The sequence below is a fragment of the Streptomyces sp. NPDC038707 genome (genome assembly GCF_040636485.1).
Classification (GTDB): Bacteria; Actinomycetota; Actinomycetes; order Streptomycetales; family Streptomycetaceae; genus Streptomyces.
Genome location: NZ_JBEZUP010000043.1, coordinates 1 through 55,700 on the forward strand (window position 1 = coordinate 1; position 55,700 = coordinate 55,700).

Sequence of the window (55,700 nt, forward strand, 5' to 3'; positions counted from 1 at the left end):
CTGCTGACCATGCTGCGTCGGGATGGAGCAGATGTGGTCCACCGAGGCCGGCCGTGGAGTCTGCCGCTGGAGGACAGGGTTCTGCTGGTCACGGCCACGCTGGACGAGCTGATCCGCGTCGCGGGCAGCAGGTGGGCCATCGAGGAGTGCTTCCAGAGTGCGAAGCAGGAATGCGGTCTGGATGATTACCAGGTTCGCCGTTACCCCGGCTGGCACCGCCACATGACCCTCGCGATGGCCGCTCACGCCTGCCTGACCGTCCTGCGGCCCCGCGAACTGGATGCGGGGAAAGCAGAAACGGATCCTCCGAGCTCATCCACCTCAGCCTCGCCGAGATACGACGGCTGATCACTCGCCTCACCGACCGCCGACCCACCCCCGTCGAGCACATCCTGCACTGGTCGACCTGGCGCCGACGACGACAACACCAGGCGCGCACCAGCCACTACAAACGACGCGGACACAGCCCCTGACCTGGCCACCAGTCACGACAAACACCGTTGCAGTACTAGTGCCGGATGGAGCCTCAACGCCAGGCATGGCGGATCTTCAATCGTCCGAAGCCCATGGTCCCAGAGAGTCGGATCGTCGGCCCACCGGGGCGGGAGCGCCGCGGTGCCTTGTAACGCAGGTCCTTCCACCCAGTGCGCAAACCCTCGACGTCAACGACCGCGTCGCGAGGCACCGTGATTCTGGCCCCGCCGGTTCCGAGTTGCAGCTCGATATCGACGACCGGATGCTCCATGACCGCCCGGGACAGATCCAGGCGCACCCTTCCGTATGCGGACTCGACCTTAAGGATCCGAGGTACCCGCCATGCGCCTCGCCGCTGGATCCGCCCGTTGGCGGCAGCGATCGTTGACGTGGTGCCCGGGTGCTCCGCCGGGAGTGAGCCCAGAGCGGACGCGAGTTCGCTGTGCGCCTTGGCGGTGAGCACCTGGTGGAGGCGTTCATCTAACTCTTCGTGCTGGATGAGCCCTTCGGCGTACGCCTCCTGCAGGCGCTGCACGGCCGCGTCGCGGTCGTCTTCGCTGACCGGCAGCGGCGAGTCTTCCAGTTTGGAGGTCACCGTTTCACCCTACTGCCGTGTCGGCGACGCGAACGCGTCAAGGTCCATAGCGGGCAAGGCATCCGATGGGGAGGCCAACCGCTCGTCAGCTTGATCGTCCAACCCGGCGAACCTATGCGGTCACAGCACTAGCTGCTCCGTCGTGTGGAATCACCTTGTACTGGTCAGGTGGCCATGGACCTGTTCCCTCAGGTTTCGCCCGAGCGGCGTCCCGGCGAACGGCTCCGCTTCCTCGCACAGTTCCGGGTGATCCGGGAGAGCGCGGTGAGAGCGGCAGCGCGCGTCCAGGGGCCCGTCAGGGCCTGGGCAGAGGCAGACCGGGCAGGTGCAGGTGCCGCAGGTGCTGCCCGCCGTCGTAAACGTGCAGGGTGAACGTCTCCGGTCCCGGCCGGCCCGCCTCGTCGTAGGCCGACAGCACCCGCTCGATCCGCTCCCACAGCTTGACCGGGCCGCCTTCGCGCACCTCCCACCGGTCCTCGCCGGGGGTGAGGCTAGCGGCGGATCCAGTTACGACGTCGACCAGGTGCACGACATCGCCGACGGTCGTCATCTGCGCGTCCGGGACGGCGCACTGGGCGAGGAACCGCAGGTGGAACGCTTCATCGGTCGCGGCCGTGATCCGCTCCGGGGAGTGCCGGGCCGCCCGGCTCGTCTCCGGGACCCCTGCCCAGTGGGCGGGGTTGCCGAACGCCGGCGCCGCGTGGGTGCGGGCGGACATGAAGGACACGGTGCCGCCCAGCAACTGGCCCTCGGCGGTGCCGTCCTTGGCCACGGTGAGCAGGACACGGGCGTAGCCGTAGAGCCAGCCGGACAGGGTGAGCAGGATTTTCCCGCCCGGACGGGCCTGCGCCAGCAACGCCGGGGGGACGGCGCGGAAGGAGCAGGCGGCCACGATCCGGTCGAACGACGCCTCCGGCCAGTACCCGTACAGCCCGTCCGCCACTGCCAGGGTGGGCGTGTACCCCAGGGAGTACAGCGCGCTGGCCGCCCGGTCGAGCCGGTGCGGGTCCACCTCGATCGACGTCACCTCGCCTGATCCGAGCCGTTCGCAGGCCAGCGCGGTGGAGTAGCCGGTGCCGGTGCCGATCTCCAGTACCGTGTGCCCTTCCTGCACGTCCGCGTCCTGCCACATCCGCACCACCAACGACGGCAGCGTGGACGAGGAGGTCGGCGCCCCGCCGTGGCGCACCGTGGGGGAGCTCCAGTCCGGTTCGTCGCCGTCGAACTGCGTGATCAGAGTTGCGTCGGAGTACGCGGCGGCCAGCCACCGGCCATAGTCGAGTTCGGCGGTGACCGGCTCCCACACCGTGAGCCCCTGGCCGTCGCGCTCGTCGGCGGGCAGGTAGAAGCCCGGCACGAAGGCGTGCCTGGGCACCTTCTCGACCGCCGCCCGCCAGCCGGGATCGGCAAGGACGCCGCCGGCGGCGAGGGCGTTGGCCATCGCCTCGCGCAGCCGGGCGGCGTCGGTCTCCAGGTCGGCGGGCATCATCGCGCTCCGCCTCCTTCCGTGCTTGTGCTCAGGATGTCGGCGAACGCCGCGGTGATGTCGCCAGCGTCGGGCAGCCAGCCCCACTGGCCGTTCGGGTTGCACTCGATGAACACCCAGTCCTCCGCTTGGTCGCCGTCGCCGATCAGGGCGAAGTCGAAGCAGCCGAAGACCAGGGAGAACGCTGCCAGATAGCTGTGCAGCGCCGCCTCCACTTCGGGCGGCACCGCGATGGGAGCGTGCAGCAGCTGGTCCCAGTCTCCGCGGCGCCAGTCGAGCGCGCCGTCCGGGGCGGCAATCTGCTGGGCGAACACGCGGCGGCCGACCACGGTGACGCGCACGTCGCCGGTCTTGGGGATCTCCGCCTGGAACAGGTGGGCAGTCACCGCGAGGGCGTCGTCGAAGGACTCGGGGTCCACGCGCTGGGCCCAGATCGCGCCGGTGTGCCCGTTCTCACCGCGCGGCAGACCGCGGAACGTCTTGTAGATCACGGGACCGTGGTCGGCGGCGAACTTCCGCGCGGCCTCGACGTCGTTGGTGACCAGCGTCGGCGGAATCGCCAGGCCGAGCCGGGCCGCGGTCTGAAGCTGGGCGGGCTTGAAGTCCGCGGCTGTCACCGCGCCGGGGTGGTTGACGTACGTCGCACCGTGCAGGTGGTTCAGGATGCCGCCGAGCCCGTGGCGGGCTTCAGCGGCGGCGAAGTCCCGCTGTTGGGCGGGGAGGTGGCCGTACCGGGCGGAGTACGGGGTGGGGCGGCGGTAGTACACCGCCGCCACCTCCCCCAGCTCCACCTCGCGGCTGGCCGTGGCCAGCCGCCCGCCCCAGGTCGGCGCCCCGGGCCCGATGCGGGCGCCGAAGGTTAGGGCCGGCCTGATGTCGGCCGGGTCGACGCGGGCGACGGGCACCTCACGCTCGTTCAGCGCGGCGATGACCAAGTCCGCAGTGACGTCCTCCAGGGACGTGATGACCAGGACAAGGGGAGCCATCGCGGATCAGTCCGACTCGTAGTCGGTGGTGTTGTCGTCCTGCGTCTGCGGCTGCGGGTTCTGCCCGTCGCCGCCGCCGGACACCGACGCGGTCCCCTTCGTCTTGCTGGTGCCGTGCTTGCCCATTTCCACGACCTGGCCGACGGCGTCGGTGTAGCGGGCGGTCTGCGTCGTCGGGTCGAGCGTCACCGCGGCGTACGACGGCGGGCCGACCGGGAGCCGGTCGGTGACCAGCCGCATCGCCCACGGAGCCTGAGCTGGGGGTACAAGCGTCGCCATGCGTTCGTCCTTCCCTTTGCCTCATGCGGATAGCCGGGGCGGCTACCGCCTCTGCAGAATCCGCCCTTGACCAGGGCCCTGACCAGTACCGTAGGTGCCGCGAACCGTGGCGAATCCGCCACGCTCCGTAACGTAGGAGTCGGGAGGGTGACGCACCGGTGCCGAGCAGATCGAGCAATCCGCACCTCACGCTATGGATCGCGGCCACCGGCCTGTCCCACGGCGAGATCGCCCGCCGCATCGCCGCAGAAGCGAAAGGCCAAGGGCACCGGCAGATCGCACCCGACGCGACCCGGGTAAGGCGGTGGATCGACGGCGAACGCCCCCGCCCACCGGTCCCGGCCCTGCTGGCGGCCGTCATCTCGGACGCGGTCGGCCAGCCGCTCACGCCGGGTGATTTAGGCCTGGCGGCCGCCGGGCCCACCCTGGATAGCATCCAGCTCCCGCTGCTGACCGAGGCAGCCGCCCAAACCCTGGCCGGATGGACGCAGATGGACCTCTTCCTCGACCGCCGCGACACACTTAAGCTCGCTCTCGGCGCCCCGCTGATCCTGGCCGCCGAGCGGATGCTGGACGGCACCGCCCGCCGGCTGGGTCGCGCCACTAAGGGTTTCGACGCGGACACTACGGCTGCCCTGGAGGAGGTCACCGAGTTCTTCACGACGTCCGACGCCTCCAAGGGTGGAGGGCTGTACCGCAAGGCGATCGTCGCCCAACTCGCCGAAGTCGCGAGCCGCATCGAGGACGGCGTCCCGCCCCCGCTCAAGCCCCGGGTGTTCGCGGCGACCGCCGACCTCGCCGCTTTGGCCGGGTGGGTCAGCCACGACTGCGGCCGGTATGCCACCGCCCAGCGATACTGGTCGTACGGCATCTACGCGGCCTCCGAGGCCGGGCAGCCGGACCGCGGGGTAGAGATCGTCACCCGCATGTCCCACCAGATGATCTACCTCGGCCACCCCGGCGATGCCCTCGGTCTCCTCGGCGTCGCCGCGAAGAAGGCCAAGCTGCCCGCGGTCAAGGCGCTGGTCGCCTCCCAGACCGGGCGGGTCCACGCCGCCCTCGGCGACGAGCGAAGTGCCGAGCGGCACCTTGGTGCCGCGGACGAGCTGGTCGCCGACGGTTTGGGCGACGTCCCGGACTGGGTAGCGTACTTCGACGCCGCCGAACACGCCGGCGCCCGCGCCGTATCCGCCCGCGACCTCACCGGCAACGGCCGGAACCGTCGCGCCAGTGATCACTTCACCGATGCACTCGCCCTGCGCAGGCCCGGCTTCGACCGGGTCAAGGTCATGGACCGCATCGGCCTGGCCGCCGCGTTGTTCACCGAGGGCGAGCCGGAGCAGGCCGCCGCCGCGGCCCACCAGGCGCTCGATGAGGCCACCCGGGTCGACTCCACCCTGGTCGCCTCCCGGCTGAACACGCTGCTGGACGCCGCCCGCCCGTACCGGACCACCGCAGTGGACGAGATCCGCACCCGCGCGGCCGATCTCGCCGCGGCCCGGCCGACCGCCGTCGCAGCCTGAGACCATAGGACCATGGGCAAGCACCGACGACCCGGTCCGCCGAACCAGCCGTCCCGCGTGGTGCCGCGCGGCGACGCCAGTGATCCGCTGGCTGCGTACGAGAAGCGGCGCAAGGCGCCGATGGAGGTCTGGCGCCGGCACCGGCCGCTGCACGGCGGCGCGAGCCACCTTCGCCCCGACGAGCCGCGAGCCCTGGAGGAATGGAACGGCTTCGCCTACGTCCCTGCCGGGACCGCCGACGATCTCGCCGCCGCCCGCGCGTGGGTCAACCAGGCCGCGGGTTCCGAGGCCGCGACCGAGTAGATCATCCACCCCTTTCCCTGCGTTGCACACCGGCCTCGGTCTGGGCCGTGCGCGCCCATGGTTGCCAGCGGACGCCTTGTCCCACCACCGTGGTGTCCAGACCCGTGACCGCCCGGTGTCGCAGACCCTGTGGGGAGCGCGAATCCCACGCCATCGAAGCCCGGTCGTTCACTCCAGTGCCGACGATCCCGCGCGTCGGGCGAGCAGTGTGCGGGCGTCCAGAGCCGCGTGCAGGTTGCGCGCTGATCCGGTGGTAGTGGCGATGGCGATGGCCTTGTCGACCAGGCGGCCGGCTTCACCGAGTTCACCGTGCGCGATGTGCATCCTGGCGCTGGCCGTCAGCACTTCTGCCGAACCGCGGACCAGGTGGGACGGCCAGCTGGTCCGTGCGGCGTCCAGGGCACGAAGCCCGGTACGGACCGACGCCGGGCGGGAGCCGGCGAGTCGGATGGCGGTGTGGCCCGTCCATTTGTTCAGTTCGGCTTCGCTAAGGTAGCCGATGTAGGGCGGCTTCTCACCGTCTTCGGTGTGGCCGAGGAGGTTCCAGGCGGCGTCGAGGTCGCTGTGGGCTGATGTGCTGTCGGTGAGGCAGGCGTGGTGGTGTGCCCTGACGGCGTGGAGCCAGCAGCGGACGGCTGGGTGTGCCTGGGTGCCGGCGAGGTGGAGGGCGCGGTCGGCGAGTGCCAGTGCTTTGTCGTGGTGGCCGAGGTCGGCCAGGACGCGGCTGGTCTGTCCGAGCAGGTTGCAGCAGGAGGAGATGTCCCCGGCTCGCTGTGCGTGGGCGGCGGCATCCCGGTAATGGGTGATGGCGAGTTCGGCCTGGCCAAGGTCGTAGGTCAGGAAGCCGACGAATCCTCCGGTGTCGGCGGCCAGGGCGTTAAGGCGGTGGCGTTCGGTTTCCCTGCTGGTGCGGGCGAGCCATCCGCGGATCTGGTCGTGGTGGTCGCGGGCGGCGCTGTAGACGGCCTGTGCCCCTTGCAGGTTGTCGATCCGGCCGTGGACGGCGCGTAAGTCCTGGTGGGCCACGAGAAGGTCGTGGCTGGTGCCGTCCAGGGGGTTCTCATCGGGTGTCAGGCCGGCCAGAGCGGCGGTCGCCGCGCCGACCGCGCTCAGTTTGAGGAGATTTCTGCGCAGCACGTCGTCGTCATCCCATCCCGGCGGGAAGACCTCCACGGCGTCCTGGGCCGGCGTCGCTGGTGTTTTCCCGCGCGCGTTCTTCTGCTCAAGGTCGGCTTCGGCTAGCTCCACCAGTGTGCCGTCACCGCCAAGTGCGGTGTCCAGGGCCTGTGCCAAGCGGACGGTGGGTGAGCGGCGACCGGATTCGAGGTCGCCGACAGTGCTTTTGCCGCAGTGGGCCATCCTCGCGACGTCGCGCAGGGACCGCTCGCCGCGCAGGCTGGAGCAGGGCACGCACCCCGTCGAGATCCTCGGCCGTCGGCCGCGAACTCAGTTCGGTCTGCTCGGTGGTGAGGACGGGCATGGCGAGGAGGGTGAGGGTGTGCTGGACGCGGCTGGTGAAGTCGCAGACCGGTGCCGGGAGGTGGTGGCGGCGAGCGACGCGGGCCAGCGCGTCGTAGACGTCGGCCAGGCCCGAGCCGGACGGGGTCAGGCTCAGGCCCACACCAGGCTGGTGGCGGACCAGTTCCAGAGCGCAAGCCTGTCGGACGGTGTGGTGCAGATGGTGGTCGGGCAGGTCGGGCAGGGTGCGGGTCAGGCTGCGCGGGGGGATGGGGCCGTTGTCGTCGATCTCGGTGACCAGGCGGATCAGGCCGGGCCTGGACAGCACCGTGCAGGCGTGGCGGAGGCCGGTGGCGTGGGAGAGGGTGGTCATCGGCGCGGGCCTCCGGTGGGCAGGGCCGCCAGCGGGCGGGACGGGGTGGCGTGGGAGAAGAGAGCGGTGCGCTGCCAGACCGGCGTCTGATCGGTCCTGGCCGGTGCGGGCGTGGTCGTCGGCGCCTGTGGTCCCGGCTGGCCGCTGAGCCACATCCGCTGTCCCGGCGCGGCCTGGGCGTTCCCCCAGACCGGGTGCTGGCCGGCCTGGGCCAGCGGCTGGCCGGCGGACCATGCCGACAAAGCGCTCAGCACCGGAGCGAGACCTTCCCCGGCGGCAGACAGGCGGTAGGGCTGACCGTTGCCGTCGGTGGCGACGAGACCGTCCTCCACCAGCTGCCCCAGCGGCGCGTAGACGTTGGTCCAGTAGCTGCCGGGAATGACCTCCTTGGCCAGAGCCGGACCGCTGACCTCGCCCCGGATCTTGAGCACCCACAAGATCGCGGCGGCGTGCCGCCGGGTCAGCAGCGTGAGGCTGTCCTCGACCTGCTCGATCGCGGGCAGCGGCTGCTCGGGCTTTTCCAGGTGCTGCTCGGCCCAGGTGACGATCAGCGGCAGGACCGGCAGCAGCGTGGTGGCCCGGTCGGTCGCGCTGTAGGTGACGTGCCGCAGGCTGTGTTCGGTGCGCTCCACGAGACCCGCATCGCACACCTGCTTGAGCTTGGGGGCCAGCTGGCCGTCGCGGAGCCACGGCACCTTCGAGGCGAGTTCGCTGTAGCGCAGCGGCTGCCCGTTCAGGGCGAGCAGGATCCGCACGTTCCAGCGCGGCGTGATCATGGCTAGGGCCTCGGTGACCCGGGCGACGTCGGCGTCGGTGTCGGGAGGCAGACCGGTGAGGGCCAAAGAAGGAACTCCTGTGATCGTGACGGATACGCGTGCAGGTCAGCGGCTCGGTGCGCTGGCCGTGGACGCGGCGGGCGGGGCCGGGGGCACCGTGGTGGTGGGCGGAGCCGCGAGCGGCTCGGGCGGTTCCGCCTGCGCGGCCGGCTCGGGGGGCTCGATGCGGACCAGGCTCTGCAGCACTGCCGACGCCGTGACCGCCTGGGTGTCGCGGACAGCGACCGCTTCGGCGAGCCGGCGGGCGCAGTCGAGCACGTGCACCACCTCGTGGGCGCCGATGTCCCGTTCGGGGCGGATGAGTTGGGTGAGGCGTTCGCGGTGGACGGTGATGCTGTGCTCGGCGAGAGCGAGCGTGGAGTGCAAGCCGAGGAGGGCAGTGAGCATGCCGGGCGGCTGGTCCTGCGCCTGTGCTTCGAGGGCGGCGAGCGGGGCGCCGTAGAGGTCCTCGATCCGTCCGGCTATCTCGGTGGACGTCGGGTGGGTCAAGCCGGGGCTTTCACGGTCAGCGGGCCCGCGCCGCCCCGGCACTCATGGGTGCCGGGGCGACCGCGGTCGTGGACGGGGAGAGGGAAAGGGCCGGTTGCGCGGTGCGCGCGCCCCGCGAGCGCTGCTTGGGGGCGGGCATGGCATGCAGGAGCTGATCGAGTGCGGTGCGGTAGCCGTCGCGGGCTTCGAGTGCCGCCTGCAGCCATTGCTGGTCCCAGCGCAGTGCCTCGGCGGACAACTCGTTCATGTCCCGGTCGGGGGCCATCGCGGCGTGGACGCGGTCGCGGACTCGGGCGACCTGCTCCTCGGCCACGGCCAGGAAGGAGCGCAGCTCCAACGCCCGCGCCAGCGCCGGGGAGGCGTCCGGGAGTACCGCGGCTGTGTACAGGTCGCCGACCGGGGCGCCGAACACCTGGTGCAGGCGGTCGTCCGCGGAGCTGGGCTTGTGCCGGGCGCTCACCGCGCAAGGCTCTTTCCCGGCTGTGGCGCGGTCGCCGGCCGCGGCGCAGGGCTGGTCGGTACGGCCGGGCCCTGGCGCTGGCCGAAGCGGGCCAGCAGCCGGGCGGCCTGGTCGTGCTTGCCCACGGCGGTCGGGTCGAGCAGCCACCGCACGACCATGGCCCGCCCGTCGCGGACGGTGACGGCCTTATCGACGCGATGGGACAGCTCCATCGTCGGGTCGTCCACCTCGCTGGGCTGGCTCTCCAGCACGGCCACGAGAGCGTCCTCCGCACGGTCGAGTGCCGCCTGCGACTCCAGAAGCATGCCGTGCCACTTGACGATGTCCGTGGCGTCGGAATTCGCGGCCGGCGCAGCGGTGGCGGCGGCCTTCAAGTGGTCGATGCTCATTCCGAAGCGGGCTTCGATCTGTGCGGTGAGCACGCCCACGACGTCGTCCATCGGATCGGGTGGAGCGGCGGACAAGAAAGACTCCTCTTCCAAAGACACGGTGGTCCCGAACGGCCGGGGCGGCGAGGCGGCAGACCAAGCGGCAAAGGCGCTGGAATCCCGCCACCGTTACTGGGGGGTATTAGTCGAGGCACATCGGAGTGTCGCGGTAGACGTAGGCGGCGGACACCCAGCCCTTCACACCCGTCGTGCGGTCCGTGATGTACCGCCAGGCCCCGATCGTCTTGTGGACGGTGAACTTGTGCCCGCGGTAGAGGATGCCGACGGCGGTGGACTTGACCGACGCCTTGGAGCGGATGGTCACGGCCTTCGTGCCGATGATCCACGGGCCCGGGTCGTTGCAGGACTGGGTCAGGGCGTTGCCCGGAGCGGCCGTGGCGGTCGTGGCCGACGCGATCGGCAGGGCGAGGGCGCCCAGGAGTGCGGCGGATACGGCAATTCTGGTTGCGCGCATGCGGAAGTAGCCTCCATGCAGGGGAGAAGAAAGAAAGGGAGTGCCGGACCGGTGTTGTCCCGGCGGCCGTATAAGAGTCCGGAGAATCACCGGTTTGGCCAACCGGCGATCATCGGGTATGTTGCACCGCGCCAAACGCAGCCGCGGCTTTGAGTGAACGCACCGTTAGCCGGTGAGCCTTTGATTCGGCTGCGGAAACCGGGCCAGAAGAAGCTGGCTTCCGTCCGGTGCGGCGGGCACCCACGGCGGACCCGCCCGGACAGCACCACGAATTCGTGGCGCGGGCAGCCGGCTAGCGAGTCAGCGCCGTTGTGCGGGCGCGGACGGCCACGCCCCCGGTCGCGGCGCCGACGGCGACGCCTGGGCCAGCTGGGGACGGCGGCTGGCGGCCAGCGCGGCGCGGCCGGTGTCGGTCAGGCTGACCGGCTGGCCGGCGTGGACGGGATGGGTGGTGTCGATGTCCACGAGACCGGCGGAGTGCAGCCGCTGCAGGTGGGCGTAGGGGATGCGGGTGCCGGAGGCGCAGGTCACCGACAGGCGGCTGGTCAGGAGGTGCTCGTGGAGCTTGGCCCCGCCGGCGATGGCCAGCAGTGCCGCCTGATCGGCGGCGGTGATCTGCTGTTCGCCGGACCGGGGGGCGGATCGGGCGGCGGCTTCGATCGGCGCCAGCGCGGCGAGGACACGCTGTGCGGCATCGTCGCGGGCGTCAGCGGCTTCCTCCATCTGGTTCACGGTGCGGTCGATCCGCTCGAACCAGGCGGCATCAATGGGGTATTCGCCCGAGGACAGCCGGTTCAGGAGGGTGCGGTAGAACGTGACGCTGGTCTCGGCCACTGCTAGTTCGCGGTGCCGGTCGACCAGCTCGGTGTGGGTCTCGTCCAGAAAGCCGCGGTCACGGTGGCCCCACAGGGTGTCGACGTCATGGCCGGTGGCGGCCTCGATACGGGGGTCTAGCTGGGACACGGCGCGCCGGGTCGTGGGCGCCGGATCGGGAGGCAATAGCGGCTCCTTGTGGTCAGCGGGTGTGAAGCGCGGAGGCGCTCTGTGCCGGGCGGGGCAGGCCCGGCATGGCGGACGGCAGCGGGACCCTGCGGGTGGCGGGGCGGCGGGTGGCCAGTTGCGGGGAGCGGGAGCGTGCCGCGTGGGTGCGGGCGCTCAGCGGCCGGCGGCGCATGCCGAGCCGGCGGCCGGCCTCGTCATAGACGTCGTTGCCCGCCCGGGGCCGGACGGCGACCACGTAGATCTCCCGGGCGTGCGCGGACGTCCGGGGTGCCGGGCGGACGCCGTAGACGACGCGCCAGTCCCGGCGGGCGTCCACGAACAGCTTCCGGTAGCCCTCCAGATCGCCGGTCAGGCGGATCCCGAAACGTTCGGCGTTCACCACTTCCTGCAGGTAAGCGAGGGTGAGGTCGCGGATGTCGGAGGGCGCCTGGAGGAGGTCGGTCAGCGCGCGGGGGTCGAAGCTCAGCCCGAAGGCCGGCCGCTGGCCCTGGTTCATGACGCCAGCCCGTACTCACCGGGCCCAGGCGCCTGCGCCTCGGACTCCTTCTCCGTGCGGACCGAAGGGGGCGGTCCGGGAAGGAGGCGGTGGGCAGGGCGCTCGGGGGAGGTCATGCAGGCGGACAGCGGGCCGCCGGGCGCGCGGATCGCCGCCATGGCGTGGGTGAGGAAGTCGCGGTGCCACACGAACATGCCGGCCAGGCCCGCCTCGGGGTCCTTGTGCTGCTGGTAGGCCAGCCACAGGGCGTGCAGCCAGGCGACGACGTCGTTGTGTTCCTGCCATTGCAGGCACCAGGGCGACGCGGTGGTGACCTCCGCTCCGTAGACGGGGAGGAGGAAGTCGTCGACCCAGTCCGACAGCGCGTCGAGTTCGTCCTCGTACGCTTCGCCTTCCAGCTCCAGGATGGGCCGCAGTTCCGGCATGGCCGGTGCCGGCGGTCCGCCGAAGCCGGGCATGCCGAACGCCGCCAACGGCGACGGCGAGGGAACAGGGGGCGGGGTGGTGGCGAGGTGGTCCAGTTGCCGGGCCTGCTCCGCGGTCTGCTCCATCAGCCGGCGCACGCTGGCTTCGATCCCCTCCAGTTGGGTGTCCGGGAGACGCACCGGGTCCGGTCCCCCGTCGGCCGGGGGCTCAATCGATTCGGGCATGAAGGAAAAACCTCCTGAGTGCCAGGGCAATAGGGACAGGCGGAACCCGGTGACGCTCCGGCTGAATGCCGCGGGCGTCACCCGTGGGTGTGGCGAGGGGCTGTGGCGTCAGGCGGTGAGGACCATGTCGTCCTGGCCGAGACTGTGGCGGATGGTTTCCGTGAGCCGGTCAGCGGCGATGGACGCGTAATGCTTGGTTTTCTCCACGCCGATGAAGTCCCGGCCTTCGAGGAGGGCGGCCACGCCGGTGGAGCCGGAGCCGGCGCAGAAATCGAGGACCGTGCCGCCCGGAGGGCTGATCTTGACCAGCTCGCGCATCACCTCGACCGGCTTTTGCGTGATGTGCTGGCGCTTGGATCCCGACGGCTGGGAGGCGGAGTACATGCCCGGCAGATAGACGGGATTACGGGAGCCGTCGATCGCTCCCTTGGACGCCCACACGACGAACTCGCAGTTCTGGGTGAAGCGTCCCTTCTGCGGCCGGGCCTGGGGCTTGTGCCAGGCCACGACACCGCGCCACAGCCAGCCGGCCGCCTGGATCGCGTCCGTGGTGATGGGCAGCTGGCGCCAGTCCGTGAACAGCAGCGCCGTGCCGCCGGACTTGGTGAGGCGGTGGGCCTCGGTCATGATCTGCGTCAACCAGAAGCCATAACTCCTCTGGTCCATGTTCTCGCCGGTGAAATCCGGCAGCGTGTGCTTGGCGTCTGCGGAGGTGTACTTGTGCTTCGCGGAGCGGCTGGTGCGCTCCTTCGCCGTGCGCCCGCCGGAGTTGTACGGCGGGTCGGTGATGACCGCATCGACGCAGTCGTCCGGGAGCTTGACCAGAACGCTCAGAGCATCGCCTTGATGCAGGGAAAAAGGCAAAGAGAACCCCGATTCGGGTGAGAGCGGGTGGAGGCCCCCCATCGCATGCAAACCCGGCAGGCCGGATTCCGGGCATGAAGAGACCCGTGACCGACCGGCAGGAGAGAGCGAGGGGGAGTCAAAAAACTGTAGACCCGGATCGGCCGACGACCAAGAAGTGTCCTGTGAGGGGCCGGATTCCGGCACCTCACCTCCGGCTTTTTGGTCAACGGCCGTTTCGCGTCTACTGTTTTTGAACCCGGCCGGCGCACACCGCCGTTGCTCCGCTTTCCCCTGTGCCTCGTGGAGGTTCCCCGTGCCCGCGCACACCTAGACCACTGCCCGGCAGCGCAGGCGAGCGGCTACTCGCCCGCGCCAGCCCGTTCCCTCACGCCCGCCCCGGCCGCCGCGGTCCCTTCCCACCACGCCCCGCGCCCGCGCGACCGGACACTGCACCCGGAGGATGCATGACCTCTCGTTACCCGCCCCAGCCCGAAACCGGTGACCGGACCGTGAGCGCTTCGGGTTGAAGGCGCTCGCCGCCGGCATCGGCGTCGTCTTCCTCTCCCCGCTCCTCCTGGGCACAGGCGCCATGATGATGGCCACCTCCAGCGAAGCCGCCCAGAACGCCGCCTCACCGCTGGACTGCCTGACCGACGTGGACACGGGCAAGATCGCTGACCAGGTCACCGAAATCCTCGACGGCGCGGACACCTCCAAGGTCCACATCAAGGGCCTGGACCTGCCCGCCGAGCAGATCCCGAACGCGCAGACCATCGTCGCCACCGGCATCAGCCTCAACGTGCCCGAGCGCGGGCAGATCGTGGCGCTGGCCACCGCGATGCAGGAGTCCCGACTGCGCAACCTGTCCGGCGGTGACCGGGATTCCCTCGGCCTGTTCCAGCAGCGGCCCAGCCAGGGCTGGGGCACCGCCGAGCAGATCCACGACCCCGTCTACGCCAGCGAGCAGTTCTACAAGGCGCTGCTGAAGGTGCACGGCTGGCAGCAGACGACCGTCACCCAGGCCGCCCAGGCGGTGCAGCGCTCCGCCTACCCGGACGCCTACGCGCAGTGGGAGCCCCTGGCGACCGCGCTGCAGAAGGCCATCTCCGCCACCTTCCCCGGCTCCGGCAAGAAGGACAGCATCAAGGACGGCGCGACGCCGGCCGCACCGAGCGGCTGCGACGGCGCCGACGGTACGTCCTTCGGGCCGATCCCCGAGGGCGCCGTCCCGAAGGGTTACACGATCCCGAAGGACGCCGATCCGCGGGCCCGTAAGGCGATCGTCTGGGCGATGCACCAGCTCGGCACGATGTACCAGTGGGGCGGCTCCTGCACCAACCCGCACGGCCCCGACGCCATGGCCCGCTGCGACTGCAGCTCGCTGATGCAGCAGGCGTACCGCCACGCCGGTATCACCCTCACCCGCACCACCTACACGCAGGTGGGCGAGGGCAAGGCCGTCTCACCGAAGGCCCTCAAGCCCGGTGATCTGCTCTTCAGCCGCGGCACGGCCGCCCGGCCCGAGCACGTCGGCATGTACATCGGCGAGGGCCTGGTCATCGAGGCCCCCCGTACCGGAAAGCCGGTACGGATCACGCCGCTCAAGGACTGGACCGTCCTCGCCGCCCGCCGCGTCCTATGACACCGCCCCCTCTCACGCCGCCCGGCGCACCCTCCCCGTCTTCCTGAACTTCCCGACCGCCCGTGCCTTCTGGCCCGCACACGCAAGGAGCCCTTCATCCCCGTGTCCCTGCTCGCCGACCATGTCGTCCAGCTCGCCTACGATCCGGGCATCTCCCCCAAGGGCGGCGGCCTTCCGGGCCTGTCCGTCCTGAAGAACGTCGTCAACAGCATCAACCTGTTCGGCATCATCGCGGTCGTCGGTGCTCTCGCCGTCAGCCTCGCGGTCTGGGCATGGGGCCACCACACCGGTGGCCACCAGGCCGAGGCCACCGGCAAGAAGGGCGCCACGGTCGCCGCCGGCGCCGCCCTCGGCCTCGGCGCCGCCAACGGCATCGTGGCCTTCTTCTCCAACCTGGGGTCGCAGGTCCACTGATGCTCAAACGCCTTACCGACCACAGCCTCCGTTGGTCGCCCAACCGTCGCCTCACCGTGATCGGGATCGGCCTGGCCTGCCTGCTGGCCCTGGCCGCCGCCACCGCCTTCTTCACCGGCCGCGACGACCACCCCGACACCGCCGCCCCGGCCCCCTCATCCGCGCACAGCACTGCCGCCCCGACCGGTCAGCCCTCCTCCTGGAGCGGCCCGGTGGCCGGGCCGCCGCGGATCTCCGATCCGGTGGAGTTCGCCAAGGCCGCCGCGAAGATGCTCTGGTCCTACGACACCCGCACCACCAGCCAGGCCCAGCATCTGACCGGCATGCGGGCGTGGATGACGCACGAGGGCGAGTACGGCGACTGGGCCTCGGTGGCGGCGCAGATTCCGGATCCGGTGCTGTGGTCGCGGATGGCGGACCAGGAGCAGCACGCCACCGCCACGACCGCCGAGGGCCACTACCCGTCCGCGTTCAAGCAGGCGCTCGCCGAGGACCCGGCCGCGATCACCAAGGCGTACATCTACGCGGTGACCGTCACCGGCAAGCAGACGATCACCTGGGCCAAGGGCGGCACGGGAGCGGAGGACCGCTCGGTCACCCTCGCCGTCCAGTGCCGCCCCTCCACCGACTGCTCGCTCGTCGCCATCGCCCCGCGCGTCGCGCCCTGAACCGAGAGGAGCACCCGTGGAGTTCTGCAACTTGCCGCTCGCGGACAAGGTCTGCTCGGTCGGCGAGGCCATCGACTTTGCCTCCGACCCGGGCAAGTACATCGGCAACTGGATGGCGAAAAGCGCCGGCGACCTCGCCGCGTCCGCAGCCGACCTGGCGTCAAGGGCCGTCGATGCCACCACCCGCGTCGACCTGAACGCAGACTGGTTCCGCGGCAACTATGAGACGATCCTGCCCATCGGCCTGGTCGTCCTCGTGGCCACCTTCTGCGCGCAGCTGGTGCGTGCCGCGATCCGCCGCGACGGCCAGGCCCTCACCCAGGCGTTCACCGGCACCGCGTCCGGTGTCGTCTTCGCCTTCGCGGCCATCGCCCTGACCACCGTCGCGATCGAAGTGACCGACGCCCTCTCGGCGGGCCTGTTCGAGGCCGCGAACACCGATCTGGCCTCCGCGGTGCGCCGCATCGTCAAGGTCAGCGCGCTGGCACAAGTGACCGGGCTGGGCTGGCTCGTCGCCGTGTTCGCCGGGTTGGCCACCGCCATCGGCGCGTTCCTGTACTGGTGCGTGATGATGGTGCGCAAGGTCGGCATCCTGGTCATGGTCACCCTCGCCCCCTTCGCCGGTGCCGGCGGCGGCTGGGAGACCGCGCGCCGCTGGCGCAAGGGCTGGATCGAGGCCACTGCCACCCTGGTGGTCTCCAAGCTGCTGATGACGATCATCTTTGTCCTCGGTATCGCCGCGATGGGCAACTCCGACACCAAGGACGGCCTGGCGGCCCTGGCCGATGTCCTCGCCGGCATCGTGATCATGGTTCTGGTGCTGCTGTGCCCCTACGCCGTGTTCAAGTTCGTGCACTGGGCAGCCGAGGGCTCCGACGGGGAAACCCTGCACCGTGCCGGCGGAGCCGGTGCGCAGATGGCCCGACAGCACGCCGAACGCGCTGGAAGGAAGGCCGTCTCCATGGCGGCCACCGCCGGAGCCGGCGGTGCCTCCGCTGCCGCTCCGCAGGGCCCGGACAACGTTCCCGGACAGCACGGATTCCCCGGCGACATCGCCGCCGGCCCGTCCAGCAGCACACAGGACTCCTCACCTGACACGGGCCCGGGTGGCGCGGCCGGCGGCACTTCCGTCAAGACCGGTGTGGAACAAGCCGTTCAGCCACCGCCGGCCCATGTCGCCGAGGGCACCAGCGGACACACAGCAACCGGCCCCAGCACGACCGGCAGCACCGGTGCCGGCTTCGGCTCGGGCTCCGCAGCCGCCGACGGGACGCAAACCCGGTGGCGGTCGACCCCGCCGACGACGACTCCGCCGCCGCAGGGTGCCGCACCCTCCCCGGGCACGCAGAATGCCGGAACGGGCGGTCCGGTCTCACCTCCGCCGCCGCCCGCGGCCGGTCTGTGACCTCCTGCCCGATGCCCGATCCCCGGGGGCGGGACTCCCGCCCCCGGGCCTTCGCTCCAGGACCAGCCCTTGTCCGACGTCACCGCCACCCCGACCGTCAGATTCCCCCACCGCAGCCGCCGCGGCATCCTGCTCGGCCTCACCCTTCACCAGCTCGTCCTCGTCGCCACCGCGCTGGCCCTGCTCCTGATCACAGTTCTTTCAACCGGGCTGCTCGGCGTCATCGCCCTTGCCCCACTGTGGGCAGCGGTCGCCGCCTTGGTCGCCGTCCGCAGGCAGGGCCGCTCCCTGGTCGACTGGGCCCCCGTCGTCGCCCGCTACGCCTGGCGCCGCCACACCGGCCAGACCCTGTGGCTCGCGCGGCCCGTCACCCGCCCCCGGCAGGACGGCCTCCTGCATCTGCCGGGCAGCGCCGCCTCGCTGAAGGTCGTCACCCCCGGCGACTCCGCCAACGGCGCCGCCGCCGTCCACGACCCGCACCAGCAGACCCTCACCGCCGTCGCCCGCGTCTCCTCCCGTGCGTTCGCCCTGCTCGACCCGTCCACGCAGAACCACAACGTCAGCGGCTGGGGCCGTGCGCTGGCGGGCACCGCCCGCACCGGGCACGTCGCCACCGTGCAGGTCCTGGAACGCACTGTCCCCGACTCCGGAGACACCCTGGCCCGGCACTGGGCCCAGCACGGCAGGCCCGAAGCACCGGTCGCCGGACAGGTGTATGCCGACCTGGTCGCCTCCGCCGGACCGGCCGCCGCCCCGCACGAGACCTACCTGGCCATCTCCCTCGACCTCAAGGCCGCCAAGCGCCTGATCTCCCAGGCCGGCGGCGGCATCCCGGGCGCGTTCACCGTCCTGCAGCAGACCACCGCCTCGATCGCCCAGGCCGCACGCAACGCCGGACTGATGATCACCGGGTGGCTGACCGCCCGGGAGATCGCCGCCGTCATCCGCACCGCCTACGACCCGAACGCGCTCGCCGCGCTCCAGCAGTGGTCCCCCACCGGGCACGCGGAAGCCGACCCGGCCGCCGCCGGACCCGTCGTCCAGGTCGAGGAGTATGACCGCATCGCCACCGACTCCGCCCGGCACGCCACCTACTGGGTGGAGAACTGGCCCCGCACCGAAAGCGGCGCAGGCTTCCTGCACGGGCTGATGTTCACCGCCGGCGTGCGCCGCACCCTGTCCCTGACCTACGTCCCCCAGCAGCTCGAATCCGCGTTGCGCGACGTCCAGCGGAAGAAGGCCGCGATCATCGCCGACGCCTCCGAACGCGCCCGCCGGGGACAGGTCGACAGCGAGGAGGACTCCATCGAGTACGCCGACGTCAAAGACCGTGAGCGGCAGCTGATCGCCGGGCACGCCGACGTCGCCCTGACCGGCCTGGTCACCGTCAGCGCCGACACCGACGCGGCCCTGGACGCCGCGTGCGCGCAGATCGAGACCGCCGCCGTCACCGCCGGCGTCGACCTCCGACGGCTCTGGTACCAGCAGCCGGACGCCTTCTCCGTCGCCGCACTCCCCCTCGCCCGCACCACCCTCTAACCCTCCGATCCCCTGGGATCTGCACTGACACCGAATACCGACAACGACCGGCTCCTGCAGGAGCTGCGGGCTCTGCTGGCCTCCTGTGAGGAACTGGCCGCCCGTCACCGCGCCGACCTCGGCCAGTACCTCGACGCCGAGGGCGACGTGGTCGAGGACAAGCTGCACGAATACAACGACGTCCGTATCACCACCGCCATCGAGGCCAGCGACCACCTCGATGCCGTGCGAGCCCGCCTGGCCGCCCTCCTCGGCCCGCCGGCGCCCAGCCCGTTCACCCTCACCTTCGCCGGCCTGGAACGCCACATGGGCGAAGCCCCCACCAGCTTCGTCGTCAACGCCATGGACCTCGGTGACGCCCTCCGCAACCTGGCCCGCCTCCCCAGCTGGCGCGAGTGGTACCTGGCCCACGGCGGGACCCCGGACGGCCAGGACGCGGACGTCGTCTACCTGCCGCAGCAAAGCCACCCCGGCCTTCCCACGCTCGGCGCGTACAACGACATGCGCGGCGAGCAAGAATCCACCGAGACCGGCAGCACGCTCGTCCGCCGCGCCCATCCCCCCGCAGTGACCGCACCGGCTCCGGCCCCCGCTCCCGCCTCCCCGGCGGCAAGGACCGTCCTTTGACCCAGCCCCGCACCAGCGTGCCCGACTCGCACCCCTATCTGCGGGCCGCGACCGCAGGCGTCCGCCACCACGCACGCGCTCTGACCCGCCCCGGGCCTGCCGGCCCGCCGGACCGCGCCCAGCTCGACGCCCTCCACGCCCACCTCACCGAACTGCACCGGCTGATCGACCAGCTGGCCGAGGCGGCACGTCCCCCGCACCCCGCAGCAGGCCGGCACCTCGCTGCCGCGCACACCCGGCTGTGGCAGGCCGCCACCGACGTCCACGCGGCCTTCCACCTCCTGCCCACCGCACAGAAGGATTCGGTGGCGTGCCGTCCCGAGCAGCTTCCCGACGGGCCACCGTTCCTCACCATCTGCCAGCGCCACCTCGCGGCCGGACACATCGTCCGCCGCAAGACCACCCCCACCGACCTGCGCACGCCGCGCACCACCTCGTGCGTGCGGTGAGCCCCACCCGAGAAGACGAGGCGCCCTTATGAACCACCGGCCCGCCCGCCGCGCCCGCCGGGCCTCCGCCTCTCCTTTGTTCATCCCGCACGGCACCGACCGCGCCGCCCGGCGTGCCGCCCGCCGCCGGCTCGCCGAAGCCGCCGCGAAAGCCCGCACCGAAACCACCGACCGGACCTCCGCCGGTCCGGCCGAGCGCGACGCACCGCCGCCGGTCTATCCGGTGGGCGGACGCCCCGGCCGGGCCTCGGCGCGCGGAAACCGGCTGAGGCTGCCCGCCCACCGCATGACCACCGCCATCGCGGCCGGCGCCTACCCCTTCCTTGCCGAAGGCGGTCTGGGCGCCGAAGGCATCTACATCGGACGCGACGTCCACGCCGAAGCGAGCTTCGTGTTCGACCCGTTCGCGCTGTACGGCAAGGTCGAGGGCTTCACCAACCCCAACGTGCTGCTGGCCGGAGTGATCGGCCAGGGCAAGTCCGCGCTCGCCAAGAGCTTCGCTCTGCGCTCGATCGCGTTCGGCTACCGCGTCTACGTCCCCTGCGACCCCAAGGGTGAGTGGACCCCGGTCGCCCAGGCGCTGGGCGGCACCTGCGTCGCCCTGGGCCCCGGGCTGCCCGGCCGCCTCAATCCCCTGGACGCCGCCCCGCGCCCGGACAGCATCGCCGAGGCCGACTGGGAGGGCGAGATCCGCAAACGGCGCCTTCTCCTGCTCGGCTCGCTGGCCCGCACCGTGCTGGGCCGGGACCTGATGCCGATGGAGCACACCGCGCTCGACGTCGCCCTCGACGTCGCGGTTACCCACGCCGCCGGCACCGGCCGCACACCGCTGCTCGGTGATGTCGCCGCCGCTCTCAACCAGCCCGCCCAGTTGGACGAGGCAGCCGGGACGATGGCCGGTCACCTCGGCGACGCCGCCCGTGACCTCGCCCATGCCGTGCGCCGCCTCGTGCACGGCGACCTGGCCGGCATGTTCGACGCGCCCTCCACCATCCGCTTCGATCCGCGGGCGCCGATACTCACCATCGACCTCTCCCGGCTCGGCGGATCCGGTGACGACACCGCCCTGGTACTCGCCATGACCTGCGCTTCGGCCTGGATGGAGTCCGCCCTCACCGACCCGCACGGCGGCCGGCGCTGGATCGTCTACGACGAGGCATGGCGGCTGATGCGCCACGTCGGCCTGCTCCAGCGCATGCAGGCCCAGTGGAAACTCTCTCGCGGCCTCGGCATCGCCAACCTCATGGTCATCCACCGGCTGTCCGACCTGCTCACCGCAGGCGACGCCGGATCACAAGGCCGGGCCCTCGCCGAGGGCCTCCTGGCCGACTGCTCCACCCGAATCATCTACCGGCAGGAGACCGACCAGCTCCACGCCGCCGCCTCCCTCCTCGGCCTGACCTCCGTCGAAGTCGACGCCATCGCCCACCTCAACCGCGGACGCGGCCTGTGGAAGGTCGCCGGCAGGTCCTTCATCGTGCAACATCTGCTCCACGCCCATGAGCTGGCGCTCTTCGACACCGACGCCCGCATGCACTGAAAACCAAGAGGCCCGTGAAGCCCGACTTCCCACGCGACTTGTTACCGAGCGACGAGGTGCTCCAGCTCACTGCCGACTTCGCCCGAAGCCCACACCACACCACCCGCGCCGGCAGCACCATTCTCAGGCATCTCGGCACGGCGGCGACCTTGTCGAGCCACGCGGCCACGCACTTCACCGAGACTGCGGAGTGTGCCCTGGCAATGACCCGGTCTGCCAACCCGGCCGACCGACACTACCTCGCGGATCGCATGGTCATCGACCACTCCTCAGCCCGCGCCTTCCTGCGGCACACGGCGGAATCCCTTCGTGACGCGGCCAAGGAACTTGACGACCACCTCGGCTTCCAACGCTTTCCCGCAACACTCACCCGTCAGGAAGGCCCGCCGGCGCCTCCGCCACCCAGGCCGGGCGGTCGCCTCCCCTGACCGCGCCTGCCCCGAAGCCCGGTCTACCCAACGGAAGCCTCCTTGCCGCACCAACCACCCCCGCGGTCGCCCGACCACCCCGAGCCCGGAGACCTCTACCGCAGGGCCCGCCGTGACGCCGAACCGTTTCTGGCCGGCCACCCGCTCCCCGGCCAGCCGGTTGCGCTGCCGGATCTGACGCCTTACCTTCAGGCGCTCCCCGACGCCCGGACGCCCGCCGAGGTCAGCGTCCTCACCCACCAGCTGGTCGCCGCCACCGCACCCGTCCTCGATCACATCGCCGGCCACTTCGTCACCCTCGCTCTCTGGGCCGGCACCGAGCACCGGCACACCCCCCAGTCGGTGCGCCTGCTGCGTCAAGCCGCCCAGACCATCCGCACCGCGCTGGTCAAGGTGGCCCAGGCCGACCTGGAAAATCTCCGCGCCCACTACACGCCTCCCGCGGCAGGCACGGAGCACCCGGGCGCGCCCTCCGCCACGGCCACCGCAGCACGAGCCCCCTCGGCCGGACCGCGCCGCTGAACCGCCCCTGGCCGCCCGCCCTCACCACCAGGAGAAATCCACCTGCCTCCGCACGCCTCCAGCTTCACCACCGGCCTCGCCGCGCACCTGCCCGGCCAATGGACCCGCCGGGACACCGAGGTCCTGCCGTTCAAAGAACAGTGCCGCCTCGCAGACCGGGTCTGGGACTGCGGCGACGCGCACTCCGCCCTGCTCGACTGGCCCGACACCCCCATCACCGTCCTCGACGGGCCCGCCGGCGAGCAGCTCATCGTGATACCGCGCCCCCGCTCGTCGGGCCAGTACCTGGTCGCGCCCCTGAAGCCCGACGGTGTGCGACCGCGCCACTTCAGCGGGATCGACGGGCCGAACGGCATCTCCGTACCCGACGATCCCGTCCGTGCCGCTGCCCAGGTCACCCGCCGCGTCCTGCCCCACTACACCGACGTGCTCGCCGCCGTCCGCGACAAGGTGCGCCTCCAGCCGGACCCACCGCACCGGCCCACCGCACCCGAGGTCACCGAGTCGCTCACTCTGATCTGGTACCCCGACGGCGTGGTCGGCGCCCCGTATGACAGCGTGCCCGCTACGGCCCGCCCCGTGCTCTACCAGTGCTGCTTCCAGTACAGCCCCGACGAGGCGGCGTTCGTGCTGCCCGCCTCGTACAACGCCGAGACACGCGCCCTCCTGCTCCACAGCGTGCTCCTGAAGCTGACCGCCCAAGGCATGGGCGTCAACTTCCGTCACGCCGCCCCCACTCTCCCTGCCCCCTCCCGCACAACGGCACCGGCACTCGGCGCGCCCCCTGCCCCGAAGCAGCCGCCGGCCGCGCGGCGATAGCGGTCCCGGGCCCTTCACGTGCCAACCTCCGGACTGTCCGACAGCGACCAGCGGATGCTGCTGCACGGCATCGCCGACCAGCTGAACACCATCGCCGACCAGTTCCCGCTGCCCGACCAGGTCCGTGCCGACCCAGCGATCGGCGAGATCCTGGACGACGAAATACGCAACCTGGCACGGCTGCTGGGCTACCTGGCCGGCGAGAGCGCCTTCCGCCAACGGGCCTCGGCCCGTTATCCGGACCAGGTCACGCCCTCCCAGCGCCGCACCACGCTCGTCCTCGCCCGTGCCGCCGAACCCACCAGCGGCGCGCTCGCCGCCCTCGGCCGTGCCGTCCACGACCTCGGCGTCCTGTTCGACCTCACCCACCAGGCCCCCGGACGCGACCGCAACCAGGCCGCGGCAACCGCACACCAGCGCCTCACCGAACACTTCACCGAGGCCCGCACCAAGCTGGTGCGCGCGGCCCAGCAGTTGCGTCGCGCCGCAGACACCCGCACGCCGCAATCCGCTGCGGCCCCGCCTTCCCCGCAGGCGACCCCGGCCCGCGCCCGCTGACCGGCCACGGCCCCGTGCGCGCCCTTTCCCACTCTTGCTGTGCGGCGGCTGCCGCACGACCGGCCGACCCCGACCATCCCCGACTTCTTCTTCCAGGAGCCGATTCTGCGAGATCCCGACTTCGAGCTGTACGACAACGTCGGCCGCGACGCCGACCAGATCACCGCCGCCCGCTACGGCATCGCCACCGACAACGACCTGCTGCGCTGGGCCAAGCGCGATGCCGAAGACTTCCTGGCCCGGCACCCGCTGCCCGAGCAGGACCTGCCCACCCCCGACCTGACCCCGTATCTCGACGCCCTCGCCGCCGCCGAGACCCCCGCCCAGGCCAGCGCGGTTACCCAGCATCTGCTGGACGCCGCCCACCCCCTGCTACACGCAATCAGCGACTACCTCGTGGCCGCCGCCCGATGGCGGGGCCAGAACCGCACGGCGGAGCCGGGGTCACCGCCGAAGATGCTGATGGCCGCGGCCAGCCACAGCCTGTCCGTACTGGCCCTCGCCTACCAAGGAGACCTGGCGATCCTGCGGGCCGAATACGACCCGGCACCAGCCCCGCCCAGCCCACAGCAGGGCCCGAAGGCGCCCGGCCTTCCCCCGTCGCCGCCCAGCACCCCGCCCGCCGGCCCCGCCCCGACCCGCTGACCCCACCTCCCTTTGGAGTTCTTCTGTCGACTCGTTCCTTCATCGCCCGTCCCACCGCGAACGGCTACGACGGCATCTACGTGCATCTGGACGGCTACCCGACCTCGACCCTGCCCCTGCTCCTGGCCTCCTTCCAGTACCGGTTCGCACGCGACCTCGATGCCATGACCCGGCATCTCGTGGACGACGTGGCCATCGGCTGGCAGGAGCTGGGCACCGATCTCCTCGACGGCGCGCCGCCGTACATCGTCGAATACCTGGCCGGTGACGAGCGGTGGCCCAGCAGCACCATGGACCACCTGATCACCCCGGACGGCTCGCCGCCGGTCCGTATGGCGGTCACCGAGAAGGACGCGGCTGACCAGGACCTGGAGTGGGGCTACGTCCTGCGCCCGGAGGGCATCGAGGTGATCAGCGTGCCGTACGCCGATGCCGGCCCGGTCGTCGGCTGGGACACCTACCTCCTCACCGGCTTCAGCGACAACCCCGAGTACTGGCTCGTCCCCGCCCAGTCGCCGCTCGCCACGCCTGCCCGCACAGCCGGGCCGGCGCCGGCCGCTCCCGCGACCGCGCCGGTGCCGTCCCATCCGGCAGCGCGCCACTGAACCACCCCGTACCGCACTCTGGAGAGCTTGCCCTGCCCACGCAGCCTGTGATCACGGTCGTCGTCGCCACCCGCCTGCGCGAGGACCGCCTCGGCTTCCTGACCGCCCTGCACACCAGCCTCACCCGGCAGAGGGTTCCGTGGGAGGCCGTCATCGCCCTCGACGGCGCCGACCCCGAGCGCCTTCCGGCCCCGCTGGCCGCTGATCCGCAGGTGCGTACGCTGGCGTTGCCGCGGCCCGTCGGCGCGGCCTGCGCCCGCAACCTTGCGCTCAACCTCGTCCGCACCCCGTATGTGAACTGGGCGGACGACGACGACTTGTTTCCCGACGGCGCGCTGGCGGCCCGGCTCGGCACCCTGGAGCAGGCGGCGGTGGGCTGGTGCGCCGGGTGGAGCGAGGACCTCCACCCCGACGGCACCACCACGCTGTGGCGGTGTCCGACACCGCCCGGGCGGCACGAGGCGGGGGATACCACCAGCGCGCCTGGCCGGTGATCGCGACCTGGCTCACCCACAGCGACAGCTTCCTGCGCCAGGCCCGCGCCGCGGCGCCCAGCCCACCTCCCACACCCGCGCTCCCCGCACCACCGCCCCGCGCCCTGCCTGCGGGCGCCCCCCCACCGCCGTTGACCGTTAGGAAGGCCCCCCTTCTTGGACCCTGGCACGCACTTCGCCTTCGGCACCCACCCAGAACATGGCTTCGTCGCCGCGTTCACCGCGGCCATGCCCGCCCACCTGGGCCACTGGTTCCTCACCCGCGAGCAGTTCGAGCCCGTCCCCGGCCATCCCTCACTGTTCCGGCTCACCGAGCCCGACCGCGACGGTGCACGCCGCGCCCGGCACGCCGTCAACGACCTACGCGCCCTGGGCTACACGGTGGACGCCGACCTCCGTCTCGACCCCGGCCCACCGTCGCGGTCAGCGCGCCCGGCCCGGCCCCACGCTCTGCCCGAGCGGCGCGCCCGGTTCGCCCGGGCGGCAGCCATGCGCTCGCCGCAACACCGTGCCACGCCGCCCACCACCACACCCGCCCCACGGTCGATTCCGCCGAAGCCCGCCTACGCCCCGACCGTCCACCTGCACACGGGACGGCCGCGATGACACCCGACGACGAGACGATCCGCATCACCCGCGGGCAGGGCGGCGAGGTCGAAGTCAGCGGACGGATCGACGCGGTGGCCAAGGAGGTCCTGCTCCGGGCGGGTTTCCTCTTCCTGCCGGCGCTGCGCGGCCGGGTCTGGGTCCGGCTGCCGTTCGACCTCGGCCGCGACTGGGAGAACAGGCACGCGACCTGGGCGGCGGGCATGCTCTCCACCGCCCGCTACCGCGTGCACCTCGACCCTGCCCTGCGCTACAGCCCGCCCGACGAACCGGCCGCGCCCGCACGAGCGCCGGCCATGACCACCCAAGCACCGCCCAGCAGGCCCCAGCGCCGCTGAATCCTTCCGCCGGGAGAACCTGATCCCTGACACCACCCCGCCCAGCGCGGCACAGCTCGCCAACCGGGCGCGCGGATTCCGGCTGCGGATGGCAGTCATCGACCGTGAGACCGACACCGCGCTCGATGCCACCCGGGACCGCTACGGCCGCACCGTCCACCACGACGCCGCCACCGCCGCACGGGCCCGCCGCACCCAGGCCGCCCTCGCCACCTACGCCATTCATCTCGCCGAGCACGGCCAGCCGTTGCTCACCGCCGCCCGCAGCGGCCTCAATCACCTGCCACAGGCCCCGCACACCGAAGCCTGGCGTGACCTACTGGACGCCCTCGCCGTCTCCCACGCCGAGATCACCCGCGCCCTGACCCACCCAGCCGAAGCGGGGTCAGCCGAGCAACGTAAGCGACACACTGCGGTATGGCCGCACCTGGTCTTCTGGGCCGATTACAGCTCCGTCGCGGCCGACCTCGCCGACCAGCACCATCGCCCCGGCCCCGAACTGTCCGCCGAGGACAGGCGCCTGTGGACCGACCAGGCCCATGCCGCACGGCGGCGGGGCGGACTGGAGCCGATCGAGTCCTGGTACGCGGCCGACGGCCGCCTCATCACCCTCGCCTACCTGGTCCAGGACGACACCTCCACCGTCATCGCCCTGGCCGGCGACCTGGATGCCGTATCAGGCTGGGAGGTCATCGGGCACTACGACGACGAACTGGCAGCCGGCCGGGCCCTGCCCCGCGCGGTCCCGTCCGGAGTCTTGCGCCCGGACGCCGCCTCCCGCTTCAACCGGCCCGAGCCCACGCCCGAGCGCCCCGTACAGGAGCTGCTCCAGGAGGTGGTCGAGGCCCGCACCGCCGGCGAGGTCTCCGAGGCCCTGCTCGCCGCCGCGCAGCCCGGCTACGAAGCCGGCCCCCCCTGGTCCGGCTGGAACGCCTCCTCGGCACCGCGGCCCGCTTCTCCTACGCCCTGGACACCGTCCGCGGCCAGCAGGTCGGCGCCCGGCTCGCCGCTCTCGGTCGACAACTGACCTTCCTCACCAAGGAAGTTCACGACGCGGCCGAGGACCTCGGCGCGACCGTCGGCATCCTGCCCCACACCGCACCCCGGCGCCGCCCCGGACACGACCCCGCCCCGCGGTGAGCACCACGCCTGCCACGCCACCGGCCCGCAGCACGGCCACCACCCGCCGGGCGTAGGCCCGACTGCGCTGCGGCGGACTCTCCCTCCCTCTCCACCCCTGCGACCTGTCCCAAGGAGAATGATCTATGGCTGTCCGCACGAAGTGGACCATCGAACACGCCTGCGGCCACGAAGTCGTCCACGACCTGTCCGACCGCGCCGCCGACCGGCGGGCCGGGTTCGCCCGGTGGCTCGCCGCACGGGACTGCACGGACTGCTGGAAGGCAGCCCGCAGCAACGACACCGCCTCCAAGAAGGAGTGGCTCGCCGCCAAGCGCGCCGAGGAACAGCGGGCCGCCGCCGAGTGGGCCGCCCAGTTCGACATGCCCCCGCTGGAAGGCCCCAACCGTGCCCTGGCCTGGGGCGAAAGCTCCCGCCACCAGCTCATGACCACGGCTCACACCGCCCTCGTCATCGAAGGCACCTGGGACGACGCCGACTGGGCCGAGCTGGAAGAGAAGGCCCGCACCATCACCCGGGCCGGATGGTGGATCGACCAGCGTGACACCGACGGCACCGACCTGCCCGAACTCCTCGACGCCGCCACCGATAAGGACCGCGGTACGGAGAACCCCTTCCACTAAGACATCGTCTCATTTGGTGAGTCTGCGGTAACAGATGAGGGTGCAGGCGATGGCGGTGAAGGCGAGGATGTGTTCGGCCTTGCGTTCGTAGCGGCGGTGCAGGCGTCGGCAGCCGGCCAGCCAGGACATCGTCCGTTCGATGGTCCAGCGGTGCCGGCCCAGCCGGGTGGATGATTCGATGCCCTTGCGGGCGATGCGGTGCCGGATGCGGCGCTCGCGCAGCCATCGGCGCAGGTCGTCGTAGTCGTAGCCCTTGTCGCCGCGGAGTTTGGCGGGACGGCGCCTGCGCGGGCCGCGCCGGGAGCGGATCGGAGGGATGCCACGGACGAGGGGCTGGAGCGCCTGGCTGTCGTGGAGGTTCGCTCCGGAGATGCCGATGGACAGGGGCAGACCGGTCCGCTCGGTGATCAAGTGGATCTTCGAGCCTTTCCTGCCCCGGTCGACAGGATTCGGACCTGTCAGCTCCCCCCTTTCAGAGCCCGCATGTTCACCGAGTCGATGGCGCACCGCGACCAGTCCAGCTCCCCGCGCGAGCCCAGTTCGTCCAGGACCAGGCGGTGCAGCTTCGTCCAGACCCGGGCGGCACTCCACTCGGTGAAGCGCCGGTGCGCGGTAGGCCCCGACGGCCCGAAGACCGGCGGCAGCTGCCGCCAGGTGCCGCCCGTGGTGGCCACGAAGATGATCGCCGCCAGCACCTCACGGTCGCCGTACCGGCGCCGCCCACCACCTTGCGGACGCGTCGGCGCGGGCGGCACCACCCGCTGGAACAACTCCCACAACCCCTCCGGGACCAGCCGCTCCACGATCGTCATGCCTCAAGGTTACAAACCCAAATGAGACATCGTCTAGAAAGCACCGGTTGCCTTGCCTGCGAGGTAGGGCATCGGTGTATCGCGCAGCGGCCACTCGGTCTCGTCGACGACAGCGGCAAGCGGATGCACGCCTACGCCGGAGCACGGTCCGACGGGCACGCCCCGCGGGAGGCGCCACCGCTGAGACCGTGCCCCGGCCGTACCGCTACGCGGGTGCGTACGTTGACCCGGCGGCCCTGTACAAGATGGGAGCCCCCTACTACGACTCCGCCCTCGGCCGCTACGCCCAGTCCCACCCGTCCGGCCAGGACCGCCGCTGCGGCGGCCATGATGGTGCCCGCCTCCCGTACGCGTGCTGATCCCTTTTCCGGGGCGCATCCCCCGTGAGAGCTACAGCAGTTGTCCATCTGCGGGCGATTCGCTGACGGGGCCGGGTTTCTAGCGTGGTTGTCAGGTCGCAACCTGTGCGACCGCTGACAGGGGAGGCCACATGAGTACGTCCACCGCACGGCACGCCGACGGCCCCGGCCCGGACACGGTTTTCGACGCCCCCGACGCCCCCGACGCCCGCGGCGGCCGTCTCGGCCGCATCGTCCGCTCTCAGCTCGGTTGGATGCTGACGGGCCTGGTCGGCGTCGGCCTGGTCTCGACCCTGACCGCCACGGGTCCTGGTCCGGTTCCGGTGCTGGGCGCGGTGGCCGCGGTGGCCGTGTACTGGTTGGTCATGCGCCGTGTCGCGCGACGCTCGACGCCGGAGATCGCCCGGCGGGGAGCCGGCCGGGAGGCGCTGTACGGCGGCGCGATCGGTCTGGGTTTCGTCGTGGTGTCCGCCGTGCTGATCACGGTGTTGGGGGGCTACTCGTTCTCCTGGGCTGGCCATGGCGTCATGGCGGTCCTCTGGTCTGCGGTCATGGTGCAGATCGCCGCCGCGGTCACCGAGGAGTTGCTGTTCCGCGGTCTCGCGCTGCAGGCGCTGGAGCGGCTGTGGGGCAGCCGGGCGGCCATCGTGATCACCGGGCTGTTCTTCGGCATCGCCCATCTGGGCGCTCCGGGCGCCAGCGCGTGGAGCGCGTTGGCAATCGCTTCCGAGGCGGGCGTGATGCTCGGCGCGGCGTTCCTGTGGCGGCGTAACATCTGGTTCGTCGCGGGGCTGCACTTCGCCTGGAACACCACCGAGCAGCTGCTCGGCATCCCGGTCTCCGGGCACGCCTCCAAGGGCCTGTTCACCGTCGACGTGCACGGTTCCGCCGTGTTGACCGGCGGTGGCTTCGGCCTCGAGGCGGCGCTGGTGCCCGTCGTCATCGGTGTGCTGCTCGCCGTCCGCATGTTCGTCCTCGCCCGCCGCGGCGGCAGGTTGCTGCCCCGCCGATCCGCACGACGCATCCAGGCCGGCTGACCGGAGGAGACGGTAGTGATATCCCGCCAGGCGCCCTTCAGCAGCCGTGCGCTGCTGGGGGCGGTGTTCGAGCGGTGGCAGGAGCGGGACGGCTTCCTCAAGGACGGCGTCCTCGCCCTGGTGCTGCCCCTGTTGGCGTTCGTGCCGACCCTGTCCACCATCGGAGGGCAGATCGGGGATCTGCCCGAGCGGCCGACGAATGCGCTGAGTATCGCGCTGATCCTGGCCCAGACCCTGCCGCTGGCGGCCCGCCGGCGATGGCCCGCGCTCTGTCTAGCTGTCGTCGCGGCCGCGTTCGCCGTATATCAGGCGCTGGGCTTCGCGACGACGTTGGCGAGTTGGGGGCTGTATCTGGCCCTGTACTCGGCCGGAGCTCACCAGGTTCGCTTCCGCCGGCATCTGGCGGGCGTGGTGAGCGCGGGCTACGGGGTACTGGCCCTCGTCCTGGACCACCTCGGCTCACCGCAGACCATCGGTGACTATCTCGCCTTCTATCTCACGGTGGCCGCGTTCTGGCTGGTGGGCAGCACCGTGCGCGCACGGCGGGCGGGGGAGGAGCAGCGGCGGCGGCTGGCCGCCGAAGTGGCCGCGGCCGCAGAGCGGGCACGCATCGCCGGCGAGCTGCACGACGTGGTCACCCATCATGTGACGGCCATGGTGGTCCAGGCGGACGCGGCACAGTTCCTGCTCACCACCGCACCGGACAAAGCCGGCGAAGGACTTGCGGCCGTCAGCGACACCGGCCGCCGGGCGCTGACAGAGCTGCGCTACCTGCTCGGCGTGCTGGAAGCGACCAGCCAGTCAGCGTCCGCCGACCCGGCGCGCGCGGACCGGGCACCCACCCTGGGCCGGCTCGCAGACCTGGTCGAACAGGCCCGCAGGTCGGGCCTGCCGGTCGAGTTCGATGAGCAGGGCGAGCGGCGGGCGCAGCGCCTGGACGTGGAGCTGGCCGCCTACCGGGTGGTGCAGGAGGCGCTCACCAACGCGATGAAACACGCCGCCGGGCAGCCGACACAGGTCCTCGTCCGGTACGGCGAGGAACGCATCGACATCAAGGTGACCACCGACGGGCCCACCGCCCTGCCGCCGGCCGCAGCCGCCGCGCACGAACCGGACTCGGTCGGCGGGCGTGGACTTGCGGGCCTGCGTGCACGGGCGCGGACGGTCGATGGTGAACTGGAGGCCGGACCCCGGCCCGAAGGCGGGTTCGAGGTCCACGCCACCATTCCCTCCAAGCCCGCATCGGAGTGACCCCGTGAGCGATGCGCCGCCACCGATCCGTGTGCTCGTCTGCGACGACCAGGCACTGGTGCGCACCGGCTACGTCACCATCTTCTCCGCCCAGCCCGACATGGAGGTCGTCGCAGAGGCCGAGAACGGGCACGAGGCGGTCCAGGCCGCCAGGCGCCTGCGTCCCGATGTGGTGGTGATGGACATCCGGATGCCCCTGCTCGACGGCATCCAGGCGACCCGGCAACTGGCCGGCCCCGACGCCGAGGCACCGCCGAAGGTGCTGGTCGTCACCACCTTCAACGTCGACGCCTACGTCTACGACGCACTGCGTGCCGGGGCCAGCGGCTTCCTCCTCAAGGACGCGCCCCCGGCGGAGCTGGTGAACGGTATCCGGACGGTCGCCCGGGGCGAGTCCCTGCTGGCCCCCGCCGTCACCCGCCAGCTCATCGGCCACTTCGCCGAACACCTGCACCCGGCCGATACATCCCGGCCGGCCAGACAGGACGTGGTACGGGCCCTGACCCCACGCGAGCTGGAAGTGCTCCGGCAGATCGCCGAGGGGCTGTCGAACGCGGAGATCGCCGCACAGCTCTTCATCACCCCCGAGACGGTCAAGACCTACGTGTCGAGGATCCTGGCCAAACTCGGCCTGCGCGACCGGGTCCAGGCCGTCGTCCTCGCCTACCGGATCGGCCTGGTGTCCGCCACAGGTTGACCCCACACGCTCGTCCAACTGGACCCCGAGGGGGTACGACGCACACCGACCGCTGGGCTTGTGCGACCGGCCTGCACGGCCGAGCCACCAAAGCCGCAGTCGGCGTGCTCATCGGGCACGGCGGTGAGGTAGCCGGCCGCAGCAGCGCACCGTACTCACCGATCAGCCGCGCCAGCTCGGGGCCGTCGGCGTGGAACTCCTCCAGCGCGGCCTTCTCCTCCTCGCTGCCCTGCTCCTGCCAGACCAGCTCCACGTAGTCGGCGGCCCGCAGGATCCGCTCCGGGGCGAGCTGGGGCACCTTCGGCGACGTCATTTCCATAACGGCTCCTTGCTGTTCGCTGGCCGGATGCCTGCTGCGCCCGGCCGGTTGCCCTGCGGTGCGCGTCCGGCCCTGTGGACAGAGGCCGGTGCGCCGTGAAGCGCACGTTGTTCGAGTGGAGGTGAAAGACCACCACCATCACCCTGTCGCAGCAGGGTGATTGAAGCTGGGGGCAGTCCTTTCCGGGAGATGCCGGAAAGGATGACAAGCGGCCCTGACAAAGCCGGGACGTATCAGCACTGCCAGATGGTGCGGGCCCGGCAAGCAAGACGGAAAGGAGTACGCGAGGAACCGGTGGTGACACTCCCTGAATCCACACCAGCTCGAACCTGGCGGATCTGGGCTGGATGCGGTGCGTCTTCGCCTTGTGAAGGGGGCGGGGAACTTCCCGAGAGTCCGCGGTCTGGCGCTCGGGGAGGCCACGGTGAAGTGCTGCGGGGTAGCCGTGGCGATGCCGCGGGGGTATAGCCGGGCTCCTACTGAGGTTGAACTCGTGATGTCGTGGGGTTGCTCAGGCGGGTCTGATGGTCAGGCCGGTCTCGGCGAGGCAGCCGTCTATGAGGTCGCTGCGGTACTGGATGTGCCGTAGGCCGCGTCGGATGCGCTGGACGAGGTGTTCGGGGGTGGAGAAGGCGCCGTTGGAGAGCCAGCCGCGTCGCAGAAGGGACCAGATCCCTTCGACCGGGTTGAGGTCGGGTGCGTAGGACGGCAAGTAGTAGATGGTCGGCCAGTCCCGGGTTGCCGCCCACGCGCGCAGGTCGGCGGCCTTGTGCACGTTGAGGTTGTCCCAGACGAGCACGATCGGGCCGCCGAGCTGCAGGTGGGCGGCGGTCAGCAGGTCCCGGTAGTCGCGCCAGGAGAAGCTCTTGCGCCCGTCGCGTCGGCCGTCGTCCCGGCGCGGCCGGTAGATCAGCCGAGACCGGTGGCCGGGTTTGTAGCAGGTCAGCGCCGCGATGGATATCCGTCTGCGGGACCGGCCGCGGACCCTCACCACCGGGGTCCGCCCGCGCTGCGACCAGGTCTTCGCCTGCGGCGGCGTCATGGAGAATCCGGCTTCGTCCTCGAAGACGAGCCAGGCTCCACTCACCGCCGCGAGTCTTCCGCGCAGGGCCACACCTCCTTGACCCACCCGGCAACCACTTCGTCGTCCCGCTCCACCGCCCGCCGGGCCGGCACCTGGCACGACCAGCCATTACGCACCAGGAGCTTGCGCACACCCTGGATCGTGTAGGTCAGATGGAAGCGCCGGCCGATCACCGTCTTGACCCGCGCCAGCGTCCACCGCTGGTCCTCCCAGCCGTGCGCGGCCGGCCCCTTCGCCAGCTCCGCCTCCAACTGAGCGAACTGCTTCTCGCTCAGCCTCGGAAGCGACGCAGGTCCCTGCGACCGCAGGGCACGCGGACCGCCCTCGTCCCACGCCTGCCGCCACCTCTGCACCGAGCGGACACTGACCCGCAGGTCCTTGGCGATCAGCGAGCTCGCCTCGCCCTGGGCGAACCTCTCGGCAGCCTTCAGCCGTAACTCCTCGCGGAACTGCTGCCGTTCGACGGTCAGCCCGCCCCCTTGTGGATACCGCATGCCCCGGTGATACCGCAGCAGACGGCCAGCCGTCAGCCCCTACGACACCACGAGTTCAACCTCAGTAAGACGTCGTCTCATTTGGGGTGCTGGGTAGTGTGCACCGTGTGGTGATGGTCGAGCGCATAGTGCCGGACGAGTTGTGGGAACTGTTCCAGCGGGTGGCCCCACCTGCCCCGACGCGGCCGCAGGGCGGCGGTCGGCGCCGGTACGGTGACCGCGAAGTGCTGGCCGCGATCATCTTCGTGGCCACGACGGGCTGCACCTGGCGGCAGTTGCCGCCGGTCTTCGGCCCGTCGGGACCGACCGCACACCGGCGCTTCACCGAGTGGACCGCCGCCCGGGTCTGGGCGAAGCTGCACCGCCTCATCCTCGACGAACTGGGCTCGCGCGGGGAGCTGGACTGGTCGCGGTGCGCCATCGACTCGGTGAACATGCGGGCCCTGAAAGGGGGGACCTGACAGGTCCGAACCCTGTCGACCGGGGCAAGAAGGGCTCGAAAATCCATTTGATCACCGAGCGGACCGGTTTACCCCTCTCGGTCGGGATCTCCGGCGCGAACCTGCACGACAGTCAGGCACTCGAGCCGCTCGTGCGCGGCAACCCGCCGATCCGCTCCCGCCGCGGTCCGCGCAGACGACGGCACGCCAAGCTGCACGCGGACAAGGGCTACGACTACGACCACCTGCGCCGATGGCTGCGCAAGCGAGGCATCCGGCACCGCCTCGCCCGCAAGGGCATCGAATCCTCCACCCGGCTGGGCCGGCATCGCTGGACTATCGAGCGCACGATGTCCTGGCTGGGCGGCTGCCGCCGTCTGCACCGCCGCTACGAACGCAAGGCCGAACACTTCCTGGCCTTCACCGCCATCGCCTGCAGCCTCATCTGCTACCGCCGACTCACCAAATGAGACTACGTCTAAAGGTCACCTCGGCAGAACCACCGGAACGGTAGACATCGGCACTTCAGGTCGTGGCACCTGCCTCACCGGGATCGCCCAAAACCTCCAGGAGGGGAACTCCCCACGTAGCCCACCGCTCCAGCTGATCGCCACACATCAGGTAGATACCTTGCTCAGCTGCTAGGGAGCTCGCGGGCTTGGAGAACGAACCATTGGTGACGGCAACCACGATATCCGCCTTGTGGACAGGACGGGCTGTCCCGTTGAGTGTTTGGATCACCCGGGATCCGACCGCCCTAGATCCTGGCTGGCGGTGCTTGCACTGGAAAACGATCTTCCGAGCGTCCGGGGTCAGTGCGATCACGTCGGCTCCCAGGTCGCGGGATCCTCCCTTGCCGCGGACGACTTTGTACCCATCCCGGCGCGCAAGGACTGCCGTAGCATGCTCGAACTCGTACGGTGTCATCGCATGCAGCTGGGCGATAGTGATGCTCCCCGCGCTGGCACGGAAGATCCGAAACTCCTCCTCCCGCAGGGCCAGTCCGTGCACCTGTCGGGCATGTTCCTGCATCGCGGCGGCAAACCGAAGTCTGGCTTCTTCAAGCTCGCGCTCCAGCCCGATAGCCCTTTCTATCCCGGAGTCGAGGTCCGGGGTCCGACGGAAGCGGCCTGCCGCGATTGCGCCAGCCTCTTCTCTGAGCCCATCCAATATCTTCTCTACCGCCGTCATTGCCTCCTTAGCCCAGGAACACTCCACGTACAGGCCCTCAGCCAGCGCTCTGCCTACATGGCGGAATTGAGCCCACACCGGAGAATCCGGCCGGCGCGGCCCGAGCTTTGTGGCGCGCTTGTGCTCCTCTTCCGTCAGCCGGTGAAATTCCTGCAGCTTTCCGAGGATTAGCCTAACTAGGGCACCTTCGTAGAAATGCAGAAACGCCGCCAAGGCGTCGTCATCCGTGGCCTCCCGAACGGTGGCACTAACTGCTTGTGTGAGCCAGGGCTCTTCGTAGACGGGCAGGGATACCCGGCTATTCCAGTTGATGTGCATCAGCCCACCTCACGCTTTGGCAACTGCGCGTCCAAGTCAGGCGTTACTCCCCACTCGATCCACCTGCGTACGTCTGTGCGGTCCAGCAAGATGACGCCATGCGCCTTCGCGAAGCGACGGGCCATATGGTTGTAGTCAATGTTGGTTATCAAGACCACCGCATCAGCGGCGGCGGCAATCCTGTCGCGCTCCGCCTGTTGCGGGACGCTGGAGAACCAAACCCATCCCCGCGACGCATCGCCGCGCTCAAACCGGTGATGCATTACCCTTACCCCCACCATGCGACCTGAAGGCGCGCGAAAGAGGTCCATTCGGGGCGAGCGGGCATCAGGTGACAATAGGGAATTCCCTTCCGCCTCCAGCAAATCTCGAACCATTTGAACGAAAGCCTCCCGTTCACCTTCGTCCAAGGCGTCGAGGGCAGCCACATCCTGAGATCCTTCAGCCGTACAGGACCGCTCCCGCAGCGCCAGTGTGTGAAGACGCTGACGGTCTTGGTCAAGCAGGGCAGCCAGTCGCTCCTCCGCCTGTTGGAGAAACTGCCACAAGGGTCCGCAGTTTTCGGTCTCCCTGCGGCTGGCCTTGCCGAGCGTTTTGCCTTTTCCGATCCTGCCACTAATGGCCTCATACAGCGCGACACATTCCGAGGAAGCCGCATGGGCCTCCTTCAGTTCGGGCTCCAAAGATTCTTTGAGCGCTGAAGCTGCGGCTGCGGCCGACCGCCGCACGGCACTGCCTGGACCCGTGCTCCACCTTCCGCGCGTTGCCCTCGTCTCCGCCTCGTCCATCTCACGTTTGATTCTCTCGGCGTGAGCCTTCCAGCCGTCGCGTATGTCTCTGACCGCACGACACTCGGCGTTCCACACCAAGATCGCCAACATGTCGTCGCGGTCGGCTTGGCCTATCGCCCAGCCCATCAGCGCACATTGCTCCTTCCCGGTATATCGCGGGGGGACTACGCGCGCGTCTCTGTCAATGATCACCGCGGGAGGTTACACAGTGGCACCGACAACCATGCGCGGCCAGAAGGAGGAAGACAGCAGGCTAGAGCCGCCAGGAAGGCACGGATCCCATCGGGCCACTCATCGCCGCGACGTGTCGCAAGGTGCCTATTCCACATCAAGTACGGTTACGTGAGCAGTACTTCGGGCATCTTGCAGGCTGCCCTCTGATCGGCAACTGCAGCGACTAATGGATCCACAACGGACGCTCTCGTGCGACCCAGATCACATAATCGTCAGGTGCCACCCTGGGCCGGTCCTGGTAAGACTTCGTTTCTGATGGCGGCCTCATTCGTTGAGCCGTGCATGACGGACCTGGTCGAGCGGTTGGTGCCGGACGAGTTGTGAACGCTGTTTCGGCGGGTGGTCCCGCCGACGGAGGTCATACACCCGCAGGGCGGCGGGCCGGGGACCGTGAATGCCTGGCGGAGATCATCTTCCTGGCCACCTCGGGCTGCACCCGGCGGCAGCTGCCACCGGTGTTGGGTTCAGCCCACGCAGGGCGTCCAGGATCTCCTTGACGCCTTCGTGACTCTCCTCGATCCGTCGGCCCACTGGGCCGACGGGCGTCGCCAATCGGCTTGGACGCGCGGTGTCACGGGGCTGGTCCGCGGAAGTGCTGCTGTCGAAAGCGGACGGAACATAGCCGCAGATCGCCGGTTAGCCAAACCGGCGATCCTGCGGACCATTGATCCTCCCGCCGCTACACGCACCGTGTGGAAGGATCCGCCTTGCTCCCACCGCCCTGGACCCCGCCGTCCACTCCCGCCTTCGCGCCGACCCCCGATCCGCTCACGCCCGCCCGGGACATCACCCACGAGCACTTCGGGGCCGGTGACCAGATCATGGTCATCAAGGGCGTCGCCGACGGTCGGCTGTGCGGGGACGCGATGCGGGTTGTCGCCCCGTCCTGGCACACCCCGACCGACGAGGACGGATGGCGGCTGCGCGATCCCAACGGTGGCGCCCAGACGTTCATCACCGCCCACCCCCGCTACCTGGTGCACCTCTCGCGGCGCTGCCCGGACTGCCTGATCTTCCAGCGCGCCATGGAGGACCACCTGCTGCCGAGGTACGCCGGCCATGCCGACGCCATCATCGACTGCGGCTGGTACACCACGACGGCCCTGGGTCAGCTCGTCCACGTCGCCGACGCCCGCAGCGGCCGGTGACCCTGGCCGCCCGCCGTCCCGGCCACGCCCTCACCGTGGCGGACGTGCGGCCCCTGGCCGTCACCGAGCAGTACCCCGTACCTTCACCGGAGCCGTACCAGCATGATTCCCCGTCTCAACGAACCCTCCGTCACCCCGCACGGTCCGCTCGACGAAGCCCTGGGGCGCGTGGTGAGCGCGGAGGAGGTGCTGTCGAAGGATACGGTGGTCGCCTACTGGCCGGCCCTGGACGCCTACCTCCTGGACGGCGAAACCTCGGCGTGGACGGCCGCCCAGTGGGCCGAGCACCTCGAAGACCCGCTGCTGGAGCACCCGTTTGCCGCCGGCCCCGCCGGTGACCGGATGGCCGTCGTCCACCTCGATGTCCGGCTCCATCCCGATGACCGCCGCCTGAACGGTGCGGAGTGGTCCGAGATCGCCCACCGTTTCGCTCGCGCGGCAGGTTTCGAGAACCCCGGTGACACGGCCGGTTGCCGCTGGATCGCTGTCCAGGCGCGGCCCGGGCGCCTGGATGTGATCGCCAACCTCATCCGGCTGGACGGCGTCTGGCAGGATCTGCCCACCAATCTGCCGGAACGGCTGGCGGCGGAAGCCCGGCGCATCGAGCAGGACCTGCGCCTGATCGCTCCCGCCCCCGCACTCGGCCGTCGGCGCCTGGCCGGGGTCGTCCCGGATGCATCCACGCAACTGGCCGGCGTTCTCGCTCAGCTCGCCGACGAGCGGTCCGGTCCGCTGGCCGCCGTGCGCGCCCTGGTCGAGCACACCGCACACCGGGCAGCGCTCCAGCCCGGCACCGGCCCCGACATCGGGCACCGCCTGGAGCTGATCGCCCACCGCCTGCACGCCATCCAGCAGGACCTCGACGCCACCGCGACCCATCTGACCACCCGCCCCGGCCAGGCCCCGGCAGTCCCCGTCGTGCCCGCTGCCCGGGCCGCGGACGAACGCTCACCGTAGGAGAAACACTCCCCCTTGCCTCTGTCCGACCGCCACCTGACCATCCGCCGCGACCCGGACTCCGAAGAGGTCCTCGCCCGCGACGGTGACCTTGAAGCCCACAGCATCCTGCAGCGCGCGGGCTTCGTGCCTGTCCACCGCCTGCACGAGACCTACCACCGGGCCCCCGCCGGCCTTCCCCGGGACGGAGAGACAGATCTCGCCACCGAGGCGGTGGCCCGGCTGCGCGCGGCCGGATACCACGTCGACTGCGATGCGGACTTCGACACCGACCACCGCCCCCTGCGGTACCAGACGCTGGGGGAATCGGTCGCCCACCTCTCCGAGCGCCTCCGGCAGGCCACCACCACCGACGAGGCCGCCGAGATCCTGACGGAGCTGACCGCCCCCTGCGACGGCATCCTCACCGCCGTCAGTCACATCCTCATCGCCGCGGCCGAGTTCCACGACGGTCTGGGCACCTCAGTGGACCCGTACACCGCACGGCGGCTGCGCCACCTGGCCGAGGAAACCCTGCGTGTGATCCACACCGACCTCCTCCACACCCGCAACAACCTCGCCGACCGGCACGCCCCGCACCCCGGCCGCACCCAGTGCACCCGAGAGGTCCCCGCCGGGGAGCGCGAACGGTCCGCCGTGTGTGCCTGCCCGCCCCCGCCGCGCGCCCTCCCCGTCCCTCCACCGCCCATGGCCGCCGGACCGCGCCGCTGAACATCCCGCCCCCCTCCCCCGACCTTCTCGCTCAAGGACCTTATGCACGACCACGAAGACTCCGAACGTCTCGCCTCCTTCGCCGACGTCCTGGCCGGCGAACTGCCCGGCCCCTGGAGCAGCACCCACCACCCCGCCGGGCACTCCGAGGCCCTCGCCGCCCTGGACGAGCGGATCTGGGACCTGGACCTCGTCGCCGATTCCCTCGCCGAGCACCCGCTGCGGCAGGCGGCCGTCCTGTCCCGGCCGGACGGCGCCCAGCTCGTCGTCATCGACCGGTACGACGAACTCGGCGGCTTCCTCATCGCCGCTATCGCCCCGCGTGACCTGCCCGACGAGGCGTACCGCGGTGTGGCCGAGCCGAACGGGATCGCGGTGGCCGACGATCCCTTCCTCGGTGCCGAGCAGGCCGCCGGTGACCTGCTCCCCCGCTACGAGGCCGCCCTCGCCCAGGTCCGCCACAACGCCCTCGACGCCATCGTGCCCTCGCAGCCGGACCGTCTCGTGCTGACCTGGCAGCCGGACGGCAGCCTCGCCGCCGCCCCCGCCGGGGACACGGCGGCGAGCGTGCTGGTGGCCAACGGCTTCGTCCAGCAGGAGCAGACCGGCGTCTACCGACTGTCCGGCGACGACACCGTCGAGCAGGCCCGTGCCGTCCGCGAAGCCGGCCGGCAGCTGCGCGCCCACGGCATCGCCACCGCGCTCCAGCACCCCTCGGGCCGGATCACCCCGACCGCCACCGCGCCGTCCGCCCCGCCGGCCCCGGCCCGAACATCGGCGGCCCGATCGCGGTGAAGCACGCCTAACCGGACTTCTACGTCCTGGACTACGTCACCATCACCAAGGACACACGGACCGGGCTGGTCCTCGCCCTGGGCGGCGCCGTCCAGGCGGCCGGGATTCTTCAGCGAGCGGGCTTCCTCGATGCCCTCGGCCCCCGCGGCACCTACCACCGCCTTCCCCACCACCTGCCCGTTCAGGAGCAACGCCGCAGGGCCACGGCCGCCTCGCATGTCCTGCTCGCCGCTGGTTACAGCGTTCACCTCGATCCGTTCCTGAACGACCTGGCCGTACCGGACAGTGACCGGGAAGCCGCGCTACGGTACCTCGTACAGCTGCCGCAACGGGCCGGTGACGCCTCAGACGCGCGGGAGCGGGCGGTATTGCTGACCGAGATCGCCGGTCCCGGTGAGGGACTGCTGCCACTCATCCGGCAGGCCGTCGCAGTCATCTGCGCCGAATCCCTCTCCGGCGGCGCGGACCCGCAACAGGTCAGACAGTTCATGAACACGGCCGTTGCGCTCTCGCGGGCCGCCGACCAGATCCTTCACCTCCGTAACGGCATCGTCCACGCCCACCGCCCAGCTCAAAGCGCAGGGCCCGGCGCAGCCAAATCCGATAGCCACTATCGAGGAGCTACATTGGGCAACCTTGCCGACGAGTACGGCACGGACGTCGAGATCTACCGCAAGGCCCTGAGCCCCACGATCTACGCCGTTACCCGGAAGGCCGCGCCCGAGACGTTGCTCGACCTGCTTGACCGGCTCGGGTTGGAGAGGCACGAGATCCGCACCGCCGGTCCCGTCTACACCTGGCACGAGGTGCCTGAAAACCTCGACAGCGCCGGGCAGCAGCGTCTGGCGAGCCGCGCGATCCCCGCCCTTCTGCTGGCCGGGTACACGGTCAACTGCACGCCCGAGGTGTTCGACGAGGCCGCCTACCAGCAGGCCGTGCGGGATCTCTCCTCCAGCGTGTCCCGGCAGACCACACATGCGCCGAAGCCTGCCGCTCCCGCCCGCACCCGTACATCCCCCCGGCGCGCTCCATGAGACCTGAAGGCTCCCGGCCAGGCCAGAGCCGTCACCCACCGCGTCCTGCCCCACTGGAGTACCCCCGTAACGCCCCCGACGATGAGCCAGCACCTCACACCACGCCTGGCGACCGCCCTGTTCCGCCGCTACCTGCGCGCCTGCATCCCCATCGGCCTCCATCGGCTGGCCGGTGCCGGTGCGCGCGCCGAGGCCCCGCCCGGTGATACCCGCCCGGCCGGCGCTGATCTTCGAACTCGCTCTTGGAGGAGCATGCCCTACCCGAACCCGCGCATCGTCGTGCTGGCCGACCAGATCGCCCTGTGGATGCGGCAGATGTCCCGCCTCCTCGACCAGCTGCCCGCCGACCAGGCTCTGAACGCCGTCTCGCGCGTCCTACACCCGGACGACAGCCTCCTGGACAGCTTCACCTCTCTGATGGAGACCGGGGCCCGTATCGCCAGGGACCAGGCCGAGCGCGGCGTGCTACCGCCGGAGGTGTGTCTGGCCCTGGGCCGGGCCGTGAACGAGCTGCACAGCATCGGCGTCGACCTCGATGAGCACAAGGACACGCTCGCCCTGGCAGGCGCACCGGGCGGTAGCGCGGAGGCCCGGCCCGCATCGCCCGCGCCGTTGGTCGCGAGGCGGCACCGGTGAGGAAGAGTCGTTGGCCGGGCTGGGGGCCGGGCGAGCAGGCCGAGCAGCACTACCTCATCCAGCCGCGGGCGCTGGCCGGCGGCGGGGACATCCGGCATGTCTCCGAGTTCCTGCGCGCTTCGGGCTGGCGGGACAAGTCCAAGACCGGCGGGCCGTTGGTCATGGAAAGCACCGACCGCGCGATCCGCCTGACCTACGACCCCTACGTCCAGCCGGGCGGCTGGCTGATCCAGGCCACGGCGCGCGGGGACCAGGCCGAGTGGTGGGTGATGTTCGGCCGGCAGACGCCGGTGGAGATCATCGCCGGGCTGACCGACGCACTGACCCAGCCCCGCTCCGCGCACGCCCCCAACGTCTGGGCGCCCCTGGCCCAGCAGGACTGGGTGGCGCGGGCCGAGGGCCGGCACTACACCGCCACCAGTCCCGACGAGGTGGCGTGGCTCCACTTCCGGCAGGACGGTGACGGAAACGCGGTGTGGTGGTCGGGCGCGCGGGACGAGCAGGGCAACGGCTGGACCGCGCAGTTTTCCGCGAGCACCCCCCTGCACCTCTTGCAGGCGTTCTCCACGGCGCTGGCCTCGCCGGAGCCCGTGATGCGCCCACGCGGACGCGTCCCGCACAGCAGCACGATCCACACCACCTCCGTGTCCGTGTTGCCCTCCCAGCTCGGCGCCTGGCAGCAGGCCCGGATCACCGCCGCCCGCGCCGCCGCCTGGGCCCGCAACTCCGCGCGCGGCACCCGCCCCACCACCACACCGCGGAAAACCGGCGCCTTCCGCGCACGCCACTGACCAACCCTCCCAGGAGTTTCGTGCCCGACCTCACCCCGGATGACATACACGCCGTCACCGAGACCCTGTCCCGTCTCACCGAGTACCTGCGCCAGGCCCCGGACCCCACCGAGGCCCTCGCCCTGGTCGAGCCGCTGCTGGACGAGTCCACCGGTCTTCCCGTCCAGTTCGCCGGCACCCTGCGCGCCCTCGCCCGCACCGTGCACACCCACCGCCCGGACACCTCACACCGCCTGGCCGTCGACCTCCTCATCAAGGAGCTGCGCAGCGCCGCGTGGGAGCAGAGCGACCAGCACACCCTGCACTACGTCCTGGACGGCCTGCGCTCCCTGTACGCGTCCACGCCGCCGAGTGAGCCAGGGTGCGGCGCGTGCCGGTGAGCGACCAGCAGCTCGCGCAGTTCGCCAGGACGCACGAGTGGCGCATCCCCTTCGACACCAGCCCGCGGCACCTCGCCGGCCCCGGTGACGCCCGCCACGTCACCCACGGCCTGGCCGCCGCCCGGTGGAAACGCACCTCCGACCCGCTCAGCCCCCAGCTTGTCCTCACCAGCCCCGACCACCGCTACCGCCTCGACTTCACCCCGGGGAACGGGATGCTCGCCTGGTGGCAGCTGTGGGCCGAGCCCACCGACACCGAACGGAGCTGGGCCGCCGGGTTCGGCGAACTCGTGCCCGCCGAGATCCTCGGCGCCTTCACCGACGCCCTCATCGCCCCTCCACCACAGCGGCACAGCACACCCCTTGACGTACTGGACGCCGCCGGATGGCTGATCGATGCCCGTGAAGCGGCCAGCTCACCGGATGCGACCTGCCGCGTCCAACGGCACGCCGACCGGCCTGACGGCCCCCGGGCAGCCTGGCACGTAGAGGTCTGCGACCCCGACCGGCCTCGCTCCCGACTGTGGCACGCCCACTTCGATGCCGGCACCCCCGTCCACCTGGTCACGGCGTTCGTCACCGCGCTCGCCGACACCGCCCCGCTCCAGCGCGGCATGTACGACCGCCCCGCCCACCACAGCGTCACCCAGCAGCGCAGCACGGTCACGCCGGAGCAGATCATCGAGGCCCACAAGGCGCGTCTCAGCTCTCTGCGCGCCCAGGCCCGCGCAGCCCGGCGGCACAGCACCACAACCGCGGCCGTCCCTGCGCCATCGGTCACCGCGCGTCCGGCTGCCCGCCGCTGACCTCTTGAACGGGCACCTGCACCCAGCCCGGACCGGACCGGCCGGCTCGAGCCAGGTCTTCTTCGCCCGGTCGATACCACACGGCGAACCACCGCTTCCCCCTTTGGAAGGAGGGCAGCCTTGCCCGCTTTCTCCACTCCCGACCTCAGCCAGATCGCACAGGCGACCAGCACCCTCGCCGACGTCAAGGACTACCTGCGCGGCGATCCGCCGGTCGCCGACACCCTGCCGCTGCTCGGTCCGCTCCTCAACGAGCACACCGGTGTTCCGGTCCTGCTCGGTGACATCCTGCGCGACGCCGCCCGCCTGGCGTCCGACCAGACCGGCCACCCGACAACCGACGAGATACGCCTGATCATCGACGGCCTGCGGGAAGCCGCCCAGGAGGCCACCGACTGGCACATCCTGCACTGGGACCTCCCCCGCCTGCACCAGCACTTCACCCGTAACGCCACGTCGCAGGTCGAGCGATGAGACCGGCACACCCGACACCCGGCGACGACACCGATGCCGCGCTGGACGAACGCGCCGTCCGGGGAGCGCGTCGGTGACGCGGCCGTACATCCCCAGCCGCGCCAACGACCCGCACGGCCTGATCTGGTTCGAGACCCGCCCCCGGTACCTGGCCGGCGGCGGTGATCCCCGGCGGATCACCCAGACACTGCGGGCCGCGGGATGGCACAACCTGTCCGACCCGGACTTCCCGCACGTCGTCCTGGCCAGCCCCGACCGGAGCCACAGCCTGGTGCTGGAGCCCCAGCCGGGACCGTACGGCGCATGGTGGAGCATCTCCGGGCAGCACGAACAGGGCGGCTGGCACAGCGAGTTCGGAGCGCACACGCCTGTGGAGATTCTCGCCGAACTCACCGACGCCCTGCTCGGACCCGTACCCGAGCACACCGAGGACATCTGGCCCCTGCTCACCGCGGCGGGCTGGCGCTACCAGCGCGACGCACACGGCAACGAAAACGCCTCCCACCCCGACGGACGCCTGCACCTGCGCCGCTTGAACGACAAATCCCTGGGCTTCCACTGGCTGGCCGAAGCGACCTTCGGTGAGCGGCACGAACGGGTATGGCGGGCGTGGCTCGATGACCACATGCCCCAGCACCTGCTCGCCGCCTTCACCACGGCCCTGGCCAGCGACGAACCCGTCCAGCGCAGCCGTGGAGATGTCCCGTACTTCCACCTGGTCACCCAGCAGGAACGCGGTCCGCAGGCCGAGCAGATAGCCGCCGAACACGAAGCGCGATTGAAGGCCGTGCGCGCCGTCGCCCGCAAGGCCCGCCGCGCTGCCGCACAGAGTGGCACGCCGACCGCCACCACTCCCACTCCACGCCCGGCCGTACGCCGCTGAACCCGAAAGGCCCCTCGCTCATTTCCCCCGATCCCCACGCCCAGCACGAGTTCCTGCGCCGTCTCGACCGGTACATCGGCGAGGCCAAGAGGATTCTCGACGCCTGGAACTCCTACTCCGACCTGCACACCGACCTCGACGGCTGGCCCTATGACGACCACGCGTACGGCCTGCGCCAGAGCCGGCGCGACGCCGAGACCGCCCACGCGTTCGAGGAGGTGCGTGACGGCGCCCGGTTCCTGCTGGAGAGCGCCGAGAACCAGTTGCCCCTCGTGCCCGCCGACCGCGCGCAGACCCGCTGGATCCACCAGCTCGGCACCCTGCGAAACGCCCTGGACCGCCTCGACGCACTGGAAGAGGAGTGGCACGCCACCCAGGACGGCCTCCCGCGCGGCACCGAAGCCTTCGAGACCGCGCTCGCCGAGCACCACGCCGAGTGCTGGAGCTACCTGGACGACTGGGCCACCCACGGCCACGCCATCGGCGAGATCAACACCGCCGTGAAGCGCGCCCCGTCCTCCCGGTCCCGACCGCCGGCCGCACGGCCGGCCCCGGCCACCACGGGCCGCTCCACGATGGCGCGGAGGTGAGCGTGCACGAGTCCTCCCAGACGGTCGACGTCGACTTCGTCACGCCGCGGTATCTGGCCGGCGGCGGTGACCCCGCCTGGATCACCGTCCCCCTGCACCGCGCCTGCGGCTGGAGCCACGGCCACGACCCCCTGATGCCACGCGTCATCCTCTCCAGCCCCGACCAGAAGACGCTGCTGCGGCTGGAGCCCGACCCGGACGGCTCCTGGTGGACCATCCAGCACGCCGCCGGCCCCGAACGGCCCGCCTGGTACGCCAGCTTCGGTGCCCGCACCCCGGTGGAGATCATCGCGGCGTTCACCGACGCCCTGACCGCTCCCTCAGCCGATGTGGCAGACGCCTGGGACCCCTTGGCGCCGCTCCACGACGCGGGCTGGTCACCGACGCCCAGTCACAACCGGCTCGTCTCCCCCGACGGCACGGTAGGCGTCGACCTGCACGAGGCGACCGGCACCTGGTGGGTGACCACCACCCTGAACCAAGCCCATCGGCCGGTGTGGCAGGCCCACTTCGGCGAGCACACCCCACCGCACCTGATCACCGCGTTCACCACCGCGCTCACCGACCCCACCCCGGTGGCCCGTATCAGCACGGTGGACAGCCTCCCCACCCGCGACCCGCACCGTGTCTCCCCCACCCGCGCCGAAGTACGGGCCTCCCAGATCGCCTTCGTGCTGGAGGACCGGGTCCGCACGCTCGCCGCCCGCCACAAGGCCCCGACGGCACCACCCGGCCTTCCCCGGCGGCCGTCCGCCGACCCCGGCCACACCCGCTGACCCCCTCCCCCCCCGCACCGGAGCACGCAGCCCCTTGCCCCCTGCCTCCACCAACACCTCCGACGGCTACGACCTCGCCTTCCGCCTCCTCATGGGCATCCTCGCCGTCGTCGTCCCCCTGTCCCACCTCGCCTGGCTGTCCGGCAACCTCACCGCCTACCTCACCGATCACCCCTGGGCGCCCTACCAGCCGACCACCGCCCTGCTCCACCCCGACCAGCTCTGGCCCCAGATGGGGGAAACGTCCCTGCTCATCGGCGCCCGCATCGTCCCCATCACCGTCCTGCTCGCCCTCGGCGCGACGGCCGGCCTGCTGTGGGCCCGGCACAAGAACAACGGCGGCGGCCGGAAGAAGAAGATCACGGCGATGGCCAAGCCGAGGGACATCGAGCCCCTCATGGCCAAGGCGATCACCGACAAGGCGCGCTCGCTGCGCCCGAGCCTCAAGACCGCCAAGCACATCGCGCCGAAGGACACCGGCATCCTCCTCGGCAACCTGCAAGGGACGAAGCACGAGGTCCGCATGGGGTACGAGGACGTGGCCGTCGCCATCATGGCGCCGCGGTCGGGCAAGACGACGTCGCTGGCGATCCCCTCGATCCTCAACGCGCCCGGGCCGGTCCTGCTGACGTCGAACAAGGCGGCCGGTGACGCCTACACCGCCACCCTGGACGCCCGCGCCGCGGTGGGGCGGGTGTGGTCGATGGACCCGCAGCAGATCGCCCACGCGGCCCGCGAGATGTGGTGGAACCCGCTCGCCGATGCCAAGACCCTCGACGGTGCCGGCCGTCTGGCCGGTCACTTCCTCGCCGCGTCCGTGGACGCCTCCCAGCAGGGCGACTTCTGGTCCAAGGCCGGATCCAACATCCTGAGCCAGTTGTTCCTCGCCGCCGCGCTCGATGACCGGCCGATCACGGACGTGATGCAGTGGCTGGCCTTCCCCGCCGACCGCACCCCGCTCGACATCCTGCGCGACCATGCCTTCACGGCGGTCGCCGCCCAGCTCAAGGGCACCGTGGAAGGGCCGCCGGAGACCCGCGACGGCATCTACGAGACCGCCCGCCAGTACGCCGCCGCCCTCCTCAACAGCGAGATCGCCGCGTGGGTCACCCCGCAGAAGGACGTGCCCGAGTTCCGGCCTTCGCAGTTCGTCACCTCCACCGACACCCTGTACCTGCTGTCGAAGGACGGCGGCGGAGGCGCCTCCGCGCTGATCGCCGCATGCGCCGACTCCGTGATGCGGGCCGCGACCGCCCAGGCCGAACGCGCCGGCGGCAGGCTCGATCCGCCGATGCTGGCGATCCTGGACGAGGCCGCCAACGTCTGCAAAATCTCGGACCTGCCCGACCTGTACTCCCACCTCGGCTCGCGCGGGATCATCCCGATCACGATCCTGCAGTCCTACCGCCAGGGCCAGAAAGTCTGGGGCGATGCGGGCATGGACGCGATGTGGTCCGCCGCCACCGTCAAGGTCATCGGCTCCGGTATCGATGACCCCGACTTCGCGGACAAGCTGTCCCGGCTGATCGGCGACCACGACGTCGCCACCACCTCCACCTCCACCTCCGAGTCGGGGAAGTCGACCTCCGTCAGCATGCGGCAGGAGCGGATCCTGCCCGCCGACGCCATCCGCGCCCTGCCCAAGGGCACCGCCCTGCTCTTCGCCACCGGCATGCGCGCCGCCATGCTCGACCTGCGCCCCTGGTACCTGGAGCCCAGCGCCGGCGAACTGGCCGCCGCCTCCGCCCGCGCCTCCAAGGCGATCACCGAGCGTGCTGTCGCGAAGCACGCCCCGGCCCAGGCCGGTTACGGGCAGGCCGCATGAGCACACCCCGGTTGCACCTGGTGCCGGTCCGCTCCCGTCAGGCCAAGGAGTTCGTGCGCGCCCGGCACCGCCACCACGCGCCCCCGGCCGGACAGATCTTCGCCGTCGGCGCCGCCGACGAGAACGGCACCCTGCGGGCGGTGGCGATCGTCGGCCGGCCCGTCGCCCGTCACCTTGACGACGGCACCACCCTGGAAGTCACCCGCACCGCCAGTGATGGCGCACGCAACGCCAACTCGTTGTTGTACGCGGCGGCGTGGCGGGCGGCGAAGGCGCTTGGCTACCGCCGGTTGATCACCTACACGCAGGAAGGTGAGAGCGGCGCGTCCCTGCGCGGCGCCGGATGGCGCCTCGTCGCTGCCCGGCCGCCCCGTGCCGGGTGGCACACCCCCTCCCGGCCCCGGACCGATCACGGCAACGACCACATCGCCCGGTTCCTGTGGGAGGCCCCGTAGGGCGGTGCGATCGCCGGATCCTCGGCGTTGCCCACGCCGACATGGCCTCCCCCATTCCGCTCGTAGCAAGTCCTGACCTCGCACCGGAGATTCCGTGTCTTTCGTGAACGTCCCGGACGTGTTCATCGGCTCCACCGATGACGGTCACACGTTCGTCGTTCTCAACCGCCCCATCCGCGGCGCCAACAGTCTGCTGACCGGCGCCGGATTCACCGCCCGCAGGATCAACGACCGCACGGTCTACCTGTTGCCGCCCACCACGTCCGAGGAAGCCAACGAGCGCGCCGGGATAGCGATGTACGGGCTTTTAACCCACACCCACGACTTGGTCGACCTGTCCTGGACCACCCGGTGGAGCCCGCAAGAGCCCCGGCCCGATCCCGGCATCCGCTTCACGCTCACCCCCACCAGCTTCCAAGCGACCGCCACCACCGAAGTAGCCCGACTGCTCCTGGAACAGCACGGCTTCGTCCGCTCGGCGGACGGCACCTCCTACGAGCCGGCCATGCCGCTGGGGATGCCCCATCTGCTGGGGGCGGTGGTCCGCGCGGAGACCCACGCCCACTCCTACGGCATCACCGTCCACGTCGAGCTGGGCATCCCCACCCCCGACGCGATTCCCGCCCCGTCCCCGCGTCCTTCCGACGCCGCCGTCCCCCGCTGTCCGGGCGCAGGGCCGGCACCGCGCCGTTCCCGCTGACCTACCTGGAGCCTGACCATCACCGTCCGCCAGATCGATCTCCTCGCAACCGCTGACGACCTGCGCCGGCTCGGCGCGGACTTCGACGCCCTCAAGGCCGGCGTCACCGCGCTGAAGCCGGATCCGGGCAGCGAACTGCTCCGGCAGCTCGTCCCGGTCATCGCCCAAGTGCACGAGCTGACCGGCCGTACCCTGTGGCAGCTGACCGTTCTCGACGGCAGCCAGTACACCGTCGTTCCCGGCAGCCGTTCCTCCTTGAAGTGCCTGAGCACCGTCGTGGAAGCGGCCTGTCTGGTCGCCCTCGACCTCGCGGAAGCGGTGGCCGACAACCCACTGGACGCGGCCGGGTTCTCCGGCGAGCCGCTTCTGGACGACGCCGCCCGGCAGGCCCAGAATGCCAAGATCCGTGCCGGGCTGGCGGACATCCTCGCCGATGCCGCCCACCAGCTGGATGTCTGCGCGACAGGCTGCCAGTACGCCGCCTCCGGGATCATCCGGGATCTCACACGGCATCCGCAGCGCATGCCGCCGCTGCCGAAGCTCACCCGCAGCCAGTACACGACGTTGGAGAGGATCGCCCAGGGCGGTGCCCGCTTCTGGCGTTCGCTGCGCGGGGGCCGCGAGAGCGTCCGTGCCGGTGACGGCAGCACCATCCACGGCAAGCGGTTCCACCTCCTGGCGAAGAACCGGCTCGTCCGCGTCCAGGAGCGGGACTCTGCGCTCGGCGGCCAGGACGTCACGGTCACCGCCGCCGGACTGCTGGTCCTGGACACCCAAAGGCCCTCGCAAACGGCACCGTCAGCGCCGGCCCGGCCCGCTCCCTCTGCCGCGTCTACGGCCGGGCGGCGGCGATGAACACGTTGGCGGCCGAGGACCTCGTGCTCGTCTCCCCCAGGCACCTGGCCGGGTCCGGCACCAGGATCGCCGACGCACTCGGCCCCCTGATCCACCTGTTCGACTGGTCCCACGATCACGACCCGGCCAGCGGGCACATGCGCCTGGACAGTCCCTGTGGCAGTGCCTTCCTCGACTTCGAACCGACCCGGTTCGACGGCATGTGGTGGACCTTCCGCCACCACGACCCCAACTGGTCGGCCCGGTTTTCCCGGCAGACCCCCATCGAGGCCATCGCCGCCGTCGCCCAGGCCCTGCCCCAGTCCCTCGGCGACGCCCGGCACGCCGACCGCATCCCCCTCACCACCACCGCCCTCGACCAGACCGCCGCCCTCAACGGCTGGGCCGCCACCCACACCGAGGCCACCACGGTCTACACCTCCCCCGACGGGCACTGCGTCCTGACCCACGAACCCGACAGTGAGCTGCCCTGGCGGTTCACGCATTCGGTGTACGACGGGTTCGACACGGAGTGGACCGCGACCGTCAGCCGCGACGCACCCGAGGAGCTGGCCCGGCAGTTCTTTGCTCACCTGGCAACCCGGCACCGGTCGAGCGGCTCTTCAAGGACCTGCCCTACCTCGTCCAGAACGGCTCGGGTGCGCTGATCACCCCCGCGACCACAGCCCCCGTCAGCCCTCACGTCCACCATGCCGCCGCGCAGGCAGCCCGCGCGCACGCCGGCCGACCCCCGAGACGATGACCTTGCCCGACCTTTCCCTGCCCGAGCGCCTTCTGCTCCTGGGCGCCGACTTCACCCGGCACCACGACATTCTCCTCCGCATCAACTCGGCGCACCCTGCCCACGCGACCGTGGCAGCGGCCGAGCACATCCCGGCGCCCCAGGCCCTGGCCCGAGGGGCGCTCGACGCGCGTGAGGCCATCCGCGCGGCACCGGGGCTCTACCCCTCACGGGACGTCGAACGTGTCCTCGCCCGGATGACGCAGCTCGCCACCCTGGCCGTGATCGCCGCCGATCACCTCCTCGACGCAGTCGACCTGCTGTCCACGGCTGTCTTCCCCAGCCCCGGGCAGAAAGCGGCAACGGGTCTGACCAGCACACAGACGGCGGAGGCCGCGCACCACATCCGCCTGGCCGGACAGCTGACCGGCCTCGGCGCCGAGGACTGCCTGGCCGCCGCGGGTCTCCTCGCCCGCGAACTGCGCCAGTGGCACCCCGGCGCCTTCCGGCCGCTACCGGCCCTGTCATCCGCGCAGCAGGCGGCGCTCGAAGCCGTCGCCGCCGGCCGGGTCACCCTCGACCGGCAGGAGGACAAGGTCCTCGTCGAGCTTGGCACCGGGCGGATCACCATCACCACGATCCGCTCCCTGGAAAGCCGTGGCCTGATACGCCGAGAACCCTGCGCGCTGTGGCTGCACGCCGAACGGCTGCACCTCACCACCGAGGGCTGCCAGGCCCTGGCCGCGGTCTTGGGCCGGCCTCGCTCGGCCCCGCCCGCAACCCTGCCTCCCGCCGCCAGGCCCACCGCGGCCCGGGCGGCGACCCGCTGAACCCTCCCAAGGAGCCTGCCCTCTTGCCTCGCTACGAGCCGACCGACCTGGACGAGATGACGATGGTCGAAGCGATCGACGCAGTGATCACCGACCTGCGCGACCATCCGCCCGGCGTTTTCCCCCACGGCGTGTTCACCGTGATGCGCCACATCGACCTGCTCTGTCACCTGACAGCCCGCGCGGCCGATGACGCCCACTTCGGCCTCGCCTACGAGCACGCCGAGCCCGCAGACCAGGCCCGCGTCGAGCCGCTCAGCCGGACAGCCGCGCACCTCGGCCGCGCCACCGCCCACTACACCCTGGCACTGGCCCCCTCCCTCACTCTCCACCTGAGCGATCCCGATACCCCGAGCACCCCCGACCGGCTCGACGCCCACAGCCGGCTCATCCGTCACGCAGGCGGTGCCCTGCTCGCGCTGTCGTACGCCCGCACCTGCCTGACCACGCCCCTGCCGCCCGGCGGGCAGACCACGCCGGCAGTGCTCCCGCCCGTCCCGTCCCCGCCCGCGGCCAAGCCCCGCCACTGATGACACCCCCCGACCCCGACACCCCGCTGTTCGACGTGGACACGCCCGTCGCGCTGACGCCCGTGGAGCGGCTGCTGGCACTCGCCGACCTCTACACCCAGCACAACGATGCGATCGACCTGCTGTTCACCGGCCGCGCCCCGCTTCCCCCGGACGCTTACGTGTCCTCCTCCCACCGGCTGGAACGCGAGACCCTCACGTCCATCAAGACGGTGCGGCAGCAGCATCTGCCGGCCGTCGAGCCGGTCACCAGCGCCGTCGTCCGGCTGACGCAGACCGCCTACCTGGCCGGCGGGGCCACGCGCTATCTCGCCGCCGCCCAGCAGGCCGTCCCCGCCGAGGACGCCGAGGAAAGGCGTCCCGATCCCCGCCGCGGGTTCGGCCAGTACCTGCGGCTGGCCCGTGAACTCACCGCGCTCGCACCGGCGGCCATCGTCGCCTCCGCCACGCAGATCGCCACCCGGCTGCCCCAGCGGGCACGCAGCACCACCACGCTCCCCGCCCTGGACACGGCCCAGCGCGGTGCGCTGCTCGAAGTCGCCCAGGGCCACGTCGCCGTCACCGGTCAATACAGCGAGCGCGGTTACGGCCACACCGTGCCGGTGCCCGTCGACGCACTGCGCCACCTGGAAGCCCAGGGCCTGCTGACGCGCGAGCCCGCCACAGTGCCCCCGCTCTTCCCCCACGGCCCCTCACGCGACCGCGTACGCCTGACCGCCCTCGGCATCACCGTCCTGAGCACGGTCATCAACACCGTCCACATCCCCGGTCCGCCCGCGGCCCGGCCCATCCCCGCCCCGGCCGCGGCCGGCACCGCACGCGCCCACCGCTGACACCTGCGCACCGTCGGCGCCTCGCCGCTGCCTCGTTCACGCAAGGAAGTCCCCGATTCCCGCCACACCCACCCTCATCTGCATCTCACTCGGTGCCGGCGTCCAGTCCAGCACCCTGCTCGCCCTGTCCGCCAACGGCGTTCTTCCCAAGGCGGATTACGCCATCTTCGCCGACACCGGCTGGGAGCCCCGCGCCGTCTACGAGCACCTGGACCGGCTGGAGAAGGAGATCGCCGCTCCCGCCGGGATACCCATCCTGCGCGTCTCCTCCGGCAACATCCGGCGTGACGCCCTCGACCCGGACCACCGCTTCGCGTCCATGCCCCTCTACATCCTCAACCAGGACGGCAAGCAGGGCATGACCCGGCGCCAGTGCACCGGCGAATACAAGATCAAACCGATAAAACGACAAGTCCGCGAACTCCTCGGCTACCCCTACCCGCAGCGCATCCCGAAGGATGTCTTCGCCGAGCAGTGGGTGGGCATCTCCACCGACGAGTTCCACCGCGCCAAGGACGCCGACGTCCGCTACATGCGAAACCGCCACCCCCTGATCGACCTGGGCTGGTCCCGCAGCGACTGCCTGCGCTACCTCACCTCCCTCGGCCTCGCCGACACCCCGAAGTCCAGCTGCCTGGGCTGCCCCTTCCACGGCAACGCGCAGTGGCGTCACATCCGTGACACCAGCCCCGAGGAGTGGCAGGACGTCGTCGCGTTCGACGCCGCGATCCGGGCGGGCAACGCCCGCGCGAACGCCGGCGGCAATCGCCTGCTCGGGCAGGCGTTCCTCCACCGCTCCCGAGTACCGCTCAGCGAGGCGCCGATCGACCACGTCACGGCGGCCGAGTGGGCTGCCCGCCAGCAGGAGATCGATGACCGCACCGCGGTGGTGGAGGACCTGGAGAACGGGGTGGTGGACGGCTGCTCACCGTGGGCCTGCCGATCCGGCGACCCCGTGCGGAGCGATTTCGACCTCACCGCGTGACCCCACCAGCCCGATCCGCCGGACCGAGACCCCGAAAGCACTGATCATGACCAGCATCACCCAGGCCCTGGCCCTCTACGACATGGCCGGCCAGATCAACCGCCTCCGCTTCCAGCTGCGCGCCCTGCCCGCTGCTCCCGCCATCCCGCACCTGGACAGCGTCACCGCGCAGGTGCACACCCTGGCCGGAATCCTCACCGCTGTCAGTGACCAGGTCAGCCACCGCCTGGACCTGTCTTCCGCGGACGCGAAGAAGGCCGTGGTGGCGTACAGCGGTGCTCTCGCCCCGCTCGGCGAAGCCATGACCGAACTCGGCCGACTGCAGGCCGAAGTAACGATCTTCAACTTCACCACCCACCCCTCGTATCACAACAGCCCGTCGGACTTGGAACGCCAGCGTCGGCATGTCAGCGAGATCATCACCGGCTGCTGTGACGCAGCCGACGAGATACTCGAAGTCGCAGCCGATGAGCTGCAGGCAGCAGCGGTCGAACTGGCGTCCCCACCCGCTCGCGTACAAGCCGCCGCCCCCGCCCGCACACCCGGCCCCGTCAACTCCGCACAGGCCCACCCCGCGCCCGCCACACCGCCCCCCGCCGCGGCGCCGCGCGCAGCGAAAAGCCGCTGACATGCCCGGCCTTGAGTGGCCGACCCCGCGCTCAGCTCCGGATACGGCGGCTGAACGCCGGTGCGCCGGGCCACCTCGGCGACACCCTGACCCGCCGAGACCCGCGGGC

At 71.1% G+C, this 55,700-nt stretch carries 68 protein-coding genes and 3 pseudogenes; 51 read left to right on the forward strand and 20 right to left on the reverse strand.

The window, feature by feature from the left end:
• A pseudogene (locus tag AB0E62_RS35290) lies at positions 1-348 on the forward strand (hypothetical protein); the annotation flags it as partial.
• A 178-nt stretch (positions 349-526) separates the two neighbouring features.
• On the opposite strand, the gene AB0E62_RS35295 reads toward AB0E62_RS35290, so the two are convergent.
• The 4 genes from AB0E62_RS35295 to AB0E62_RS35310 form a co-directional block, all read right to left on the reverse strand.
• A complete protein-coding gene (locus tag AB0E62_RS35295; RefSeq protein WP_362203547.1) occupies positions 527-1,069 on the reverse strand; it encodes a DUF1707 domain-containing protein in 543 nt (180 codons plus the stop codon).
• A gap of 295 nt (positions 1,070-1,364) precedes the next feature.
• On the reverse strand, positions 1,365-2,558 hold the full coding sequence (tgmC, locus tag AB0E62_RS35300) for an ATP-grasp peptide maturase system methyltransferase (protein WP_362203550.1): 1,194 nt from the start codon (positions 2,556-2,558) through the stop codon (positions 1,365-1,367).
• A complete protein-coding gene (gene tgmB, locus AB0E62_RS35305; RefSeq protein WP_362203553.1) occupies positions 2,555-3,541 on the reverse strand; it encodes an ATP-grasp ribosomal peptide maturase in 987 nt (328 codons plus the stop codon). Before tgmB ends, tgmC begins: the two co-directional genes overlap by 4 nt.
• Positions 3,542-3,547: 6 nt before the next feature.
• On the reverse strand, positions 3,548-3,820 hold the full coding sequence (locus tag AB0E62_RS35310; protein ID WP_362203556.1) for a putative ATP-grasp-modified RiPP: 273 nt from the start codon (positions 3,818-3,820) through the stop codon (positions 3,548-3,550).
• Between the two features lie 158 nt (positions 3,821-3,978).
• On the opposite strand from AB0E62_RS35310, the gene AB0E62_RS35315 reads away from it, so the two are divergent.
• Complete coding sequence (locus AB0E62_RS35315; RefSeq protein WP_362203559.1) at positions 3,979-5,343, forward strand: Tat pathway signal protein; 1,365 nt, start codon at positions 3,979-3,981, stop codon at positions 5,341-5,343.
• Between the two features lie 12 nt (positions 5,344-5,355).
• Complete coding sequence (locus AB0E62_RS35320) at positions 5,356-5,646, forward strand: DUF6087 family protein (RefSeq protein ID WP_362203562.1); 291 nt, start codon at positions 5,356-5,358, stop codon at positions 5,644-5,646.
• Between the two features lie 168 nt (positions 5,647-5,814).
• On the opposite strand, the gene AB0E62_RS35325 is transcribed toward AB0E62_RS35320, so the two are convergent.
• The 11 genes from AB0E62_RS35325 to AB0E62_RS35375 form a co-directional block, all read right to left on the reverse strand.
• The gene (locus AB0E62_RS35325) at positions 5,815-7,005 is read right to left on the reverse strand and encodes a twin-arginine translocation signal domain-containing protein (protein WP_362203565.1); all 1,191 of its coding nucleotides are present in this window, start codon (positions 7,003-7,005) and stop codon (positions 5,815-5,817) included.
• Positions 6,905-7,477, reverse strand: coding sequence for a hypothetical protein (locus AB0E62_RS35330; protein ID WP_362203568.1), 573 nt, complete (start codon positions 7,475-7,477; stop codon positions 6,905-6,907). Before AB0E62_RS35330 ends, AB0E62_RS35325 begins: the two co-directional genes overlap by 101 nt.
• Positions 7,474-8,319, reverse strand: a complete 846-nt coding sequence (locus AB0E62_RS35335; protein WP_362203571.1) for a winged helix-turn-helix transcriptional regulator — start codon at positions 8,317-8,319, stop codon at positions 7,474-7,476. Before AB0E62_RS35335 ends, AB0E62_RS35330 begins: the two co-directional genes overlap by 4 nt.
• A gap of 39 nt (positions 8,320-8,358) precedes the next feature.
• Positions 8,359-8,802: a hypothetical protein gene (locus AB0E62_RS35340; protein ID WP_362203574.1), complete on the reverse strand. Its 444-nt coding sequence runs from the start codon at positions 8,800-8,802 to the stop codon at positions 8,359-8,361.
• 16 nt (positions 8,803-8,818) lie between these two features.
• The gene (locus AB0E62_RS35345) at positions 8,819-9,262 is read right to left on the reverse strand and encodes a hypothetical protein (protein ID WP_362203577.1); all 444 of its coding nucleotides are present in this window, start codon (positions 9,260-9,262) and stop codon (positions 8,819-8,821) included.
• A complete protein-coding gene (locus tag AB0E62_RS35350; protein ID WP_362203739.1) occupies positions 9,259-9,702 on the reverse strand; it encodes a hypothetical protein in 444 nt (147 codons plus the stop codon). The genes AB0E62_RS35345 and AB0E62_RS35350 overlap by 4 nt, the downstream gene beginning before the upstream one ends.
• A gap of 130 nt (positions 9,703-9,832) precedes the next feature.
• Positions 9,833-10,165 carry an SH3 domain-containing protein gene (locus tag AB0E62_RS35355; protein ID WP_362203580.1) on the reverse strand — a complete coding sequence of 111 codons (333 nt, stop codon included), beginning with the start codon at positions 10,163-10,165 and terminating at the stop codon, positions 9,833-9,835.
• A gap of 300 nt (positions 10,166-10,465) precedes the next feature.
• Positions 10,466-11,164: a hypothetical protein gene (locus AB0E62_RS35360; protein ID WP_362203583.1), complete on the reverse strand. Its 699-nt coding sequence runs from the start codon at positions 11,162-11,164 to the stop codon at positions 10,466-10,468.
• A gap of 16 nt (positions 11,165-11,180) precedes the next feature.
• Positions 11,181-11,663 carry a hypothetical protein gene (locus tag AB0E62_RS35365; RefSeq protein WP_362203586.1) on the reverse strand — a complete coding sequence of 161 codons (483 nt, stop codon included), beginning with the start codon at positions 11,661-11,663 and terminating at the stop codon, positions 11,181-11,183.
• Complete coding sequence (locus tag AB0E62_RS35370; protein WP_362203742.1) at positions 11,660-12,214, reverse strand: DUF4913 domain-containing protein; 555 nt, start codon at positions 12,212-12,214, stop codon at positions 11,660-11,662. Before AB0E62_RS35370 ends, AB0E62_RS35365 begins: the two co-directional genes overlap by 4 nt.
• A gap of 207 nt (positions 12,215-12,421) precedes the next feature.
• Positions 12,422-13,177, reverse strand: a complete 756-nt coding sequence (locus tag AB0E62_RS35375; protein WP_362203745.1) for a site-specific DNA-methyltransferase — start codon at positions 13,175-13,177, stop codon at positions 12,422-12,424.
• 505 nt (positions 13,178-13,682) lie between these two features.
• Here AB0E62_RS35375 and AB0E62_RS35380 point away from each other — a divergent pair.
• The 19 genes and pseudogenes from AB0E62_RS35380 (at position 13,683) to AB0E62_RS35470 (ending at position 28,221) form a co-directional block, all read left to right on the forward strand.
• Complete coding sequence (locus AB0E62_RS35380) at positions 13,683-14,801, forward strand: NlpC/P60 family protein (protein WP_362203589.1); 1,119 nt, start codon at positions 13,683-13,685, stop codon at positions 14,799-14,801.
• Positions 14,802-14,903: 102 nt separating this feature from the next.
• Complete coding sequence (locus AB0E62_RS35385) at positions 14,904-15,215, forward strand: DUF6112 family protein (RefSeq protein ID WP_362203592.1); 312 nt, start codon at positions 14,904-14,906, stop codon at positions 15,213-15,215.
• A complete protein-coding gene (locus tag AB0E62_RS35390) occupies positions 15,215-15,883 on the forward strand; it encodes a hypothetical protein (RefSeq protein ID WP_362203595.1) in 669 nt (222 codons plus the stop codon). The genes AB0E62_RS35385 and AB0E62_RS35390 overlap by 1 nt, the downstream gene beginning before the upstream one ends.
• A 16-nt stretch (positions 15,884-15,899) precedes the next feature.
• Complete coding sequence (locus tag AB0E62_RS35395; RefSeq protein WP_362203597.1) at positions 15,900-17,288, forward strand: conjugal transfer protein TrbL family protein; 1,389 nt, start codon at positions 15,900-15,902, stop codon at positions 17,286-17,288.
• A gap of 69 nt (positions 17,289-17,357) precedes the next feature.
• Positions 17,358-18,827: an SCO6880 family protein gene (locus AB0E62_RS35400; protein ID WP_362203600.1), complete on the forward strand. Its 1,470-nt coding sequence runs from the start codon at positions 17,358-17,360 to the stop codon at positions 18,825-18,827.
• Positions 18,828-18,974: 147 nt separating this feature from the next.
• Positions 18,975-19,454 (forward strand): hypothetical protein, encoded by a 480-nt coding sequence (locus AB0E62_RS35405; protein ID WP_362203603.1) that lies wholly within the window; start codon positions 18,975-18,977, stop codon positions 19,452-19,454.
• A complete protein-coding gene (locus AB0E62_RS35410) occupies positions 19,451-19,903 on the forward strand; it encodes a DUF6238 family protein (RefSeq protein ID WP_362203606.1) in 453 nt (150 codons plus the stop codon). Before AB0E62_RS35405 ends, AB0E62_RS35410 begins: the two co-directional genes overlap by 4 nt.
• 28 nt (positions 19,904-19,931) lie before the next feature.
• Positions 19,932-21,443 carry an ATP-binding protein gene (locus tag AB0E62_RS35415; RefSeq protein ID WP_362203609.1) on the forward strand — a complete coding sequence of 504 codons (1,512 nt, stop codon included), beginning with the start codon at positions 19,932-19,934 and terminating at the stop codon, positions 21,441-21,443.
• Positions 21,444-21,457: 14 nt separating this feature from the next.
• Positions 21,458-21,871 carry a hypothetical protein gene (locus tag AB0E62_RS35420; RefSeq protein WP_362203612.1) on the forward strand — a complete coding sequence of 138 codons (414 nt, stop codon included), beginning with the start codon at positions 21,458-21,460 and terminating at the stop codon, positions 21,869-21,871.
• Between the two features lie 42 nt (positions 21,872-21,913).
• On the forward strand, positions 21,914-22,393 hold the full coding sequence (locus tag AB0E62_RS35425) for a hypothetical protein (RefSeq protein ID WP_362203615.1): 480 nt from the start codon (positions 21,914-21,916) through the stop codon (positions 22,391-22,393).
• Positions 22,394-22,645: 252 nt separating this feature from the next.
• Positions 22,646-23,212 (forward strand): hypothetical protein, encoded by a 567-nt coding sequence (locus tag AB0E62_RS35430; RefSeq protein WP_362203618.1) that lies wholly within the window; start codon positions 22,646-22,648, stop codon positions 23,210-23,212.
• Positions 23,213-23,230: 18 nt separating this feature from the next.
• Positions 23,231-23,770: a hypothetical protein gene (locus AB0E62_RS35435; RefSeq protein ID WP_362203621.1), complete on the forward strand. Its 540-nt coding sequence runs from the start codon at positions 23,231-23,233 to the stop codon at positions 23,768-23,770.
• A 39-nt stretch (positions 23,771-23,809) separates the two neighbouring features.
• Positions 23,810-24,415 carry a hypothetical protein gene (locus tag AB0E62_RS35440; protein WP_362203624.1) on the forward strand — a complete coding sequence of 202 codons (606 nt, stop codon included), beginning with the start codon at positions 23,810-23,812 and terminating at the stop codon, positions 24,413-24,415.
• Positions 24,416-24,495: 80 nt separating this feature from the next.
• Positions 24,496-25,020: a hypothetical protein gene (locus AB0E62_RS35445; RefSeq protein ID WP_362203626.1), complete on the forward strand. Its 525-nt coding sequence runs from the start codon at positions 24,496-24,498 to the stop codon at positions 25,018-25,020.
• A gap of 47 nt (positions 25,021-25,067) precedes the next feature.
• Positions 25,068-25,490: pseudogene (locus AB0E62_RS35450) on the forward strand (glycosyltransferase); the annotation flags it as partial.
• 180 nt (positions 25,491-25,670) lie between these two features.
• Positions 25,671-26,120 carry a hypothetical protein gene (locus tag AB0E62_RS35455; RefSeq protein WP_362203629.1) on the forward strand — a complete coding sequence of 150 codons (450 nt, stop codon included), beginning with the start codon at positions 25,671-25,673 and terminating at the stop codon, positions 26,118-26,120.
• Positions 26,117-26,458, forward strand: a complete 342-nt coding sequence (locus tag AB0E62_RS35460; RefSeq protein WP_362203632.1) for a hypothetical protein — start codon at positions 26,117-26,119, stop codon at positions 26,456-26,458. Before AB0E62_RS35455 ends, AB0E62_RS35460 begins: the two co-directional genes overlap by 4 nt.
• Before the next feature lie 88 nt (positions 26,459-26,546).
• Entirely contained in the window at positions 26,547-27,485 is a 939-nt protein-coding gene (locus tag AB0E62_RS35465; protein ID WP_362203635.1) for a hypothetical protein, read from the forward strand.
• 238 nt (positions 27,486-27,723) lie between these two features.
• The gene (locus tag AB0E62_RS35470; RefSeq protein WP_362203638.1) at positions 27,724-28,221 is read left to right on the forward strand and encodes a hypothetical protein; all 498 of its coding nucleotides are present in this window, start codon (positions 27,724-27,726) and stop codon (positions 28,219-28,221) included.
• A 9-nt stretch (positions 28,222-28,230) separates the two neighbouring features.
• Here AB0E62_RS35470 and AB0E62_RS35475 read toward each other — a convergent pair.
• Positions 28,231-29,033 (reverse strand): IS5 family transposase gene (locus AB0E62_RS35475; protein WP_362203641.1). Its coding sequence is split into 2 segments (ribosomal slippage): positions 28,231-28,689 and positions 28,692-29,033, totalling 801 coding nucleotides; the frame shifts between segments, so codons are not numbered across the junction.
• A gap of 188 nt (positions 29,034-29,221) precedes the next feature.
• Between AB0E62_RS35475 and AB0E62_RS35480 the strand changes: the two genes are divergently transcribed.
• From AB0E62_RS35480 to AB0E62_RS35495, 4 genes are all read left to right on the forward strand, one after another.
• Positions 29,222-29,392, forward strand: a complete 171-nt coding sequence (locus AB0E62_RS35480; RefSeq protein ID WP_362203644.1) for a hypothetical protein — start codon at positions 29,222-29,224, stop codon at positions 29,390-29,392.
• Between the two features lie 131 nt (positions 29,393-29,523).
• On the forward strand, positions 29,524-30,429 hold the full coding sequence (locus AB0E62_RS35485; protein WP_362203647.1) for a CPBP family intramembrane glutamic endopeptidase: 906 nt from the start codon (positions 29,524-29,526) through the stop codon (positions 30,427-30,429).
• A gap of 18 nt (positions 30,430-30,447) precedes the next feature.
• On the forward strand, positions 30,448-31,680 hold the full coding sequence (locus AB0E62_RS35490; RefSeq protein ID WP_362203748.1) for a histidine kinase: 1,233 nt from the start codon (positions 30,448-30,450) through the stop codon (positions 31,678-31,680).
• A 4-nt stretch (positions 31,681-31,684) separates the two neighbouring features.
• Complete coding sequence (locus AB0E62_RS35495) at positions 31,685-32,377, forward strand: response regulator transcription factor (RefSeq protein ID WP_362203650.1); 693 nt, start codon at positions 31,685-31,687, stop codon at positions 32,375-32,377.
• 830 nt (positions 32,378-33,207) lie between these two features.
• Here AB0E62_RS35495 and AB0E62_RS35500 read toward each other — a convergent pair.
• Both AB0E62_RS35500 and AB0E62_RS35505 read right to left on the reverse strand, forming a co-directional pair.
• The gene (locus AB0E62_RS35500) at positions 33,208-33,738 is read right to left on the reverse strand and encodes a transposase (protein ID WP_362203751.1); all 531 of its coding nucleotides are present in this window, start codon (positions 33,736-33,738) and stop codon (positions 33,208-33,210) included.
• Positions 33,739-33,779: 41 nt separating this feature from the next.
• A complete protein-coding gene (locus AB0E62_RS35505) occupies positions 33,780-34,274 on the reverse strand; it encodes a winged helix-turn-helix domain-containing protein (protein WP_362203653.1) in 495 nt (164 codons plus the stop codon).
• 113 nt (positions 34,275-34,387) lie between these two features.
• Between AB0E62_RS35505 and AB0E62_RS35510 the strand changes: the two genes are divergently transcribed.
• A protein-coding gene (locus AB0E62_RS35510; RefSeq protein WP_362203656.1) for an IS5 family transposase occupies positions 34,388-35,184 on the forward strand; the annotation gives its coding sequence in 2 pieces (ribosomal slippage) (positions 34,388-34,723 and positions 34,726-35,184; 795 coding nt in all).
• Between the two features lie 55 nt (positions 35,185-35,239).
• Here the strand turns inward: AB0E62_RS35510 and AB0E62_RS35515 are convergent.
• Together AB0E62_RS35515 and AB0E62_RS35520 are read right to left on the reverse strand one after the other, a co-directional pair.
• A complete protein-coding gene (locus AB0E62_RS35515) occupies positions 35,240-36,223 on the reverse strand; it encodes a restriction endonuclease (protein ID WP_362203659.1) in 984 nt (327 codons plus the stop codon).
• Positions 36,223-37,140, reverse strand: a complete 918-nt coding sequence (locus AB0E62_RS35520) for a hypothetical protein (protein WP_362203662.1) — start codon at positions 37,138-37,140, stop codon at positions 36,223-36,225. Before AB0E62_RS35520 ends, AB0E62_RS35515 begins: the two co-directional genes overlap by 1 nt.
• 435 nt (positions 37,141-37,575) lie before the next feature.
• On the opposite strand from AB0E62_RS35520, the pseudogene AB0E62_RS35525 reads away from it, so the two are divergent.
• From AB0E62_RS35525 to AB0E62_RS35640, 24 genes and pseudogenes are all read left to right on the forward strand, one after another.
• A pseudogene (locus AB0E62_RS35525) lies at positions 37,576-37,703 on the forward strand (IS5/IS1182 family transposase); the annotation flags it as partial.
• Between the two features lie 252 nt (positions 37,704-37,955).
• Positions 37,956-38,396 carry a hypothetical protein gene (locus AB0E62_RS35530; protein WP_362203665.1) on the forward strand — a complete coding sequence of 147 codons (441 nt, stop codon included), beginning with the start codon at positions 37,956-37,958 and terminating at the stop codon, positions 38,394-38,396.
• A 102-nt stretch (positions 38,397-38,498) separates the two neighbouring features.
• The gene (locus tag AB0E62_RS35535) at positions 38,499-39,353 is read left to right on the forward strand and encodes a relaxase/mobilization nuclease (protein ID WP_362203668.1); all 855 of its coding nucleotides are present in this window, start codon (positions 38,499-38,501) and stop codon (positions 39,351-39,353) included.
• A gap of 15 nt (positions 39,354-39,368) precedes the next feature.
• Positions 39,369-40,064, forward strand: a complete 696-nt coding sequence (locus AB0E62_RS35540) for a hypothetical protein (protein WP_362203671.1) — start codon at positions 39,369-39,371, stop codon at positions 40,062-40,064.
• Positions 40,065-40,106: 42 nt separating this feature from the next.
• Positions 40,107-40,859 (forward strand): hypothetical protein, encoded by a 753-nt coding sequence (locus AB0E62_RS35545; RefSeq protein ID WP_362203674.1) that lies wholly within the window; start codon positions 40,107-40,109, stop codon positions 40,857-40,859.
• 368 nt (positions 40,860-41,227) lie between these two features.
• Complete coding sequence (locus tag AB0E62_RS35550; RefSeq protein ID WP_362203677.1) at positions 41,228-41,893, forward strand: hypothetical protein; 666 nt, start codon at positions 41,228-41,230, stop codon at positions 41,891-41,893.
• 252 nt (positions 41,894-42,145) lie between these two features.
• Positions 42,146-42,529: a hypothetical protein gene (locus tag AB0E62_RS35555; protein ID WP_362203680.1), complete on the forward strand. Its 384-nt coding sequence runs from the start codon at positions 42,146-42,148 to the stop codon at positions 42,527-42,529.
• Positions 42,526-43,320, forward strand: a complete 795-nt coding sequence (locus tag AB0E62_RS35560; RefSeq protein ID WP_362203683.1) for a DUF317 domain-containing protein — start codon at positions 42,526-42,528, stop codon at positions 43,318-43,320. The genes AB0E62_RS35555 and AB0E62_RS35560 overlap by 4 nt, the downstream gene beginning before the upstream one ends.
• 20 nt (positions 43,321-43,340) lie before the next feature.
• On the forward strand, positions 43,341-43,700 hold the full coding sequence (locus tag AB0E62_RS35565) for a hypothetical protein (RefSeq protein WP_362203686.1): 360 nt from the start codon (positions 43,341-43,343) through the stop codon (positions 43,698-43,700).
• Positions 43,697-44,506 carry a DUF317 domain-containing protein gene (locus AB0E62_RS35570; RefSeq protein WP_362203689.1) on the forward strand — a complete coding sequence of 270 codons (810 nt, stop codon included), beginning with the start codon at positions 43,697-43,699 and terminating at the stop codon, positions 44,504-44,506. Before AB0E62_RS35565 ends, AB0E62_RS35570 begins: the two co-directional genes overlap by 4 nt.
• A 120-nt stretch (positions 44,507-44,626) precedes the next feature.
• On the forward strand, positions 44,627-44,980 hold the full coding sequence (locus AB0E62_RS35575) for a hypothetical protein (RefSeq protein WP_362203691.1): 354 nt from the start codon (positions 44,627-44,629) through the stop codon (positions 44,978-44,980).
• Between the two features lie 73 nt (positions 44,981-45,053).
• Positions 45,054-45,863: a DUF317 domain-containing protein gene (locus tag AB0E62_RS35580; RefSeq protein WP_362203694.1), complete on the forward strand. Its 810-nt coding sequence runs from the start codon at positions 45,054-45,056 to the stop codon at positions 45,861-45,863.
• 218 nt (positions 45,864-46,081) lie between these two features.
• Positions 46,082-46,453, forward strand: coding sequence for a hypothetical protein (locus AB0E62_RS35585; protein WP_362203697.1), 372 nt, complete (start codon positions 46,082-46,084; stop codon positions 46,451-46,453).
• Positions 46,450-47,229 (forward strand): DUF317 domain-containing protein, encoded by a 780-nt coding sequence (locus AB0E62_RS35590; protein ID WP_362203699.1) that lies wholly within the window; start codon positions 46,450-46,452, stop codon positions 47,227-47,229. The genes AB0E62_RS35585 and AB0E62_RS35590 overlap by 4 nt, the downstream gene beginning before the upstream one ends.
• Before the next feature lie 34 nt (positions 47,230-47,263).
• Positions 47,264-49,054 carry a TraM recognition domain-containing protein gene (locus tag AB0E62_RS35595; RefSeq protein ID WP_362203702.1) on the forward strand — a complete coding sequence of 597 codons (1,791 nt, stop codon included), beginning with the start codon at positions 47,264-47,266 and terminating at the stop codon, positions 49,052-49,054.
• On the forward strand, positions 49,051-49,509 hold the full coding sequence (locus AB0E62_RS35600) for an XF1762 family protein (RefSeq protein ID WP_362203705.1): 459 nt from the start codon (positions 49,051-49,053) through the stop codon (positions 49,507-49,509). Before AB0E62_RS35595 ends, AB0E62_RS35600 begins: the two co-directional genes overlap by 4 nt.
• A 94-nt stretch (positions 49,510-49,603) precedes the next feature.
• Entirely contained in the window at positions 49,604-50,209 is a 606-nt protein-coding gene (locus AB0E62_RS35605) for a hypothetical protein (protein WP_362203708.1), read from the forward strand.
• A 168-nt stretch (positions 50,210-50,377) separates the two neighbouring features.
• The gene (locus AB0E62_RS35610; RefSeq protein ID WP_362203711.1) at positions 50,378-51,064 is read left to right on the forward strand and encodes a hypothetical protein; all 687 of its coding nucleotides are present in this window, start codon (positions 50,378-50,380) and stop codon (positions 51,062-51,064) included.
• Positions 51,061-51,711 carry a DUF317 domain-containing protein gene (locus tag AB0E62_RS35615; protein WP_362203714.1) on the forward strand — a complete coding sequence of 217 codons (651 nt, stop codon included), beginning with the start codon at positions 51,061-51,063 and terminating at the stop codon, positions 51,709-51,711. Before AB0E62_RS35610 ends, AB0E62_RS35615 begins: the two co-directional genes overlap by 4 nt.
• 91 nt (positions 51,712-51,802) lie before the next feature.
• Positions 51,803-52,615, forward strand: a complete 813-nt coding sequence (locus tag AB0E62_RS35620; protein WP_362203717.1) for a hypothetical protein — start codon at positions 51,803-51,805, stop codon at positions 52,613-52,615.
• Positions 52,616-52,638: 23 nt separating this feature from the next.
• Positions 52,639-53,145 (forward strand): hypothetical protein, encoded by a 507-nt coding sequence (locus AB0E62_RS35625; protein ID WP_362203720.1) that lies wholly within the window; start codon positions 52,639-52,641, stop codon positions 53,143-53,145.
• A complete protein-coding gene (locus AB0E62_RS35630) occupies positions 53,145-53,978 on the forward strand; it encodes a hypothetical protein (protein ID WP_362203723.1) in 834 nt (277 codons plus the stop codon). Before AB0E62_RS35625 ends, AB0E62_RS35630 begins: the two co-directional genes overlap by 1 nt.
• Before the next feature lie 115 nt (positions 53,979-54,093).
• Positions 54,094-54,963 carry a hypothetical protein gene (locus AB0E62_RS35635; RefSeq protein ID WP_362203754.1) on the forward strand — a complete coding sequence of 290 codons (870 nt, stop codon included), beginning with the start codon at positions 54,094-54,096 and terminating at the stop codon, positions 54,961-54,963.
• Between the two features lie 46 nt (positions 54,964-55,009).
• The gene (locus AB0E62_RS35640; protein ID WP_362203726.1) at positions 55,010-55,591 is read left to right on the forward strand and encodes a hypothetical protein; all 582 of its coding nucleotides are present in this window, start codon (positions 55,010-55,012) and stop codon (positions 55,589-55,591) included.
• Positions 55,592-55,700: the final 109 nt, after the last annotated feature.

Coding starts and splice junctions, on each gene's coding strand:
- tgmC (WP_362203550.1), bottom strand. CDS start 2,558: ATGATGCCCGCCGACCTGGAGACCGACGCCGCCCGGCTGCGCGAGGCG.
- tgmB (WP_362203553.1), bottom strand. CDS start 3,541: ATGGCTCCCCTTGTCCTGGTCATCACGTCCCTGGAGGACGTCACTGCG.
- AB0E62_RS35310 (WP_362203556.1), bottom strand. CDS start 3,820: ATGGCGACGCTTGTACCCCCAGCTCAGGCTCCGTGGGCGATGCGGCTG.
- AB0E62_RS35320 (WP_362203562.1), top strand. CDS start 5,356: ATGGGCAAGCACCGACGACCCGGTCCGCCGAACCAGCCGTCCCGCGTG.
- AB0E62_RS35325 (WP_362203565.1), bottom strand. CDS start 7,005: ATGGCCCACTGCGGCAAAAGCACTGTCGGCGACCTCGAATCCGGTCGC.
- AB0E62_RS35330 (WP_362203568.1), bottom strand. CDS start 7,477: ATGACCACCCTCTCCCACGCCACCGGCCTCCGCCACGCCTGCACGGTG.
- AB0E62_RS35350 (WP_362203739.1), bottom strand. CDS start 9,702: ATGGACGACGTCGTGGGCGTGCTCACCGCACAGATCGAAGCCCGCTTC.
- AB0E62_RS35355 (WP_362203580.1), bottom strand. CDS start 10,165: ATGCGCGCAACCAGAATTGCCGTATCCGCCGCACTCCTGGGCGCCCTC.
- AB0E62_RS35365 (WP_362203586.1), bottom strand. CDS start 11,663: ATGAACCAGGGCCAGCGGCCGGCCTTCGGGCTGAGCTTCGACCCCCGC.
- AB0E62_RS35370 (WP_362203742.1), bottom strand. CDS start 12,214: ATGGAGCAGACCGCGGAGCAGGCCCGGCAACTGGACCACCTCGCCACC.
- AB0E62_RS35390 (WP_362203595.1), top strand. CDS start 15,215: ATGCTCAAACGCCTTACCGACCACAGCCTCCGTTGGTCGCCCAACCGT.
- AB0E62_RS35415 (WP_362203609.1), top strand. CDS start 19,932: ATGAACCACCGGCCCGCCCGCCGCGCCCGCCGGGCCTCCGCCTCTCCT.
- AB0E62_RS35460 (WP_362203632.1), top strand. CDS start 26,117: ATGACACCCGACGACGAGACGATCCGCATCACCCGCGGGCAGGGCGGC.
- AB0E62_RS35465 (WP_362203635.1), top strand. CDS start 26,547: ATGGCAGTCATCGACCGTGAGACCGACACCGCGCTCGATGCCACCCGG.
- AB0E62_RS35470 (WP_362203638.1), top strand. CDS start 27,724: ATGGCTGTCCGCACGAAGTGGACCATCGAACACGCCTGCGGCCACGAA.
- AB0E62_RS35485 (WP_362203647.1), top strand. CDS start 29,524: ATGAGTACGTCCACCGCACGGCACGCCGACGGCCCCGGCCCGGACACG.
- AB0E62_RS35500 (WP_362203751.1), bottom strand. CDS start 33,738: ATGACGCCGCCGCAGGCGAAGACCTGGTCGCAGCGCGGGCGGACCCCG.
- AB0E62_RS35505 (WP_362203653.1), bottom strand. CDS start 34,274: ATGCGGTATCCACAAGGGGGCGGGCTGACCGTCGAACGGCAGCAGTTC.
- AB0E62_RS35515 (WP_362203659.1), bottom strand. CDS start 36,223: ATGCACATCAACTGGAATAGCCGGGTATCCCTGCCCGTCTACGAAGAG.
- AB0E62_RS35520 (WP_362203662.1), bottom strand. CDS start 37,140: ATGGGCTGGGCGATAGGCCAAGCCGACCGCGACGACATGTTGGCGATC.
- AB0E62_RS35535 (WP_362203668.1), top strand. CDS start 38,499: ATGATTCCCCGTCTCAACGAACCCTCCGTCACCCCGCACGGTCCGCTC.
- AB0E62_RS35545 (WP_362203674.1), top strand. CDS start 40,107: ATGCACGACCACGAAGACTCCGAACGTCTCGCCTCCTTCGCCGACGTC.
- AB0E62_RS35555 (WP_362203680.1), top strand. CDS start 42,146: ATGCCCTACCCGAACCCGCGCATCGTCGTGCTGGCCGACCAGATCGCC.
- AB0E62_RS35600 (WP_362203705.1), top strand. CDS start 49,051: ATGAGCACACCCCGGTTGCACCTGGTGCCGGTCCGCTCCCGTCAGGCC.
- AB0E62_RS35615 (WP_362203714.1), top strand. CDS start 51,061: ATGAACACGTTGGCGGCCGAGGACCTCGTGCTCGTCTCCCCCAGGCAC.
- AB0E62_RS35620 (WP_362203717.1), top strand. CDS start 51,803: ATGACCTTGCCCGACCTTTCCCTGCCCGAGCGCCTTCTGCTCCTGGGC.
- AB0E62_RS35630 (WP_362203723.1), top strand. CDS start 53,145: ATGACACCCCCCGACCCCGACACCCCGCTGTTCGACGTGGACACGCCC.
- AB0E62_RS35640 (WP_362203726.1), top strand. CDS start 55,010: ATGACCAGCATCACCCAGGCCCTGGCCCTCTACGACATGGCCGGCCAG.